A 57671-nucleotide genomic window follows, 5' to 3' on the forward strand; every position below is an offset into this window, starting at 1 on the left:
CAGGCGTTTAACCGCTAGGCAGGCTGTTGTTGTGAGTCTTCTCCCTCGTTTGCTTGCATCATAAGCATCCAAAACAAGCATGTCATTGACCCATTAGGGCTAATCAAAAAAACGTTGTCTTATGAAGGTCAAAATGCTTCAGGGAAGGCAGTTGCATCAATCAAGTTATGGCTTTAAATTTCAAAGGAATTTTGGTATAATGTTGTGGATTGATGGGCTTTACGCCCATTTTTCGTTTCTGGTCGATATGTTTGGGAATTAAGGCTCGCCATGCAAGATTTGCATTCGGTTGTTGAAAAGACGGTTACCCAGTTGGGGTATGAGTTGGTTGACTTTGAAGTGGCCAGCCGCGGTAAATTGCTGCGTGTGTTTATCGACAAGCTGAACCCTAAAGATACTAAAGACAGCGTTAACATTGATGACTGTGTGCTGGTAAGCAATCAGCTAGGCAATGTGTTAACCGTTGAGCTGGACATTGATTATGACCGGCTGGAAGTTTCTTCCGCTGGCCTGGATCGTGTGTTGCGTAAAGAAAGTGATTTTGTCCGCTTTATCGGCGAGCGCGCACTTGTTAAGTTGCGCATAGGTATTAAAGATGATGGCCCTAAAGCCACGGCAACGACTTTGCCCAGGAAAACCTTTTTAGGTGTACTGCAAGGTGTTGAAGATGGCAAGGTGAAGATTGAGTGCGATGGCTGGCTGTATAGCTTTTCGCTGGATAATTTAGACAAGGCTCGGTTGAGCCCGATTTTTGATTAATTTGTTTTAATTAATCCGTACGGTGCGTTGGAGATTACGATGAGTCGTGAAATATTGTTGTTAGTTGATGCTCTGGCACATGAAAAGAATGTCAGTAAAGAAGTGATTTTTACGGCATTAGAGCTGGCATTGGCTTCTGCAACTAAAAAGAACCATGAAGAAGGGGCAGACATTCGTGTCGAGATTGACCGCGAAAGTGGTGACTACAGTACTTTCAGACGCTGGCAATATGTCGAGTACGACCTGCTCGAAAGTTCAACTTACCAGTTCGACGAGGAAGATCCGCGAGCAGAAGGTCGCCAGATCGGTGACTATTATGAAGAGCCGCTAGAGTCTATTTCTTTTGGCCGTATCGGTGCACAGGCTGCGAAACAAGTGATTTTACAAAAAGTCCGTGAAGCTGAACGTGAGCAAATGATCCAGGACTTTTTAGGCCGTGGCGAAAGCCTGGTCACTGGCGTGATCAAGCGTATGGAAAAAGGGAATGCGATTATTGAAGTAGGTCGCATTGAGTGCCTGTTACCGCGTGAAGCGATGATCCAGAAAGAAAACTTGCGCGTTGGTGATCGCGTACGTGCCTATTTGTCACGCGTAGACCGTGGTGGCCGTGGCCCGCAATTGATTTTGTCGCGTATCGCACCTGATTTCCTTAAACGTTTGTTTGAGCTTGAAGTGCCGGAAATTGAAGAAGGTTTGCTGGAGATTCGTTCAGCAGCGCGTGACCCAGGTTTGCGTTCAAAAATTGCAGTGAAAACCAATGATCAGCGTCTTGACCCGGTAGGTACTTGCGTAGGTATGCGTGGATCACGTGTGCAAGCAGTCACCTCAGAACTCGGGGGCGAGCGTGTGGATATCGTGCTGTGGAGCATGGACCCGGCACAGTTTGTAATCAACGCATTGGCGCCTGCTGAAGTAAGCTCCATCGTGGTAGATGAAGATGCACACAGCATGGATGTTGTTGTAAGCGAAGAGCAATTGGCAGTGGCGATTGGTCGTAATGGTCAAAACGTACGCCTGGCTTCAGAATTAACTGGCTGGAGCTTGAATATCCTGACCGAAGAAGCCGCTGCACAGAAGAACCAGGACGAATACGCAAAAATCAGCCAGTTGTTTATTGAAAAACTGGATGTTGATGAAGAAGTAGCAGACATTCTGGTGCAAGAAGGCTTTAGTACGCTGGAAGAAATTGCGTATGTGCCGATCGCAGAAATGGCAGAAATCGACGCGTTTGATGAAGATACCGTGAATGAATTACGTTCACGTGCGCGCGCTGCTTTGCTGACCGAGGCGATCGCCAAAGAAGAGAAGGTTGAAGAAGACACGCATGATTTGATGACGCTTGAAGGCATGGATGCCGACACTGCGCACAAATTATCTGCAAACAACATTCACTCAAGTGAAGATTTAGCTGAGCTTGCAGTGGATGAACTGGTTGAATTGACCGGAATAGATGATGAACGTGCCAAGTCATTAATTATGACCGCACGCGCGCCTTGGTTTAAATAACCTGGCGTTAAAACAGCCCGGGTTTAAAAGCCCGGTTTGTAACCTGAGTTTAAGTAATTAGCGGTTTCTTGTAACCCGCCAGGCAAGAATCATGCGTACACCTTAAATTAGAATATAGAGTAATCGAACTGGAGCAGTACATGGCACTTTCAACCGTCGCACAATTTGCCGCAGAGCTGGGTCTTCCAACGACCTTGCTCATCGAGCAACTGAAAAGCGCAGGCGTTAATAAAACGTCTGTGGATGATTTTTTGGAAGAAGGTGACAAGACTGCATTGCTGGATTACTTGCGTAAAGAGCATGGCGCAGCCAATGCCCCTAAAAACAAGATCACGCTGATGCGCAAGCAGAATACCGAAATCAAGAAAACTGATAGCTCAGGTAAAGCACGCACCATTCAAGTCGAAGTGCGCAAAAAACGCGTATTAGAGCGTCCTGAGGAGATCGGGTATGAAGCTCCTGCTGAAGCAGCAATTGAAGAGCCTAGCATTGCCGAGCCAGAAGTGCTCGAAGAGGCGCCAGTAATTGTCCCTGAACCAGAAATCGAAGTGCCTGCGGTAGAAGTTGAGCCGGAACCCGAAGTAGAGCCAGTCGCGGAAGTGGCAGAGCCTGCACCTGAAGCAGAAGCGCCGATTGCAGCGCCAGCTAAATCCAAAGCCGCAGTGCTATCTGTGCAAGAGATTGCTTTGCGTGAAAATGAAGCGGCACGGCATGCCAAACTGTTGGCGCTTCAGGCAGAAGATGTACAACGCAAACAGGCATTGACACAACGTCGTGCCGAAGAAGAGGCAAAACGTCAAGCGGATGCTGAAGCGGCCAAAAACAAGCCAGCACCAACAAAACTATCTGAAGGTACGCTGCACAAGCCAGCGAACAAAGTTACTGACAAACCAGCGGAAAGCAAAGATAAAAAGAGCAAGCCTGGTAACCGTGACTGGAACGATAACGAAAACAAAAAACGCGGCATTAAAACCCGCGGTGATGCGCCTGGTGGTGCTTCACAAGGATGGCGCACCCCTAAAGGCAAGCATCACAAGTCAAATAAAGATGACCAGCATGCATTTAATGCACCGACTGAGCCAGTGATCAAAGATGTGATGATTCCTGAGACTATTTCAGTCGCTGACCTGGCACATAAAATGTCAGTCAAAGCAGCTGAGGTGATCAAGGCACTGATGAAAATGGGCATGATGGTTACTATTAACCAGGTGCTGGATCAAGACACTGCCATTATTTTGGTGGAAGAAATGGGGCACAAAGCCCAGGCCGCTGCTGCCAACGATCCTGAGAGTTTTCTCGAAGAAACTGACATGACCGAAGCCGTGATGCAAGCGCGTCCACCGGTCGTCACCGTCATGGGTCACGTTGACCATGGTAAAACATCATTGCTGGATTATATCCGCCGTAGCCGTGTTGCTTCAGGCGAAGCTGGCGGCATTACCCAGCATATTGGTGCTTACCATGTAGAAACACCGCGTGGCATGGTGACATTCCTGGATACTCCAGGCCATGAAGCCTTTACGGCTATGCGTGCGCGTGGTGCCAAGGCTACTGACATTGTCATTCTGGTGGTTTCTGCTGATGATGGTGTCATGCCGCAAACAATTGAAGCGATTCACCATGCAAAAGCAGGTAACGTGCCTATCGTGGTAGCGATCAACAAGATCGATAAACCAGAAGCACAACCAGAACGCGTGAAAAATGAATTGATTACTCATGAAGTGGTGCCGGAAGAATATGGTGGTGAAGCCATGTTCCGTGAAGTATCTGCTAAAACGGGCAAGGGTATTGATGAGTTACTAGAAGCCGTGCTGTTGCAGGCAGAAGTACTTGAGCTGACAGCTCCGCAGAATACACCGGCTACAGGCCTAGTGATTGAAGGCCGTCTGGATAAAGGCCGTGGACCGGTAACTACCGTATTGGTGCAGTCTGGTATCTTGCGTCGCGGCGATATGTTGCTGGCGGGTACTGCTTATGGTCGCGTTCGCGCCATGCTGGATGAAAACGGCAACGATATTAAAGAAGCAGGTCCTTCTATCCCGGTAGAAGTATTGGGTTTATCGGATGTGCCAAGTGCCGGTGAAGAAACCATAGTCCTCAACGACGAACGTAAAGCACGTGAAATTGCCATGTTCCGTCAAGGCAAGTTCCGTGACGTGAAACTGGCTAAACAGCATGCAGCCAAACTGGAAAATATCTTTGAACAAATGGCTGAGGGCGCAGTACAAACCCTTAACCTGATTATCAAGTCAGATGTTCAGGGCTCTTTCGAAGCGTTGACTACAAGCTTGCAAAAGCTGTCCACTAAAGAAGTACGCGTTAATATCATTCACACTGCAGTGGGTGCTATTAGCGAGTCAGATGTTAACCTGGCTGCCGCATCTAAAGCTGTATTGATCGGTTTCAATGTCCGTGCCGATGCTGGTGCGCGAAAACTGGTAGAGACACTTGGTGTCGATTTACGTTACTACAACATCATTTATGAAGCGGTAGACGAAGTCAAAGCGGCCTTGGGCGGTATGTTGCCGCCAGAGCATAAAGAACAAATGATTGGTACTGTGGAAATCCGCGAAGTCTATCGTATCTCCAAAGTGGGTGCTGTGGCTGGTTGTTATGTGCAGGATGGTATGGTTAAACGTAATGCTAAAGTCCGCTTGCTGCGTAACAATGTCATTATTCATACTGGCGAACTTGACTCACTGAAACGTTTCAAAGATGACGTTAAAGAAGTTAAAAACAACTTTGAATGTGGTCTGTCACTGAAGAACTACAACGAGATTGAAGTGGGTGATATTCTGGAAGTGTATGAAGTCGTTGAAGTGGCCCGTACACTTTGACTTTAAAAACCGTCATGATGCGTTGTTGCCATCCAAAAAATGTTCGCTTACATATGCCCAATATGCCGCGCTCCATTTTTTGGCTGACGCCTAGCCTCATTTAGTCTTTTAAAGTCAGGAAAATCAATGGCTAAAGCATTCTCCCGCAATGACCGTGTGTCTGAGCAAATTCGCCGTGAACTGGCGGATTTGCTGATGTTTGAAGTAAAGGATCCGCGCGTGCAAATGGTCACCCTGACCGATGTTGAGGTTGCCGGTGATATGGCGCACGCCAAAGTGTTTTATACCGCAGCAAAAAACAGCAAAGGCCTGCAAGAAGGCCTGGAAAAAGCCGCCGGCTTTTTACGTTCACAGCTGGGTAAACGCATGATGCTACGCACAATGCCACAACTGCATTTTGTGTATGACGAATCGATAGACCGCGGGATGCATATGGATAAGCTGATTGACAAAGCGATCTCCGAGCAAACCCCGGAACAAGCTACACCCGACACTCCCTCGCAAGAATAACTTTCTATGCAAACCAAACGCATCAAACGCGCCGTTCACGGCGTGTTACTGCTTGATAAGCCGCATGGTTATTCATCCAACCAGGCACTGCAAAAAGTTAAATGGCTTTACCAGGCACAAAAGGCCGGACATACCGGCACGCTTGATCCGCTGGCGACAGGCGTGCTGCCTATTTGCCTGGGTGAAGCGACCAAATTTGCCCAGCACCTGACAGATGAAAATAAAACCTACATAGCCACAGTCAAATTTGGCGTCTCTACCACTACGGGTGACAAAGAGGGCGATATTGTGCAGGAGGTCGCGTGCAATGTGCAGCCAGGGGAGGTTGAAGCAGTACTGCCTGCCTTGACGGGTGAGATTACCCAAATCCCTCCCATGTATTCTGCCCTCAAGGTGGATGGCAAACCTTTATATGCTTACGCCAGGGAAGGCGTTGAACTGGAACGCAAGCCACGCCAGGTGACTATTTTCGCCATTCAATTACTGGATTGCCAGGATAATATTGCGAACATTGAAGTCACTTGCAGTAAGGGCACTTATATTCGCACGCTTGCTGAAGATATTGGCAAGGCACTAAATGTGGGTGCACACCTGATTGACCTGCGCAGAACGGCCACAGCGACTTACCAGATCGTGCATACGGTAACGCTAGAGGGTTTGGAAGTTATGACGATGGAAGCGCGCGATGCGCTATTATTGCCGGTGGATACTGCGATTAGCGCCTTACCTAAAATAGCGCTGCATGCAGATGCTGTGTATTATTTTAAGCAGGGGAATCCGGTATGGTTACCGGGAATTATTCCAGATGGCGATGTGCGGGTTTATAGTGAAGCAGGACTGTTTTTAGGCCTCGGTGTACAACTGGCAAACGGAAGAATCGCACCCAAACGCGTCGTAAATTTGTAGCGCTGGGCAGTCGGCTACCAGCTTCTAGTCTCAAATAAAGCTTGAGGAGAGCGGCAATGCATATCCTACGCCATTATTTTATCAGTCTGCTGTTGTTATCCGTTTTGCCCATCGAAGCCCAGTCCACATCGGTGACTGTACTCTATGATGACCGTTTCCTGCTGCATGATACTGGCGCCGGTCACCCGGAAAAGCCAGACCGGCTTGGCTTTATTGCCCAGCATCTCAAACAACATAAAACCATTAGCCGAAAACTGCGTTGGCCGACATTTTCTGCGGCTACACGTGAACATTTACTTTCCGTTCATCAAGCCAGTTATCTTGATTTGCTGGATGCAGAGCTGCAACAACTGACTCCCGCTCGACCTTATCTTACGCTGAGTACTGGCGACACCGTTATCTCGAAAAAATCACTTGAAGTGGCCAAGCTGGCTAGCGGTGCAGCGATGGCCGGCATTGATGCAGTCATGCAACACGATAGTAAAAGCGCTTTTGCGCTGGTCAGGCCGCCTGGTCATCACGCGACCGCTAATCGCGGCATGGGTTTTTGTATTTACAATCACGTGGCGGTGGCGGCGCGTTATGCGCAAAAGAAATATGGTGTGCAGCGAGTGTTGATCGTGGATATCGACGTCCATCACGGCAACGGTACGCAAGACATCTTTGATGAGGATGACAGCGTTTTTTATTTCAGCGCGCACCAGCATCCGCTTTATCCCAGGTCAGGCAGACCAACTGAAAAGGGACATGGCAAAGGGGAAGGCTAGACCATAAATGTGGATGTGCCTGCCGGCAGCGATGAAGCTATCATCTTAAAAGCGCTCAATGCACAACTGGAACCAGCCATGCAACGCTTTCGGCCTGAGCTAATTTTAGTCTCGGCTGGACTAGATGCACATCAGAGTGATCTGCTCGGTGGATTAAGCTACACAGACGCAGGTTATGCAGCGATTGCACAAAAGCTGGTCACACTAGCCAACCAATATGCGCAGGGCAGAACAGTCTGGGTGCTGGAAGGCGGATATATTCCGGAAAACAATGCCAGCGCGGTTGAAGCAATTTTACAAGTACTTATAGACCAATAGACATAATTTTGCAACAAAATTGCATATCAAGTCATATCAGATATGTTAATATATTCAACATGTTAAAGCGGTTTTATACCTATGTGCTCATTTCCGTGCTGTTTGCGTTCACGCAAATTGGCATGGCTGCACATGAAATCAGCCATTTAAACGATCTAAACAACCAATCACAATCTGATCATCAACATACTGGCGGTGAGCCTTGTACCTTATGCCTGGGCTTATCAGTGATTGCCGGTGGCATGCCACCAACGGCCTTTATTTTCCCGGTCATTGCATGTGATAAACCTCATTACATTTTAACCTCGTCAACTGCCGTGCAGTCCTTTACCAAGGTCTATGCTGCACGCGCACCACCCTCTTTTTCTCAGCTTTAATTTCTATTGCTTGCGCCCAGAGCGCACCTGAATCCTTACCTGCTGATTTGGCAACCGCTGCCCGTGCGGTTGGCCCTCATTGCAGGACGATTAATTGTTGAGAAAGAATGATCATGAATATCGCAAAGCACATCGCACGTGCTCCACATTTACAGCTAAACCCTGTGTGGCTGGCATTAACAACCATCTTAGCCTTCCCAGTTTCAACATTGCATGCCGAAGAGCACAGTCATACACTGGACCTGGACAATGTGCCTATTACCGGTAATCCACTGGGTGTAGGCTCGGATGATATGGTCGTGCCTGTGTCTGTACTTGGCGGGCGCGAATTAAGCTTACGCCGCGAAGGCACCTTGGGTGAAACATTGAACGGGATTCCCGGCGTGACCGCCACGCAATTCGGCCCCAATGCCTCGCGCCCGATTATCCGTGGTCTCGATGGCGAGCGCGTTCGTATTATGCAAAACGGTGTGGGTATCCTGGATGCGGGCTCCCTCAGTTTCGATCACGCTGTGGCGATCGATCCCCTCATTATTGAGCAAGTCGATGTGGTGCGCGGACCCGCAGCATTGCTGTATGGCGGCAGCGCAGTCGGTGGTGTGGTCAACGCGATTGATCATCGTATTCCCAAAGAATCCTTAAACGGCATGACCGGACGCGGAGAAGCGCGTTTTGGCGGGCCGGATAATGCGCGTAATGGCGCTGCGGTTGTCGATGTCGGTAACGGTACGTTTGCCATCCATGCCGATGTTTATTCTCGTGAAACCAGTAACCTGGATATTCCCGGTTATGCCGTATCAAAGCGCAAAAGCCTGGCAGATGGAGAGCCGCGCGATAGCAAAGGCAAAGGCAAGTTGAACAATAGCAGCGCTTTATCGAATGGCGGTGCTTTAGGAGCGGCCTGGACATTTGATACCGGCTACCTGGGGGTTTCATATTCCAGCCTGAACAACAATTACGGTGTGGTGAATGAAGATGATGTGCGCATTGATATGGAACAGCAAAGATGGGAGCTGGCAGGTGAGGTCAGGGAGCTGCGTGGCCCTATCCAGAAGTTGAAGTTGCGCATGGCACATACCGATTACCAGCACGTTGAATTAGAGGGTGGCGAAGTAGGCACTACTTTTAAAAACCGTGGTATGGAGGGTAGCCTGGAAGCGACCCACATCCCTTGGGCAAACGTCAATGGCGTCGTCGGTTATCAGTTCCAGAACACCCGTTTCCAGGCGTTGGGTGAAGAGGCATTTGTCCCAAGCGTGGTGACACAAACACAGGCACTCTACGTATACGAAGAGTTGCCGATTGATAGGCATAAAATTACCTTTGGTGGCCGCGTCGGTGAAACCTCGGTGGCTTCCAGTGCTGATGCTGTCTTCACTCAGGCATTTAACAATCGCTTTAATCCCAACAGTTTTGCCTTAGGTGGTTTATATGCCATTGATGACGCATGGAGTGCGACAGCAAACCTGTCCCATAACGAACGTGCACCTAGCTATTTTGAGCTGTATGCAAATGGCGAGCACGTGGCAACTGGGCAGTTTGAAGTGGGTAATGCCAACCTGAATAAAGAAGTTTCAAACGGTATTGATGCGCAATTGAAATGGAAAGCCAACGGTCACAGTGTCACAGTTGGGGCCTATGCCACCCGCTTCAAGAACTTTATCGGCCTCTTCAATACCGGTAATGAAATTGAGACCGAGCCCGGCACCTTTGTGCCGGAAGCTTCCTTCACTGCCGTGCCGGCCATGTTTAAAGGGCTGGAGCTGGAAGGAAAGTTTGCCCTTAACGACGAATGGACGCTCAAGATGCGCGGCGATTTTGTGCACGCCAAAGACACACGCAACAACGAGTATCTTCCGCGCATTTCGCCATTACGCCTAGGCGGCGGACTGGATTACCGGTTAGGTAACTGGAATGCACGCATGGATGTATTGCATGCCTTCAAACAAAATGATGTCGCTGAAAATGAACTGAAAACGGATGGTTATACCAACCTGAGTGCGTTACTGGCTTACAAGCTGCCAGTAAAATATCACATAGAATTATTTGCCAAAGCAAATAACCTGCTTAACGATGAAATCCGCGAGCATGCCTCTTTCCTCAAGGATATTTCTCCGGCAGGCTCACGTTCGGTGTTGATAGGGGCCAGGGCTGATTTCTAAAAGTTAAAGGCAATAAAAAGGGTTGGCAATTGCCAACCCTTTTTATTTAGTTAATCCATTAACCAAACAGGATCAGTCCCCAGACGATACCGAGATTGATCAGTGCCAGTAAAACAGCTGCACTGCCAATATCCTTGGCACGTTTGGCCAGCGCGTGGCGCTCAATCGAGACACGGTCAACCACGGCTTCGACCGCAGAATTCAGTAATTCTACGATCAGAACCAGCATGACGCTGCCTACCATCAGAATGCGGTGCAAAGCTTCAGCTTCCAGGTAAAACGCCAATGGAATCAGCACCAGGGATAACCAGACCTCTTGCCGGAAGGCATCTTCGTGCTGGTAGGCGGCTTTGAATCCATCCATGGAGTAACCGAATGCATTCACCAGGCGACGGATGCCGGTTTTGCCCTTAAACGGGCTTTCTTCATGTGACGGGGAGGGTTTGTTTTGCATGGATTATCTCTAAAAATCTACATCACATTTTAACATGCGCTATGATAACGCTTTTAGCAGTGTAATGAGGGTTAACATGGCAAGAATGGTGCAGTGCGTGAAACTGGGTAAAGAGCTGGAGGGCATGGATTTCCCGCCATATCCTGGTGAGCTGGGTAAAAAGATTTATCTGCATGTTTCTAAAGAAGCATGGGCAGGTTGGCTGAAACAGCAAACCATGCTGGTCAACGAGAACCGCCTGAGCCTGGCCGATGCCAGTGCCAGGAAATATCTCGCTGAGCAAACTGAAAAGTATTTCTTTGGGGATGGTGCGGATGTGGCCACTGGTTATGTTCCACCCAGTGCTTAATTAGCCGGGCATAAAAAAAGCACTCTTCGGAGTGCTTTTTGTTTTAATAATTAAGACATGGTTTCGCGCTTGATGTCTTCCAGGCTGGTATGGCGGATATCTTTACCTTTAACCATATACACCACATATTCAGAGATATTTTTTGCATGGTCCCCGATACGCTCAATCGCTTTTGCCACAAACAGCACTTCGAGTGACATCGAGATTGTGCGTGGATCTTCCAGCATAAAGGTAATCAGCTGACGCATCGCTGCACGGAACTGCTCATCCACCTGCTCGTCCTGCTTGGCGACTTCAACAGTCTGGCTGACATCCAGGCGCGCGAATGAATCCAGTGAAGTACGCAGCATTTCACGCACCAGGCCAACCATGGATTTAATCTCGTTGAAACGAGGTTTGTACATGCGGTCCTGCTCATAAATACGCTGAGCGGTACGGGCAATCTTGGTGGCTTCATCACCAATGCGTTCCAGGTCAGTAATGGTTTTCACCATCATCATAATCATGCGTAAGTCACGTGCCGCAGGCTGGCGGCGGGCAATGATATGGCTACAGTCTTCATCGACTTGCACTTCCAGTGCATTGACGCGTGCATCACGTGCCATCACATCTTTAGCCAGATTAACATCCGCTGTCGTCAGTGATTCCAGCGCATTCACAATTTGCTGTTCGACCAACCCCCCCATTTCCAGAACCTTGGCGCGTACTGATTCCAGTTCAACATCATATTGTTTTGAGGTGTGTTCAAATTGCATGACGTAATTTCCTAATTATTGTGCCCGCTAGGTTATCAGTACAATATGACAACTTTATGATAGTGATTGGCGGGGGTTGTTTCAATTATTTGGTCAGGGTTTTAACACCATTTGGCGTCGCCAGCAGCAAAACGTTTGCAGGACGTGCCGCGAACAGACCGTTAGTAACTACACCCACAATTTGATTGATTCTGGTTTCCAGTTCGATTGGATCGCTGATCGTCAGGCCGTGCACATCAAGAATGATGTTGCCATTGTCGGTCGTGAAGTCACGCAATTTTGGCTGACCACCGAGTTTGACCAATTCACGCGCTACCTGGCTACGCGCCATAGGCAGCACTTCAACTGGCAACGGGAATTTACCCAGCACGGGTACAAATTTGCTTTCATCGCAGATACAGATAAAGGATTTAGCCACAGCTGCCACGATTTTTTCACGGGTCAGCGCACCGCCACCACCTTTAAGCATATGCAAATGCTCGGTAATTTCATCCGCGCCATCCACATAAATATCCAGGCTGTCGACACTGTTTAAATCGAATACTTCAATGCCATGGTCGCGCAAACGTTTGGCCGTCGCTTCCGAGCTGGCGACAGCCCCTTCGATTTTGTGTTTAACTTTGGCTAATTCATCAATGAAAAAGTTGGCGGTTGAACCTGTACCCACGCCGATAATGCCATCTTTTACATAGGTAATTGCTGCTTTAGCTACTTCCAGTTTAAGTGCGTCTTGTTGTGCTTTATCCAATGCCATCTGCTTCAATCCTTGATTAATTCTTTATAATACAAACAATTCCCTATCATACACTGCAACCTTGCGGTTTTAAAACCTTAAAGCATTTGATGACCACCGACTACCGCGAAAAAATCGAACACTCCCAAGTCTATGCCGTGGCCCGCCACACGCCGCTGGATATCATGCCAAACCTGTCTGTAAGACTTAGAAATCAGGTCTTGCTCAAGCGTGAGGATATGCAGCCGGTATTCTCATTCAAATTGCGCGGCGCCTATAACAAAATGGCCAATCTGCCGCAGGAATCGCTCGCTCGCGGTGTGATTTGCGCGAGTGCCGGTAACCATGCACAAGGCGTCGCCCTGAGCGCGCAAAAACTGGGCTGTCGTGCCGTGATTGTGATGCCGACCACAACTCCAGCAATCAAGATCAATGCGGTACGGGCGCGTGGTGCCGAGGTAGTGTTGTTTGGCGATAGCTATTCTGACGCGTATGCGCATGCGCTCGAAGTTGAAAAAAGCGAAGGTCTGACTTTTGTACACCCATACGATGACCCGGATGTGATTGCCGGGCAAGGCACGATTGCCATGGAAGTTTTGAAGGACCATCCTGAACCTATCGAGGCGATTTTCTGTTGCGTGGGTGGTGGCGGTTTGCTGGCGGGTATTGCCGCCTATGTCAAAGCATTGCGGCCTGAAATCAAGGTCATCGGGGTGGAAGCGCAAGATGCCGAAGCCATGACCGAATCGCTCAAAACTGGCCAGCGCATCATGCTGGAGCAGGTCGGCTTGTTTGCCGATGGCGCCGCCGTAAAGCAGGTTGGAGAGCATACCTTTGCACTGGTGCAGCAATATGTCGATGAGATGATTGTGGTCGATAACGATGAGATCTGTGCCGCGATCAAAGACGTGTTTGAAGACACGCGCAGTATTTTGGAGCCCGCTGGCGCACTGGCCGTAGCGGGATTGAAAGCCTATGCTGAACGACATCAACTGCAAGGCAAAAGCCTGGTAGCCGTTGCTTCCGGCGCCAATATGAACTTTGACCGCCTCCGGTTTATTGCCGAGCGGGCCGAGTTGGGTGAGCACCGCGAAGCGGTGTTTGCAGTGACGATTCCCGAAACACCTGGTGCTTTTAAATCCTTCTGCCGCTTGCTGGGCAACCGCAATATTACTGAATTCAATTACCGTTATTCCGACGCAAAAAATGCGCATATTTTTGTTGGGGTGTCGGTGCAAAATCCGAATGAACCAGCTGAAATTATCCGCGCGCTGGATGCTGCAGGCCTGAAAGCTTTGGACCTGACTGGCAATGAAATGGCCAAATTGCATCTGCGCCACCTGGTCGGCGGACATGCGCCACAGGCGCGCAACGAAGTTGTTTACCGGTTTGAGTTTCCGGAAAAACCCGGCGCATTGATGAACTTTCTTGAATCTATGGGTCACAATTGGAACATCAGCTTGTTTCACTACCGCAATCATGGCGCCGACTTCGGCCGTGTGCTGGTCGGCATGCAGGTGCCACAGGAAGACAAAGCGGCTTTCGAGCAATTTCTGAAGCAGCTTGGTTATCCCTACTGGGATGAAAGTAACAATCCTGCTTATCAGTTATTCCTGGGCTAAATATTTTTGGTCTTTATCAGCCAATGTGGTGGTTTATATCAACCATTTCATATTGGCTTTAGATCGAAATTGGCGGTATGCAAGCCTTGCTAGCTGAGAATGAATTTTGCTGGTGTCATTAAACTTAAATAATAATCAGGAGATAGATTGCATGTTGAATTCACCTTTAGCGCGTCGCGCGCGTACCAGTTTGCTTTTGCTGGCATTGGTCGCCACTGTGGCTGCCTGTAACAAACCGGAAGAGCCTGCTGCTGAAGCTGTAGCGCCGGCCTCTGATAATCTGAGCGCCGGCCCGGTAGCTTATGTATCTACGCAAGATGCTGGTGTAGACGTGATTGACCTGGTGACCATGCAAGTGTCCAAACAGTTGAACGTCAAAGCTGAAGGTCCGCGCGGTTTGGCGGTGACTGACGACGGCAAGAAGCTGATTGTCGCCACTAAAGATAACGAAAGCATCTCTGTGATTGATACTGCGACCGGTGAAGTGTTGCAGCAAATCAATGTGGGCAAGAATCCTGAGTTCGTACGCGTGAGTGGCAACTATGCTTTCGTGTCTTCAGAACCTAGCGCTAAAGGCGGGCCTCCACCAAAAGCGGGTGAAGAAGACGATGACGATGATGACGAAGAAAAAATCCCGGCAAAAATCGCTGTGGTTGATTTAACCAAAGGTGAAAAAGTACGCGAAATCACTGGCGGCCCGGAAACTGAAGGGATTGAATTTTCAGCCGATGGCAAGCAACTGGTCATCACCAACGAGGCTGACAATACTGTCACCGTACACAACATCGAAACCGGCGAATTGATCAAAACCGTGCAGACGCATAGCCATGGTGATCGCCCTCGCGGCATCAAGGTTTCGCCAGACGGAAATACCTACCTGGCAACGCTGGAGTTCGGTAATAAATTCCTGGTGCTGGATAAAGAGTTTAATGTGGTACGTACAGTAGACACTGCCGAAACACCGTATGGGATTGCCTATGATGCGAAAGGCGACCGCATTTTTGTTGCGACAAACAAAGCTAAATTGCTGCAAGTGTTTGATGCCAAAACTTTTGAGAAAATCAAAGAAGTACCTACCGGTAACCGTTGCTGGCATTTCAGCTTTACGCCAAATAACAAAGACATTCTGTTGGCGTGCGGTAAATCTGATGCAGTGCTCGTGATTGATGCAGAAAAACTTGAAGTCACCAAGCAGATCGCTGTTAAAAATATGCCTTGGGGCGTAGTGACCTATCCGAAAGCCATGGGTAGCCTGGAAAACGCGAAGTAATCGCTAACTCCGGAAACAAAAAAAGCCCGCAAAATGCGGGCTTTTTTATTCATTTATTTTTATAGATTCTGACAGCAGTTATGCAGTGCGTTTTTTAATCCAGAAAGTAAAAATGCCATCACTCTCTTGCAATTCAAGTAAGGTGTGGCCGGTCTGGCGGCAAAACGCATCGAAATCTTTTTTTGAGCCAGGGTCAGTCGCCATGATCTTAAGCACTTGCGCCGGGGCTAAATCATTCAAGGCCTTTTTACAGCGCAAAATAGGCAAAGGGCAATTCAAGTTACGTGCATCCACTTCTTTATCGCTTACCATTTGAATGTCCTGGAATGAATATTTAACTACGCAGGTTCAATCGGCAAGCCTGCGCCTGCCCATGCCAATATGCCACCCGCGAGGTGAGAAACGTCAGCACAGCCTTGCGCAAGCGCGAATTCACCTGCAGATACCGAGCGTACGCCACTGCGGCAATAAAACACCAGTTTTTTATCTTGCGGCAGTTGACTAAACGCGGTGGCCAGATTGCCCAAAGGTACATGTAGTGCACCAGGCAATATGCCGGAGACCAGCTCGTGATCATTGCGGATATCAATCAGCAATACCGAAGGGTCATTCAATAAGGGGTGTAAATCATCCGGTGTTAAGTGTTTTAATGACATCAACAAACCCAGGAGTAATATGCCGGGAGGCATGGAAGAAGTGGTGGCCAGAGGCAGAATCGAACTGCCGACACGAGGATTTTCAATCCTCTGCTCTACCGACTGAGCTATCTGGCCAACAACAATTCAGGTCGCCCCGAATTGCAAGAGGCGCATTATAGCAAAGTTATTCGCGTATGCACACAAAAGATAAAAAAATTACTGACATGCCTGTCATGCTTTTGCTGTGCCCGGTTTTAAAGCGATAGCAGGGTTTGTTTAGAAGTATGCAATCTATTGAAATCCTCCTGGTCTCAGCTTCTTCCATCTAAACAACAAATGATGAATTATTCAGTGCAACAATGGATTGTGATTGCGGTCACACCTTTTAACAGAGTGCTTTTGAGGTATTTTTTAAGGTTGCTTCATCTCAGCAGTCTTAAGTTGGTCCAATAAAAAACAGGATAAATGTATGTCAAATTCAGTCATGATTTTAGGTGAAGTATTGGGAGATGTTTTTCCCGAGCAAACCATTATCGGCGGCGCGCCTTACAATGTAGCCCGGCACTGTCATGCCTTCGGGCTGGATGTGCATCTCTTAACCGCAGTAGGTAAGGATGCTCTGGGTCAACGTATATTAGATGAAATGCACCGTAAGGGCTTGTCTACCAAAGGCGTACAGCAGCATGCCGCATTGCCAACCGGGCAGGTGCACGTACATTTTGAGCCACACGGGCATCGCTTCGAAATCCTGGATAATCAGGCTTATGATGCTCTGGATTGGCTGCCGGTAGAGGCATTAACCCAGCAATACACACCCCAGCTGATTTATTTTGGCACCCTGGCACTCAGGCACGCGCCTATGCAGGGCGTGGCGGAACAATGGTTAAAGCTCTGTGATAGCGCCATGGTGTTTTGCGATATTAATCTGCGTGAGCCCTGGTACGACAAAACCAACGTAGCGTTAGCCTTGCAGGCGGCGGATGTCCTGAAGATTAATCATGAAGAATTGCCAGAAGTATCCAGATTGCTAGGGTTGCCGCAAGCGCCTGACCTGGATGCACAAGCCAGGCAGTTGCTGAACACATTTGGGCTAAGTGAAATGTTTGTCACTTGTGGCGAGCAGGGCAGTTTTTGGCTGGATGGAAATGGTAGCAGTTTCCGAGAGGCGCCAGTGCCATTAAAAACAGCATTCGTCGATAGCGTGGGTGCAGGAGATGCTTACACTGCCATTGTGATACGTGGCCTGCTAGCCGATATGCCTAGGCAAACCATGCTTGCGGATGCGGCCAAATTTGCCGCCGCTATTTGTGGTATCCGTGGTGCAGTGCCTGAAAGCGCAGCGTTTTATAAAGATTTTGCTTAGTAACATCAGTACCAAACGCCTAAAAAATTAGCAAAAACAGAAACTTACTTAAACAAATTTCTTTGCAAGGTGAGTCTTTGTCTCTATAATGCTCGGTTCGAGTAAATTGAATGTCGACGCGGTAAGGCAAATAGGTTGTCTGGCTGCAGCGATATTGACGCTAATTAGGAAAATAAAGATGGCTGTTACCGCAGAACAATCCGCAAAGATTATTAAAGAATTCCAACGCAGTCCAGGCGACACGGCTAGCCCAGAAGTACAAGTTGCTTTGTTGACTAACCGTATCACATACCTGACTGAGCATTTCAAAGCTAACAAAAAAGACAACCACTCACGTCGTGGTCTGCTGGCAATGGTTAGCCAACGTCGTAGCCTGTTAGATTACCTGAAAGGTAAAGACGTTAGTCGTTATCAGACATTGATTGAGCGTCTGAACCTGCGTAAATAATTTGGTTAAAGTGACGAAAATTACAGCTCACTTTTAACGAAATAAAAGCCGATGGCATGGTGCTTGCCTCGGCTTTTTTGTTTTTAAAATCCCTGGAATGTTCGAAATAATCAGGGATAAAAATCACCACTGGGGTGGCTTCTGTGGGTATGTTTTGTTTATTAAAACAAAAGCGCACTGACAGAAGTCACCGCATATCGCGAAACGCGGAATAAATACTTATTCCAAGTTTCTATTGTTGAGATTGGCTATTAGGTAGTGAATAGCCATGGTAGAAAAGGAAAACTAATGTTTGAAATTACTAAAAAAAGCATCCAGTTTGGTGCGCACACCCTGACAATTGAGACAGGTGAAGTGGCACGCCAGGCGGATGGCGCCGTGATGGTGAGCTACGGAGATACTGTGGTACTGGTTGCAGCTACTGCGAAAACAACAGTCAAAGAGGGCCAGGACTTTTTTCCTCTGACTGTGGATTACCAGGAAAAAACCTATGCAGCAGGCCGCATCCCGGGTGGATACTTCAAACGTGAAGGCCGCCCTTCTGAAAAAGAAACATTGACCGCGCGTCTGATCGACCGCCCTATGCGTCCTTTATTCCCTGACGCCTTCTACAATGAAGTGCAAATCGTAGCCACCGTATTGTCTTACGATCCTGAAATCGATGCTGACATTCCAGCCATGATTGGTGCTTCAGCTGCGATCGCATTGTCAGGTATCCCATTCTACGGCCCTATGGGTGCTGCTCGCGTGGGTTACATTAACGGCGAATACGTTTTAAACCCAACCGCTTCACAACTGACCGAGTCAGCACTGGACCTGGTAGTGGCTGCGACTGAAACTGCTGTAATGATGGTTGAATCCGAAGCTAAAGAGTTGCCGGAAGACGTCATGCTAGGCGCCGTGGTTTACGGTCACGAGCAAATGCAATCTGTGATTAAAATCATTAACGAACTGGCTAACGAAGCTGGTAAAGATGCCTGGGACTGGACAGTACCAGAACCAGACACTGCATTGATCGAAAAAATCTCGTCAATTGCTGCTGATGACATCAATGCGGCATTCAAAATCAAATCCAAAGGCGAGCGTTCTGCCAAGCTGGATGAAGTGAAATCCCGCGTGATGAGCACTTTAATCACCGAAGAAACCTCTACGCTTGAAGCCAACAAGATTAAAGACGAATTCTTCAAGCTGGAAGCGAAAACCGTTCGTAGCCAGATCCTGAATGGCGAGCCACGTATTGATGGCCGTGACACCCGCACCGTGCGTCCTATCGTGATCCGCTCCGGTGTATTGCCACGCACGCACGGTTCTGCCCTGTTTACCCGTGGTGAAACACAAGCGCTGGTAGCAACTACTTTGGGTACCGGTAAAGATGAGCAAACCATTGATGCCTTGGGTGGCGAGTACTACGACAGCTTCATGCTGCACTACAACATGCCTCCGTTCGCCACTGGTGAAACTGGCCGTGTAGGTACGCCAAAACGCCGCGAAATCGGCCATGGCAACCTGGCTAAGCGCGCATTGAAAGCAGTATTGCCAGCCAAAGGTGATTTTGATTACACCATCCGTGTCGTTTCTGAGATCACTGAATCTAACGGATCCAGCTCTATGGCTTCTGTCTGTGGCGGTTGCTTGTCCATGCTGGACGCTGGCGTGCCACTGACTGCGCATGTTGCCGGTGTGGCGATGGGCCTGATTAAAGAAGGCAACCGCGTCGCGGTGCTGACTGACATTCTGGGTGACGAGGATCACCTGGGTGATATGGACTTTAAAGTAGCAGGTACCGATAAAGGGATTACTGCACTGCAAATGGACATCAAAATCACCGGCATCACAGCACAGATCATGCAAGTAGCCCTGGCACAGGCCAAAGAAGGCCGCGCGCATATCCTGGGCCTGATGAAAGAGGCTGTGTCTGGTGTAAACACCGAAATGTCACAATTTGCGCCACGTATCATCTCTATGAAAATCAATCCGGACAAAATCCGTGACGTGATTGGTAAAGGTGGTTCCGTGATCCAGGCGCTGACTAAAGAAACCAACACCAGCATCGATATCGAAGAAGATGGTACCGTGAAAATCGCCTGCACCAGTGCAGAAGAAGGTGCTGAAGCGCAACGTCGTATTGCTGCGATTACCGCTGAAGTCGAAATTGGCCAGGTTTACGAAGGCCCAGTGGTCAAGATCCTTGATTTCGGTGCTGTGGTGACATTGTTGCCAGGTAAAGATGGCCTGGTACATATTTCACAAATTGCCCACGAGCGTGTGAAAGCAGTAGGTGATTACCTCAAAGAAGGCGACATCGTGAAAGTGAAAGTGGTTGAGTTAGATGACAAAGGTAAAGTTCGCTTAAGCATCAAAGCCTTGATCGACCCTCCTGCAAGAGAAGAAGCACCAGCTGCTGAGTAATTAGCAGTGAAGTAAAAAGCCCGCGCAAGCGGGCTTTTTTATTGAGTTTACAAGCTTGCGCAATCACGCTGATATCCTGAGCAGATAAGTCGCAAACTGTTGAAGATCGTAATCACACATGCAAAGAAATTTCAGGGCCATTCCTTCTGGGAGCACTTTGTTAAGCGGAACGACCATCGTAATGTTGCACAGGGATACTGCCCAGATCGATATCCTCAATGCAGCGGATATTGATAGCAGCCATGGCATTGCCTTTCGCATCCATCCCCTGACCATAAGGGTGAATGCCGCATATAGGACAGAAATGATGTTTGATGACGTGTTTATTGAATGTGTAAGTGCTGATAGCGGACTCAGGAGTCAGCAACTTTAATTCTGTGAAGGGTACAAACCAGAGCAAAGACCCCTTACGCTGACAAAAGGAACAGTTACAGGCTAACGCGCCGGTGATTTCACCTTGCACCTCAAATGCAATATTGCCGCAATGGCAGCTGCCTTTATAGGTCATGACCTTTCTCCTTTCATCGTTCTGATAGCCATTTGTACATCACCAGTGCATCGACATAGCCTTTGCTTGGATGTCTGAATGCTTTTGGCAACCTGCCTACTGTTTCAAATCCCAGTTTGGTCCATAAGCGCACAGCACCTTCATTACTGGAGGCAACAAAGTTGAACTGCATGGCCTGGTAACCCAATGATTTTGCCAATTGCTGCGAGTGCTCGCACATGGTTGTCGCAAGACCTAAACCACGCGCAGCGGATGACACCATATAACCGCAATTGCAGACATGATCACCGCCACCAGGCTGGTTGGTTTTGATGTAATAGCTACCTAATATCTGCCCGTTTTCTTCTGCGACAAAGGTTTTTCGTGGCGTCTCCATCCATAATGTAATCGCCTGTTCCCGGGTTGTGTCACGCGGGTAGGCATAGGTTTCACCAGCAGAAACGATCTCATGGAAAAATGGCCAGATCTGCTCAAAGTCTGCCAGAGTTGCTTCACGGATATGCATCGATGACTTTCTTCTGTAAGTCTTGTGTTACAGCAATTTGCTACCTAAAGGCACTTCATGTTCCGGCATGCACAATGTGACATTGCCTTCCGCATCGTGAAAGCCAGTGACCAGGCATTCAGATATAAAAGGCCCAATTTGTTTAAGGGGGAAATTGACCACCGCGACGACCAGTTTTCCTACCAGTACTTCCGGGGTGTAGTGCGCTGTGATTTGGGCACTGGATTTGCGGATACCAATCTCAGCACCAAAATCGATTTGTAACTTATAGGCGGGTTTACGCGCTTCGGGAAATATCTCTGCAGAAAGTACGCGTCCCACGCGTAACTCTACTTTGGTGAAGTCACTCCATTCGATTTGATTCATTTTTGCAGTAAGTCTAGTTAGCGAATCAGCCCAGAGATCGCTTTGAACTGCGGATGCGTTGCACCTTGCATAGGCTCGAATAACACTGATTCTGTATTGGTAATGATGCAGCCTGCTGCCTGTAATCTCGCCAACGCATTTAAACGATGGGCTTCATTGCGTGAGATCACTGCGTCTTCAACCACAAATACCTGCTTGCCGGAAGCCAGTGCATCTAATGCGGTTTGCAATACACAGATGTGGGCTTCCAAGCCAAACAGTACAACTTGTGGTGCGACGCTGACGGAAGACTCCTGCAAGGCTGCTTCATGCCAGGCGGAGAAAGCCAGCTTGCCGAAACGTGGTGTGTACTCTGGTAACAGAGCCTGCAATTCCGGCAGCGTTTCGCCCAGTTTTTCAGGATACTGCTCAGTCACCCATAGGGGAATATTGAGGAATTGTGCGCCCTGGATCAGGCGCTGAATGTTATTCACCACGGCGGACATGGCGTCTTTTTGCATGGCTGCACATAAGCGTGTTTGCACATCGACCAGCATCCAGACGGCGTCCGTGCTTGCTATGATGGTATTCATACTATTTCCTTGCCAGTTGCTGGTCTATATCCTGCAAATCCGCTTCCGATACAATGCCACTGGCGGTTTTGAGGCGGATAATATTGACCAGATAGTTGTAGCGCGCCTGCAATAAGTCACGGTTGGCGCTGAAATATTGCTGTTGTGCGTTGAGCACATCTACGCTGGTGCGTATACCGACTTCGTAACCTAGCTGGGTGGAGTCCATCTGGCTCTGGCTACTTTTGAGCGCCTGCTCCAGCGCTTTCACCTGGGCGATGCTGGTATTCAGGTTCAAATAGGCGCGCTGGGTTTCCAGTGTGGTCTGGCGCAATGCATTCTGCAAGTCATCCAGTGCTTTTTGCCGGTTAAAAGCGGCCTGTCGCACGCGGGAGGTAACGGCGCCACCCTGGTATAGCGGCATGGAGACTTCCACACCAATACTGGCGCTTTTCAGGTCGCCGCCAAACCCGTACTGGCCGCCATTGCTGTAACTATCCTGGTAGCTTGCAACCGCATCCACTGCCGGGTAATGTCCGGCACGCGCAATTTCAATGTCTTTTTCACTGACCTGCACGGTTTCCTGCTGGATCTGGATATTGAGGTTGCTGGCATTAGTGACATCCTGCCACTCCTGCATGGCTTTCAGATTGGGTGTGACCTGTATATCTTCGCGAACGCTGACGAGTTGCTCTGGCAGTTTGCCTGTGATCGCCTGCAGGCTGCGTCTGGCAATTTCCATGTCATTTAGTGCAGAAAGTTCTTGCGCGGCAATCAGGTCATAACGCGCCTGCGCTTCATTGACATCGGTCACGGTGGCGGTACCTACTTCAAAATTCGCATTTGCCTGTTGCAACTGGCGTTGAATGGCTTTTTTCTGCGCTTCGATCAAGGTGATGCGATCTTGCGCAAGCAACATATCAAAGTAAGCCTGCGTAGTGCGCAACATCAGCCCTTGCTGGGCAAGGTGATATTGCTTGTCTGCAATGCTGACCTGCACTTTGCTCTGGTCTATGCGTTCCAGGTTTTCTTTGCGAAAGATTGGTTGCCTCGCTTGCAGCTGGGCCTGGTAGCCTTCAAAGTTATTGCGTCCGCCGGGGAAAGGCGCCGGACTACCGATAATCTTTAAATCGGTACGGTTGGCATTGGCGCCTGCCAGAAAATTAACCGAAGGCCGATAGCCGGCCTTGGCTTGTTCTATGATTTCCTGCGCGGCCTGATTCGCACTCCCAGCAGAAGCGAGCACCGGGTCATTGGCTTTGGCTTCCTGATACACGTCCATCAAGCTTTGTGACGCTGCCAGAATGGCTTGCGGTATGCACAAGGCGGTCAGTAGCAAAACCCGTGACAAGATATTCATAGAGCGTTAATGTAGCTTAGAAAGAGAATGCTTGTGCTTGCGGTGCGTTCTGCATTTCAGTCAGGCTGGTCTCAAACAGCACGTCCTGTTTGTAGCTGTGCTCTGCCAGGCGCTGGATCAAGGTTGCCTGCATGACCGGGGCTTTACCAAGCACAATCAACATGCGACCACCTATGCTCAGCTGGCGACGGACGCCTTCAGCCTCTACCGGGCTTGAGGCAGTGAACACAATCGCGTCAAACGGCGCATTGGATTCCAATCCGCTATGACCATCAGCTTCTATCACCTGCACATTCTGGATGCCTTGTTTGCTCAGGTTCTGGCTGGCTAATTCACACAAGTCAGGGAATATCTCAAGCGCGGTCACTTGCGCAGCGTGTTGAGCCATCAAGGCTGCCAAATAGCCACTGCCAGCGCCTATCAGTAATACTTTGTCCGTCGCCTGCAATTGCAAAGCCTGTAAAAAACGGCCTTCCACTTTAGGGCTCAGCATTTGCTGATCATGCGCCAAGGGAATCTCAATGTCGGCAAAGGCCAGCCCACGATAAGCATCCGGGACAAATTTTTCACGCGGGATACTGTTGAGTGTTGCCAGTACTTTAGGGTCCAGCACCTCCCAGGTGCGGATCTGTTGCTCAATCATGTTAAAACGTGCGGTTGCCTGGTCTGTCATGGTCTAGTCCTGTGTGTAAGTTCAATGTCCATCTATTTGCAGAATTCAAGGCAATTACCTTTTAAATCCTGTCCTGCATTTAATGCCTGTCTGGTCTCAGTATTATAGTTTATTGCGTCATCATTTCGCGGTTCTTGCGGTAAGCCTTGCCCATAATGTATACAGGGCTGGTACAAACAAAATGGTAAGTACAGTAGCCACTGCCAAGCCGCCCATAATGGCGACGGCCATCGGTCCGAAGAACACACTACGTGTCAGCGGAATCATCGCCAAAATGGCAGCGGCGGCAGTGAGCACGATAGGGCGGAAGCGGCGTACGGTAGATTGCACAACTGCCTGTTCCAGCGAAGCACCTTCTGCGATATCCTGGTTAATCTGGTCGACCAGAATCACCGAGTTGCGCATGATCATGCCGGATAATGCAATGCTGCCGAGCATGGCCACAAAGCCAAACGGCATATTAAACAACAACAGGGCGAAGGTGATGCCTATCATCCCTAATGGGGCAGTGAGCACCACCAGTAAAACATTCGAGATACTGCGTAACTGCAACATCAGTAAAGTAAAAACCGCCGCGAAAAACAAGGGCACACCTTTGGCCACTGATTTGGCACCTTTGGCTGATTCTTCTATCGCGCCGCCAGTTTCTACAGTTACACCGGCAGGCAGCTTCTGCAATATGGGCTGAATCGCTTGCGTGATTTGTGTAGACACTACCGGCGCTTGCATATTGCCTCGCAAGTGGGCGCGCACCGTGAGCGAAGGCACGCGATTACGCCGCCAGATCACGCCTTCTTCAAACCCGTCATGGATATTGGCAACCTGCGCCAGGGGGACACGCTCTCCACGCTGGCTTAATACCGTGAGTTGCGCCAGTTGCGAGAGCTTGCTGTGTTCTGCCTCGGTACTGCGCATCACCAGGTCTATCCGTTCATTGCCTTCTCTGAATTCGCTGACTACTTGTTCGTAATACTGCGTATTCAGCAATTGCGCGATATCGGGCGAACTCACCCCTAACAGCCTGGCTTTGTGCTGGTCGATATCCACATGAATCACTTTACTTGGCTCTTCCCAGCCTAGCTGTACATTACGCAAATGTGGGTTGGCGCGCATGGCATCGGCAATCTTGTGCGCGACCTCCCTGATGGCCTGCAGATCCTGTCCGTCGACACGAAATTGCACCGGGAAACCCACCGGCGGACCATTTTCCAGCCGCAGAATAGACGCGCGCAGTTGCGGGAAGTCATGTTCGAACAATGTCAGCAGATCGTTACGTAAAGATTCCCGCTGTTGCAAGTTGTCACAGAGAATCACCAGTTGCGCAAACGCGCGATGAGGCAGTTGCACATCCAGGGGCAAATAGTAACGCGGGGCTCCTGAGCCGACATAAGACACTACATTTTGTACTGGAGCGTGATTTTTTTGCCATTGCTGTAACCAATGCTCAAGCTTTTTCACCGCCTCATCGGTGGACTGGTCACTGGCATTTTCGGCCAGGCGCAAGTCGACCACAATTTCCAGCCGGGTGGAGTCCGGGAAAAACTGTTGTTGTACTTTGCCAAAACTGAACATCGAAACTGCAAACAGGATGATGGTGGCAATAATGACCATACCTTTGTGCATCACACACCAGCTGACAATGCCCTGCAGGCGCTTGTAAAAGTTAGTCTCATAGATATTGTGGTGGTGAGCGCTTGCTTCGCTTTCAGGCTTTTGTTTAAAGCCCAGGAAATACTTTATTTTTTGCATTAACCCGCCAGGCGCACTGGTTTGCTGCGCAGCATCAGGTAACAGGTGATAGCCTAAAAACGGCACGACGATCACCGCAGCCACCCAGGACAAAGTCAACGCAATTGCGGATACCTGGAAAATGGAACGGGTATATTCCCCGGTAGAAGACACTGCAATAGCAATCGGCAAAAAACCGGCCACAGTGACCAGCGTGCCGGTAAGCATAGGCATCGCGGTGGAGGTGAATGCAAATGAGGCCGCGTCCATACGCGCCCAGCCCTGTTCCATTTTCGATGCCATCATCTCTACCGCAATAATGGCATCATCCACTAACAAGCCCAATGCCAGGATCAAGGCCCCTAGCGAGATTTTGTGCAAGCCTATGCCAAACCAGTCCATCATCAGGAAGGTGCCTGCGAGTACGATCGGGATTGCCACCGCGACCACGATGCCGGTCCGCCAGCCTAGAGAGAGCAGGCTGACTGCCAGCACAATGATCAAGGCTTCGGTCAGGGAATGTACAAAGTCTTGTACCGAGTGCTGGACAATATCCGGCTGTGACGTTACAGGGTGCAGTTGCACACCTACCGGCAGCTGCTTTTGTACGCTGGTGATGTTTTGTTGCAACGCTTCACCCAGTGCAATCACATCGCCGCCTTGCTGCATGCTGACACCAATCAATAATGCCGACTGGCCGTTGAAGTGTATGCGTTGTGCAGGCGGATCAGCGTAACCGCGTTTGATGGTAGCAATCTCCCCCAGGGTCAGGTTTTGATTATCAGCGCGAATAGGAAACTGACGCAAATCTTCTAATGTTTGTAAGCGCCCGCTCACGCTGAGCCTGATGCGTTCCGGCCCTGCATCAAATGTGCCTGAACCGATGACTGTGTTTTGCTGTTTCAGCATCTGCGCCAGTTGGGCCGGACTGATTCCCAGCGAGGTCAGTTTCTGGTTGGAGATCTCGATAATAATTTTCTGTGGCTGTTCACCGAAGAGATCGACTTTTTCCACATCTGGTAGTTTGAGCAGGCGTGACCGTACCCATTCAGCCTGCCGTTTCAGTTGCTGCGGGTTAAGGCCATCGGCCGTGATGGCGTACATAGTGCCGTAGACATCACTGAACTCATCGTTAAAGGTCAGGCTTTGCAGGTCGCTGGGAAAAGTGTGGCGGATATCGCCTATCTTTTTACGTATTTGATACCATAATTCGGGAATCTTCTCCGAGAAAGTATTATCACGGATCACAATGAAAACCACCGATTCACCAGGTCTTGAATAGCTGCTGGTGTAATCGATAGAGGGAATTTCCTGCAGTTTTTTCTCTATCCTGTCAGTGACTTGCTGCTCGACTTCCTGGGCTGATGCCCCTGGCCAGCTGGCGCGGACCAGCATCACCTTGAAAGTGAATGGCGGGTCTTCAGATTGCCCGAGGTGGGTATACGCCAGTACACCGCCTATCAGAGTCAGGATAATAAAATACAGCACCAAAGCCTGATTTTTCAATGCCCAGGTCGAGAGGTTAAAGCGCTGGTGTAGCTCAGGGTGCTGCTGGTTATCCGGCATATTAGGTGCAGTCATTTAGCGAAGCACCTCGGGTGCAGGCGTCACCGCTTGTACTTGCATGCCTTCGGTCAATGTATGCACGCCGATAGTGGCGATAATTTCGCCTGCTTGCAGGCCAGAAGTAATTTCTATCCCTTGTTCGCTGAGTAAGCCGGTCGTGACCGGGCGCAGATGTGCTTGCTGTTGCGGATCAATTACCCAGACTGCTGCTTGTTGACCATTTTGCGTCACCGCGGTGGAAGGGACGATAATTTTTTGCGCGGTATTCGCCTCAGAGAACATTACGTCTGCAGTCATTCCCAGCTTGATGCGATGATCAATATTGAGTAGCTGGATACGTAAATCAAAAGCATGTGTCTGGCTGTTAGCCGCTGGTGAAATTTCACGGATACGTCCGGTATATGGCTGTGCTGATTCCTTAAGCGTGACCAGTGCCGTATCCCCGATCTTCAGCTCCGCTATGGTAGTTTCCGGTACAGAAATCTGGATTTCAAGTGTCTGCAAATCATAAATCTGCGCAACGGTCTGCCCGGCGGCAACCACTTGTCCAGGTTCTGCCTGAATCATGCCGATTACCCCTGCACGATCAGCGAGTAGTTGTGTGTAGGCGGTTTGGTGCTGGCTGACTGCCGCTTGCGATTGGGCTTGTGCCAGGCGAGCCTGCGAGGTTTTGACCTGGGTCTCGTAGCTTTCCAGTGCGGATTTGGAAATGAATTGTTTTTGGTAAAGCTGCTCGCGACGGGCTAGTTCTGATTTTGCCAGTGACAGGTTGGCCTGCGCAGTCTGCACCTCGGCACTGGCTGCCTGCGCGTTAAGCCGGGAATCATTCGGGTCCAGCCGGGCAATCAACTGGCCTTTCTTAACCATGTCTCCCACATTCACATCACGAGAAGTAATCTTGCCTGCAATGCGGAAGCCGATGCTGGATTCGTAGCGCGAGCGAACTTCACCGGTGTAACTTCCACTTGCATGAGTATCTGTAGTACCCACCTTCATCACCCATACCGGGCGTGGGGCGGCAACTTCCTGGTTTTCCTTGTGGCAGGCACCCAGTAGCAGGCTGAAGCATAGCGTCAGTAAAAAAGCGTTATTCATGTGGAGTAACTTTCAACAATCCTTGTAAACACATGCGCATCATGAAATCGATACGGGCTTCGATAGGCTGCCAATTGATCCAGGCATCATCGGCCATGTTGATCTGCAATGCGCACAAACCATGCATGGATGCCCATACGGTTTGTGCCAGGAGAACAGGATGATTAAATTCATCTTTAAATATGCCGGCCGCGCAAGCGCTGGTAGCCACACCTATCAGCTGGGCATAGCCATCCTGTTCAGGGTTATGTTGTTCAATGCTTGACAATGCCGGGTCGCAAGGAAGATGTGGCGTCATGAACATCATGCGGTAATGATTGGGGTTAGCCAGCGCAAACTGCACATAATGCTGGGCAAACTGCAAAAACCGTTCCAGCGGATCGCTGATGGCTAAAGTAGAGTGCAGCGCCTGTGCCAGCTTAAGGGCGTCGGCATCCACCACTGCACGCAGTAATTGTTCCTTGTCGCTGAAGTAAAGGTAAATGCTGGTGGCTGAATAGCCGATCTTGTTCGCCACGCCGCGCATGGTCACTGCATCTACCCCGTGATGAATAAACAGGTCTCGTGCCGCATCGATGATGACGGTGCGGATAGCCAGTTTTTCAGCATCTGTTTTTACTTTTGGGGGCATGAATTCGGTAACGGAATTTATTGTTAACAACGTTAACTTAACATTGTTAAATTACAAAGTCAAATCATGCTGGCATTTCAGCCAAGAATGGTGCAGAGTAACAAATGTGATACACCGGTGTTCAGGGAGGGCTGATTAGCTGAGTGGTAACAAACTCTGCCTTTCACCGGCATGCATCATACCGATGTCCGTAGCGATCAAAGAATCGAGCGGACGGCGAGTCCAAAAACGATTAGGAGCGATTCAGTATGAATGTTCGGCAGCGTTGGGTTAGTTTTATGGGGCGTGTTTTATTGTCTTTAATTTTTGTTATCAGCGGCATTACTAAATTGTTGGATCCTGCGGGTACTATCGCCTATATTGAAAGTGCTCATTTACCATTACCGCAGATAGCCTATGCGGTGGCATTGTTCGTGGAGCTGGGATTAGGCATAGCTTTATTAGTCGGATTCCGGTCGCAACTGGCGGCAGCGGGGATCGCCATTTTTACTTTTGTCACGGCGCTGACGTTTCATAGCAATATGGCCGATCCGGTACAGGTCATCATGTTCCTGAAAAACATCACCATTATTGGCGGGCTACTTGTCGTCATCGCCTTTGGGCCTGGCGGTTACAGCGTGGATAACGGCAAGCGTTTGGTTCTTAATCAGTGATCTGCGCTCAATGGTTCGGATCTGGTTTCACCTGATCCGAACCATTGCTGCAAATGTGCCACCAATGCCAGCGTGTTCGCAGAAACCTGCTTATGGTAAGGATACATGGCATAAATACCTGCCTGTTGTATGGTGTAATCAGCCAGCACCTCTACCAGCTTTCCGGTTTGTAGCGCCTCCATCACATAAAATGCGGGTAAGCCTGTGATACCCAGTCCTGCAATCGCGGCATCGCGCAACACCTCACCATGGTTGGATCTTAAGCGTGGTTGTATATGAATGCGTTGCAGCTGGTCGTTTTCATTGAATATCCACTCGCTGGCACGGTGTGTCAGGCACGCATGTGATGTTAATGCATGTGGAGATCCGGGTGCGCCATGACGCGCGATGTAGTCCGGGCTGCAACAAAAACGCATGGCAGCATCTTCCAGTTTGCGCGCCACCATCCCTTCTTCCGGCTGGTCAGTGACACGAATGACCATGTCATAACCTTCACTGACGATGTCCACTTGCCGGTTATCTGCATCCAGCCAGATTTCAAGCATGGGATGCAATTGCATAAAGGCGGTCAACGCAGGCGCCAACCTCAAGTTGGCATATGAAAGCGGGGTGGAGATTTTGAGTAAGCCGCGTAATTTATCCGAACGATGACTGATTTCAACTTCTACGTCATGCATGGCTTGCAAAATATGCTGAGCACGCTGGAAAAAAACTTTTCCCGTTTCTGTGGGTGATAACTTGCGCGTTGTGCGTTGCAATAAACGCACACCCAAACGCGCTTCAAGCACAATGATACGACGGCTGACCAGCTGTTTGGAAATCCCCAGCACTTTAGCAGCGCTGGTGAAATTGCCATGTTTGACCACTTCAATAAAAAAACGCATCTCTTCAAATGAATGCATATATTGTCAACTTAAATGAGACAGTGATACTTAAATAACAGGGATTATCAATTTTTCCATTCAGGAATACAATACATCGTATTAGTCATCAGCATGACAAGATTATTTCAATGGCTAATGCCCACTCATTCACAGGAGGAGTAGAACATGAATTCATTTCAATCAGCAGTCAGCGTTTTAGGCCGTGTGTTGTTATCACACATTTTTATTATCAGCGGCCTTGGCAAAGCAGCCAATCCTGAAGGGACCATAGGCTACATTCAAAGTGTAGGCGCACCTATGCCGGAAGTCGCTTATGGCATAGCATTGTTTGTAGAGCTGGTGCTAGGTATTGCTTTGCTGGTGGGCTTTAAAGCACGTTGGGCTGCTGCCGGTATTGCCCTGTTTACGCTGGCAACGGCGTTTCTGTTCCATTTCAACCTGGCTGACCAGATGCAACAGATCATGTTCCTGAAAAACTTGACGATTGTGGGTGGTTTATTGCTGGTAGTCGCGTTCGGCGCCGGTGCTTACAGTCTGGATAATCGCCGTCGTTCATAAAGTCACATAGCCGGGGGCTGCTAGATGACGACCTTGTTCGTTTCGCATGGGGCGCCGACGCTGGCGCTGGAACCAGGGGAGACCGGCAAAATGCTGTCAACCCTGGCAGCATCCTTGCCGAGGCCGGACGCTATACTGGTCATCTCTGCGCATTGGGATACGCGCGTGCCTATGGTCAGTCTGGCAGCGCATCCACCAACCATTCATGATTTTGCCGGATTTCCGGCGGCATTATATGGCATTCATTACCCGGCTCCTGGCGCACCCGCATTGGCTAACAAAGTGGTTGAGTTATTAGCGGCGCATGATATTCAAGGGCAAACGCAAGCCGATCGTGGCCTGGATCACGGTGCCTGGGTACCGTTGTCGCTGATGTATCCCGAAGCCGATATTCCGGTGACGCAACTATCAATACAGAGCCGCAGTACACCGGCAGCGCAATTCTCCCTGGGCCGGGCATTACAGGATTTGCATGATCAGAATGTGCTGATCCTTGCTTCGGGTGCTATCACACACAACTTGTCAGACCTTTTTACCGGGCAGCGCGATGCGGCACCGTTAGCTTATGTGAATGCGTTTGCCGACTGGATTGCCGATCAGCTGGCTGGAGAACAAGCACAAACATTATTAAATTACCGCACGGAGAATCGTCAAGGAATACAGGCGCACCCGAGCGAAGATCACCTGATGCCTTTGTTTGTCGCGGCAGGAAGTGGGCAGGGTGTACCAAAAAGATTCACGCCAGAAACCACTTACGGCATTCTGGCGATGGATGCTTATGTGTGGGAAGGCTGATTTAAACAGATAGTGAAGTATGTGAAATCACTTAACGGAGCCCATATTGGTTGAGTTTATTCCAGAGTGAACGCTCACTGATTTCTAGCAGCTTCGCCGCTTTGGTTTTATTGCCCTGACAAGCTTCCAGAGCCTGTGAAATCAGTCGCTTTTCCATGGCTTCCGTGGTGCGGGGGATAGAAAGCACATTGCTATCTGAAGCTACTTCACTGGATGACTCGGGGAGTTGTTTACCAATATCCGCTGGCAAATGTTGCGGCTGTATGGTCTGGTTCGCTGCCAGAATCGCGGCGCGTTCGAGAATGTTCTCCAGTTCACGCACATTGCCCGGCCATGCATAATGTTGCAGGCAAAGCCTGGCACTCTCACTCAGCTGGCACTGTCGTTTACCAAGAAAAAACTCCGACAGTAATCCTATATCGTCATTACGTTCACGCAATGGCGGAATCTGCAATTGCAGGACGTTCAAGCGGTAATAAAGATCTTCCCGCAGCTTGCCTTCCTTGACCGCCTGGATCGGGTCGCGATTGGTTGCGGCAACTACCCGCACATCCAGCGCAACCTGCCGGTTACCACCTAGTTTCTCGACGACATTTTCCTGCAATACCCGCAGTAATTTTGACTGTAATTGAATAGGCATTTCGGTAATTTCATCCAGAAAAAGCGTACCGCCATTGGCCAGTTCAAATTTACCGATGCGTTCTTTTACTGCGCCGGTGAAAGCGCCTTTCTCATGCCCAAACAATTCGGATTCAAGAATATCTGCCGGGATAGCTGCGCAGTTGATGGCTACAAATAACGCCGAATTGCGGGGAGAGGCTTCGTGCAGGGCTTTGGCAACGAGCTCCTTGCCAGTGCCGGTTTCACCGACGATAAATACCGTTGCCTTTTCCGGCGCGGCTTGTTGAATCATCTGTTTCAGTGATTGCATGGCCGGGCTATTGCCTACCAGGCCGGTAATATCCGGTTGCTGGGTTTCTTTGAAAAACCTGTTTTCCTGCTTGATACGTTTGAGCGTCAGGGCTTTATCAATGGCGACTTCCAGTGTTTCCAGCTCAAACGGGCGCAAAATATAATCGCTGGCACCCAGTTTCATCGCTGCAACTGCAGTCTTAATTTCACCTTGTGCAGTCACCATAATGAAGGGCAAATGCTCATGTTCTTTGCGCAAGGTTTCCAGCAATTGCAGGCCATTCATGCCTGGCATATGTAAATCACTGACCACCAGGTCTATCTGCTGTTGCTGGATAAACGCCATCGCCTCGCGGCCATTGCCAGCTGAAAGGGCACGATAACCGGCCTGGCGCAGGCTGATTTCCAGCAGGCGCCGCATATTCGGCTCATCATCAACGGCGAGGATAGTGATTGGGGTTGTCATGCCTTATTCTGACTTAAATTTCAGGACTTTATTCAAACGGTAAGGCAAGGTTGAATTGTGCGCCTTGCCACGGGCTGGTGCTGTAGGTGATTGTACCACCGTGTGCTTCGACGATTTGTTTGACCACCGCCAGGCCCAACCCTACACCACCGGCACGCTGAGTAAAAAAAGCTTCAAATAAATGTGCCTGCTGCGCTGGTGGCACGCCAGGCCCATTATCTGCCACCGATAGATAGGCATAAAGTGGGTCATGGGATAAAGAAATGGCTACCTGGCCATGCTCGGGCAATATCTGGATGGCATTGATAATCAGGTTGACCAGCACCTGGGTCATCTGGTCCTGGTCGGCGGCAATAGTCACTGGTTCGGGTGCATTTAATGACAGCTGGATATGTTTATCCTGTGCCTGTTTTTGCAACATATCGCAAACATGTTGCAAGTGAGATTGCAGCTCCAGTGGCGTTTTGCTCGGCAAGCGCGGCCTGGCCGAATCAATCAGCGACGTCACCAGTTTGTTCAGGCGCTCGGTCTCGGAAATAATAAATCCCAATACTTCGCGGCCATCTTCACTCAGTGTAGGTTCGCGTTTCAGTACATCAGCCGATGAGCGCATGATGCCTAATGGTGTACGCACCTCATGACTCATGGCCGCGGCCATTTCCCCAACCACTGCCAGTTTGGCTGCGCGTGTCAATTGTTGTTCAGACTCGGCCAGTTCGGCGGCCATTTTAGTGAATGTCTGGTGCAGCGCCTGTACCTCCACCGGGCCACTCAGCGGCGGGGCAATCACATTCGGACGCCGCAATTGCTGTACAAAGCGGATCAGTTCTTCCAGCGGTTGCGTGATGCGCTTTGCAATCGGACGTACCAGCAGTAAAGAGAAAAACAGGATCACCACCAAAAGGATCATGAAAATAAGCCCCAGGCGGTGTACCGGAGCGACAGCAACATCATGTTCTTTGTTGAGTTTTACTTCCCAGCCGTGGATAGGTAGCGTGCTTTCTATTGATGCATGTGTATGCAGGTTGTAGCGTGGTTGTGACCAGTTTCTGGACTGTGCCAGCAGTCGTTCATGTTCATCTACCAAAGCTAGCTCAGTGGAGTGTTGGGCGGCATGGTTGAGCAAGTTCTGGATTACTGACCAGTTAAACGTGGCAATCAGGTGGCCGATAGGTTGCAGGGTCAAATCAGAATAAATGGGCGTAGCAATCATCAGCTGATCATTTTGCAAATGATAGATGGTGATTGGCTGATCGTCTTCTTTAAACGAGAACCAGACTGGCGGGCTGGTAAGCCGTTGGTTGATGTGCTGCGGATTACTGGAGGCAACAATGATGGATTGCAGGTCGACCACGTCAATCGAAATATATTGAGCGGCATAGCTTAAGTGGGTTTCTTCGAGAAAGACAGATAGCCGCTTATCAATGTCACCAATTTGCATGTCTTGCATGATCGCCAGCTGGCTCCAGCTGCGCACGTTTTGCACACGTTCAAACAGCACGCGGTCAATGTGTTCGCCTACTGCTTTACCTGTCGTTTTCAGGTCATGTTTTATTTCGGTGCGCAACGCGGTGCGTGCCTGGTAAAAGCTGAGCACACTCACCAATAGTGCCGGCAATAATCCTGCCAGCAAAAATGCGATTAGCAGCATTTTTCGGATGGTTAAAGGCGAATGTTTAGGCATGGAATATGAGAAAATACGGTTTCTACTATTGGCGTTGCATTAGCTTAATCGGAAAGTGTGTATGTCCACCATTTTATTGCGTTGCGCGGTCAGTGTAATCAGCCTGTGCATGATGTGCAAGCCACTGTTGGCGGAGGAAGATTCCTCTTTCTGGGATGGCTTCCGCATTGGGGGATATACCAGTGTGGATTTGCATGTGCCACGCACAGAAACCACCCGGCTGAACTGGAACGAGTTGGCGATGATCGTGACCTGGGATAAAAACACCCGTATCAAGTTTTTCGGCGAACTGGACCTGGAAGATGTAGCCAGTTATAACCACCGCCAGGGACTGGATTTCCGCGACGCCTATATCAATCCCGAGCGTCTGTATTTTGATGTGAATCTAACCGAACGTGCCAACGTACGACTGGGCCGTTTCCTCACACCGTTAGGCCGATGGAACCAGTTGCATGCATCGCCACTGGTATGGACAGCTAGCCGGCCTTTGGCAACTACTGAGCTGTTTCCCACCTTTACCAGCGGCATACAGTTTTTTGGCACATTGCCTTTTCAGGAGCGCTCGCTGGATTACCAGATTTACAGCGCGACTATGAATGCGCAACCGGAAAGCCGCGGTGAAACGCAGTACAAGGACATGCGTGGTGCACGGGTTGCCCTCAATAATGTATTCAATTTCACTGATGAAAATGCCGGCCTGAATACCATAGGCCTGAATTACGCCACGTATCGCGAAGAACAGTCGTTTGGACCTAAATACAGCCTGCTCGGTGTGGATTTCCTGATCGAGTTTAACCGCTGGGAACTGAGTGGCGAAGCGTATACCCGCAAGATTGACCATGGCCAGGGTGGCGGCAGTGGTTTTTACCTGCAAAGTGCCTACCTGATCAAAAATGACTGGTACTGGATCACCCGGCTGGAAAGCCTGCATCAGCCTGACACCTCCAACGCCGAGCGCTGGATCATAGGGGTAACCAAAAGGCTAAAACCAAACCAGTTACTAAAATTTGAAGTCGTAGGCGGTAATGGCGAATATGAGGATATACCGCGCGGATTCACTACTTCGTTTGCGATGATGTATTGATGCGTTTCTATTTGCTCAGCATCTGGATCATAGTCGCTGGCTTTTTGCCCGGCCTCGCCCTGGCTGACGAGCCGGTGATTGCGGTGATTGTGTCAGCTCAGGCTGCCTATACGGTGCCGGTGGCTACCAATGATCTGGCATCCGTTTATTGGCGCAAGAAGCTGTATGACAACCATGGTAAACCTTTACATCCGGCCAATTTGTCCAGTGACCATCCGTTACGCTTGCGCTTTTCGCAGCAGGTATTGCACAGTAGTCCGAGGTCGCAAGTAGGTTACTGGAATGAGCAGTATTTCCACGGTATCCAGCCGCCGTATACCGTGGAATCACAAGAAGCGATGATACGTTACGTCGCTTACACTGAAAGCGCTATTGGCTACATAGATGCATGCAAGGTCGATGAGCGGGTGAAGCCGGTCATATGGGTGACGGCCAATAAGATACTGGGTGAAGCGCCCGCTTTACGTTGCAGTACTGCTACGCCTTAATGCGGCATTTTTTATCGCCTTCATTCTGCCTGCCTGTTCCGGCGCCGGTGGTTGATCCAGCTTTGTCTGTAGATTCCCACCTGGCTGCTCACGGATAACGACAGCAGGTGGCGCAAGTGGCTGCTCCGGCTGTAATGGCAGCGGCGGCAATTTGAGCTCTGCACGCACCACCGGGTTTGCGACCAGCCAACTGTAATGCGAATGGCAAGTGCTGGATTTGAGTTCATAGGCTGTCAAGAGTGTGCAGAACACGTCATCATGACTAAGCGGGTAATTTTGGTAAGGCCTGATCTGGTTAATCGAATAATCAAACTGTTTGCCCAGCCATAAAATGGCCGGTACATGAGTCTGCTCCTTAGGCGCAATCATATAAGGTGCTGCATGCAGGTAAAGCCCATGCTCTCCCAGAGATTCTCCGTGGTCAGCTACATATAACATGGCGGTTTCATGACTGTTGTCGTATTTTTTCAGAAGCTGTATGACTTCACTCAGGAAATAATCGGTATATAAAATAGCGTTGTCATAGGCATTATCGATTTCCTGCTGGCTGCATTTGGATAAATCGCTGCTGCGGCACACCGGAGTGAATTTTTCGAATGCTTTCGGATAACGACGATAATACTCCGGCCCATGATTTCCCATCTGGTGCAATACGATCATGATGTCTTGGCCATGGTGAGACTGGATGTACTGGTCCAGGCCATTTAACATACCAACGTCCCTGCATTCGGTATCGCAGACTGTATTCTGTGCCGGTGATTGAAAATCCTGGTAAGCCATACGCGTAGCCACACCTTTTGAGTCTGAATTGTTATCACGCCATAACACATTGACATTATGTTCTTTCAAAATGTCCAGCGCATTCTCCATATGTCTGGCTTTTTTCGCCGAATACTGCTGCCTGCCCAGCATGGAAAACATGCAAGGTACCGATACACCGGTAGAAGTACCGCACGAAGTCACCTGTTTAAAGCTGACTACATCTTCCTGCTGCAAGCGCGGATTAGTCAGTTTATGGTAGCCATTCAGCGAGAAGCGGTCATAGCGCGCGGTTTCACCGACCACCATGATGACCAGCTCGTGTTTAGTGTTAGCGCCAACTCTTTGTGTATCTGTGGCGACCTGTTCCAGCGCCTGACTCTCGGGAATGCTGAGGTGCTGGTTAGTCCATTTAATTAATGAGTAATGCATAAAGCTGGGGTTTGCATACATTCGGGCCAGTTTGTGCTCGCGGATAAAGCTGGCGTATCCGGCAGAGTTCGGCCACACAGTCGCCACCATCACCACCACTAAAAACCCCAGGTGCAGAGCGCGAATTCGCAGGCTATCACGTTGAAACCATTCTTGCGGCGCTCTGAACAGCATCCATAAAGCAGGCACTACTCCAATTGCAATGACAAAAAAGATCATGTCCCAGGAGAGCAGGCCGACAATCTCTTTATTGTCGGTTTGTAGCAAGTTGTCCAGCATCACAGTATCGATGATGATGCCAAACTCCTGCATGTAGAAACCGGCAAATGCACTGCTGAACAGTATCAATGCCAATAACCAGCGCGCACTGCGGCCATGGCTGATCAGTAATAGCCAGATGGCGGTAACCAGCGTGAAAAACAGCAACAGGCTGAGCAGCAAACCGCTTTGGCCACCTAGTGGCGGATACAGCTGGCTTAAATGTGAAACCAGCGCATAGTTATCAAATGCAATCAGCCACAACGTCACACCCCAGATCATTAATATCTGTGGGGTGAATAAATGGCGGAACACCGCGGACAAGGAAAATTTTTTCATGGGTAACTGCGTTTCGAGTAAGCGTTATTCGGTTGAATACGAGTCAGGTAATGGCTGCTGGAAAATGACAATACGCACAACAGCAAAGCGCAGATCAGCCACATGGATGTCAGCGTATGCGACAGAAAATGTGCGCCGCGGAGTTGCTGGCTCCAGCCAAGCATAAAACCAACCGATAGCCCGGCTACCATCACCGCCAAAGCTTTACGTGGGTGGTGCGGTAACCAGCATAAACACAGGGCAGAAAGCCATAAGCCACTGCTGGCATGCCCTGCCGGGAAACAATGGCCAGCCATTTGGGAAGTGTGTGCAGCAAATGCAGGAAACCAGTCTGAAGTGCCGCCATAGCGCGTGATATCCCACGGGCAGGCATGCGGCATCTGATGTTTAAGCCATGACACCAGGCTACTGTGCGCGATGGCTAGTGCGGTTACCCAACGCAAGCGGTATTGTTGTGCAGGAGATAACCAGCTTGGACGCAATCTTCCCGGCAACATGGCAAACACCAATAGCACCAGCCACACGCTCAGTAGCAAATATTTGGCATAACTGTGCATGACCGTGTCATAGAAAAATACGTGCTGGCCAGTAAACTGGCCGCGGCTAAAATCGAACATCCAGTCTGCAAGCATCAAATCGAGCGGGGTGTAATTCGCCATGGCGAAAATCGCCAGGGCACTTGCACCCAGCAGTAGCCATAACCCGGCTAATCCCTTGTTGGTAAGCCAGCGTTCCACGTGGCGACCTCACTGTCAGGGAAATGTTTTGTGCCCGGTAACGTTTGCAATTTGCCGATATAGGGATCGCCCACCAGGATGCTATCAGGCAGAAATTGTGCGTTGACGATACTCTCATCCGGGCGAAAACCATCGAATGACAGTCCAACCAGATCGGCCAGGGTATATATCAGGTCGGCATTGTCATATTGCTGATGCGTATCCACATTAGCTAACACTTTCTTGGCGTTAAACCAGTTATCCGAATGCCAGATAATCAGCGGTATGCTATACATCGGTAAGGTAGGCGCGGCTTCGTTACGTCCCTGGAAGTCGTGCGGCGCAGTGTCGTACACATCTTCACCATGGTCGGAGAAGTAAACCAGCAGACTATGTTGTTGCTTGGCTTTCAGTGTAGAAATCAGCTGCGACATGATCCAGTCGTTATAGCGGATAGCATTGTCATAGCTGTTAATCAATGCAGTTTTTTCTTCATCCAGCCCGGTGGCAGGCAAACCTTGGGTTGTTTTGAACACATCAAACTTTTCCGGATAGCGGTAGCTGTACTTCATGTGTGTGCCTAGCAGGTGCACCACGATCAGTTTTTTCGGATGCGGATCGTTCAGGCTTTCAGCAAACGGTGACAATACCTTTTCATCAAAGCTGTAAGCATTCTGCCGGCGCTCGTTATTCAGAAAATATTGTTTGTCTGCCTGTTTGGCGAATGTCGTCAGCATGGTGTTGCGGCCAGTCAGGGTCTGCTGGTTGGTGATCCAGGTAGTGTGGTAGCCAGCCTGTTTCATCATCGCCACCAGTGATGGCTTAGTCTTGTAATCGTCAGGATGCTGCTGATTGGCAAATGTCAGCACCTGCTGCAGACTTTCAATGGTGTTCGGGCGTGGAGAATATACATTTTCAAACACTGTCAGCTCATGTTTGATTTTGTTGAGTTCAGGGTTGGTATCGCGGCCATAACCATATAAACCCATATGCAAACGCGAAGTGGATTCACCAATCACCAGCACCACGGTGGTTGGCCCCGGCTTGGCTTGTTCAGATAATTGCGCCAGAGGCGGAATCTTATTCATGGTCAGCAGGGTATGGTTAACTTCATCTAGCTGCTGCTGGTAATTCAGGTAACCGAGTGCTAACTGGTAAGGTGGCACGCCGCTGAAATGCTTGTTAAAGCTCTTGTAAGCGTACATCCATTGATTGTTAACCGCATGTTTTAACGGGGAGGAAAAAGCGATCAACACAGTAATTAATGAATAAACCGCTGCGCGTGATTTCGACAGTTGCGCCGGTTTTAATGTGCGCCAGTAAAGCGCGGGAATGACAATACACGCCAGCAATACCAGCAAGATCCACCAGGAAAAATAGTTGTGCAGATATTCCTGAGATTCACTTTTGTTTGACTCAAACAAAATCATCATCAAGCTCTGGGTCAGCTCTTGACGATAAATTAAAAAGTAAGCGATGCCAGGTAAGGCAGAGATGCCGATAAAAATTGCAATCGCTGCGCTCCAAAAGCGCAACCGTTGCGGTTGCCACCACAGCGGAATCAACCACAAAGTGGAAACAATGACGGCATCCTTGAATCCTTCCAGGGATGATGCGCCAAATAGCCAAAGCAGGAATTGTGTTAAACCGCCCAGCAGCAGAAACAGGCCATAAGCGCGTAAGAATGGATGCTTCACAAAGACTTCCCTAATTATTTTTGATAAATTCAGGGGTATCTTTGCAAGCGTTATGCCATAGAAGATTATTTAAAAGTGATTTGTCATTAACTATATGATATTTAAATGGTTTTTTGTTGTTATTTATGTGTTGATGTCATAAAGGCAGCATGCAGCTTTATGCATGATTTGCAGAAACGACAGACTCAAAGTAGAAAAAACCCTGCAAATTTTGCAGGGTTTTAAAAGTAAGTGAATATCTCTTGTTATAAGGTAATGCCTTACTCCCATTCGAGCTGCGGGTAAATCACATTCACATTACGGCGGTTAGCAATATCAAACAATAGCCATTTTTGGCGTTCAGATTCGGCAGCAGTGTCCATGGTTTGCTCCATGCTGATACCTTTTTTGATGCTGGCGCGGACGTCGGCTAACAACAGGTTGAGGTAACGCAATTCATCACCAATAATCGTTTTCTGGTCAGGGCTTTCTAAGCCATGACCTGGCACAATCAGTGCGTATCGAGTCTGATTGATTTTCTCCAGTACGGCGATCAGGCCTTTGATATCACCTTCAACCACTGGTGTACGTTGCGCAAATACCAGGTCGCCGGTGAACAAGGTATTGGTTTTGCTATCCAGCACGGTCAGGTCGGTATGCGTATGCGCGACCGTTTGCGATTTCAGTTGTAATACGCGGTCGCCTAAATCCAGTGATAATTGGTCATGCACAGCGGTATCGGGAGGAATCGTGGTGCTGGCTTTGCCTGCCTCGCCCAGCAGGTTGGCATTAAGTTTTTCGTACTGCTCTTTGCGTAGCAACATGGTGTTGGCCAGTTTTTCATGGCCGACGAAGTGGACAGGCTCTCCCTGAAAAGCAGCATTACCGTAAGTATGGTCTGGGTGCACATGGGTATTGATCACATATTTTATCGGCAACTTGCTGATATTGCGGATAGCTTGCAGCAATTGCTCGCCGGTGTGTTTGCTGCCACCACTGTCGATCACTGCAATCGACTGGTTGCCGATAATAACGCCCAGGTTACAGATATCTCCCTTGTAGCCATCGTCAATATCCTGATGCTGGCCGTGATGTACATAAATCCCTTCAGCAACTTTTTTTAATTCAAAGGTGTCTGCCCACACATGACTACAAAACGTTACAAACCCGAATGTAACACCAACACACGATAGCTTTATTTTTGATAACATGCTGACTCACCCATGAATGTTTCATACATCATAATCAATACATTCGTGATGACAAAGTGATCGTTGTCACAAGGGATTTCAAGGAGAAGACATGAGTTCTACGCAACGATATACCAAAGTTGCCGTTATTTTGCATTGGCTGATTGCTTTGGCCATCGCCGGGATGTTTGCACTGGGATGGTATATGACCGGGCTACCGAAAGATGGCCCTAAAGAAACGCAATTCGATTTATTTGGCTGGGGTATCTATACCTGGCAGATGGATGAGCCGGGCAGTGCCCGCACCCTGTATTTCAATTTGCACAAATCCCTAGGCTTCACTTTGTTGTGGCTGGTGGTATTCCGAGTGTTCTGGCGCGTTAGCCATACGCCACCTGCCATGCTGAGCAGCTATCCGACTTTCGAACGTAAACTGGCGACTGCCGCACATCACTTCCTGTATGTGCTGATGGTGGCAATGCCGTTGAGTGGTGTGTTAATGACCCTCTATAGCAAATATGGATTGAAGTGGTTTGGGCTGGAAGTCTTTGGTGGCCTGGATAATGCAGATTTGCGCGATATTTTCAAAGACTCTCACGAGTTGTTTGCGACGATCTTGCTCGCTGTGATTGCCCTGCATATCGTCGGCGCACTCAAGCATTACTTTATTGATAAAGATAAAACCCTGTCGCGTATGACTCTCAAATAATCATCTGCACAGTATAAAAAAATCCCGCTCATTGCGTAGCGGGATTTTTTATATTGTTTTTTAATCTAACAGTTTACTGGTGATATTGCGGGCTCAGCTTGCGCACGGTTTCCAGCATACAGGCTGCATGCTCGGGCGGGGTCCACTGTGTGATGCCGTGGCCTAGGTTGAATACATGGCCATTGCCGTGACCGTAACTGGCCAGGATGCTAGCCACTTCTTTTTCAATTGCTGCTGGTGAACTCAATAAAATCGCCGGGTCCATATTGCCTTGCAGTGCGACTTTGTCACCCACACGCTGGCGGGCATTGCCTACGTCCATACTCCAATCCAGGCCAAGTGCATCTGCACCAATGGCTGCCTGGGCTTCCAGCCACAAGCCGCCACCTTTGGTAAAGGCTATGCAAGGTACTTGGCGGCCTTCGGCAGTTTTGGTCAGGCCGGCGACAATTTTCTGCATATAGTTGAGTGAAAATTCAGTATAGGCGTTGTGTGACAGCGCGCCGCCCCAGGAATCAAAAATCATCACTGCCTGTGCGCCAGCGGCAATCTGTGCATTCAGGTACTGGATGACTGTCTGCGCAGTAATCTCCAGAATGCGGTGCAGCAGTTCCGGCCTGGCATAGCCCATTTTCTTGGTATTTAAAAAGTCCGTACCGCCTTTGCCTTCCACCATATAGGTCGCTAGTGTCCACGGGCTGCCGGAAAAACCAATCAGTGGCACACGGCCATTCAGTGCCTTGCGGATACTGCTCACGGCATCAAACACATATTGCAGTTTGGACATATCCGGAATTTCAAGCTTGAGGATATCGGCCTCAGCCTGCAAGGTACGCTCAAATTTCGGGCCTTCACCTTCTTCAAAATAAAGACCCAGGCCCATGGCATCCGGCACAGTCAGGATGTCACTGAACAAAATTGCGGCATCCAGCTGCGGGTATCTATCCAGTGGCTGTAAGGTGACTTCAGTGGCAAACGACGGGCTTTGGCACAACTGCATAAAGCTGCCTGCCGTTTTACGGCTTTCGCGATACTCAGGTAAATAGCGGCCTGCCTGGCGCATCATCCATACCGGTGTATAGTCGGTTGGCTGGCGCAGCAGTGCGCGTAAAAAGGTATCGTTTCGCAGTTGGCTCATATAGATCACAAGGTCACGGTCAACATTTTACACAGCAAGCTTTCGGGCCTGGCTGGTGAGTGATTGAACCGTTAAAAAATCAAAATAGCATTATAAAGTGCGCAGTCAGTTTTCACCTGAAAGAATGCTGTTTTTTTGCGCTGGCACAAATAAAAACGCCGATGAGTTTAACCCATCGGCGTTGAATGACTTATGTCACAATTAACGTGGCAGGGTTGAGCTTCCCATCAGGAAAGCATCCACTTCACGTGCACACTGGCGACCTTCACGAATTGCCCATACCACCAGTGATTGCCCACGACGGATATCACCGGCGGCAAACACTTTGGCTTTGCTGGTTTTGTAGCAGCCTTCGCCATCGGTAGTCGCTTTGGCATTGCCGCGGTTGTCTTTTTCCACACCGAATGCATCCAGTACTTTCTGGATAGGGGAAACAAAACCCATTGCCAAAAATACCAGGTCAGCTTTGATAGTGAATTCAGAGCCTGGAATTTCAGTCATTTTGCCGTCTTTCCATTCCACGCGTGCACCTTTGAGTGCAGTCAGTTTTCCATTCTCGCCGATCAGCTCTTTGGTAGTGATAGACCAGTCACGGGCAGCGCCTTCTTCGTGAGAGCTGGAAGTACGCATTTTCAGTGGCCAGTTTGGCCATACCATGAGTTTGTTTTCTTTTTCCGGCGGTTGCGGCATTAATTCAAATTGCGTAATGCTAGCTGCGCCATGGCGGTTGGATGTACCGACACAGTCAGAACCGGTATCACCACCACCAATCACCACCACGTGTTTACCAGTGGCCTTGATCTGGTCAGGCACGTTGTCACCTGCCACCATTTTGTTATTTGGTGTCAGGAAATCCATGGCAAAATGTACGCCATCCAGTTCGCGACCAGTGACCGGCAGGTCACGTGGTAACTCTGCACCACCGGCCAATACTACTGCGTCGTAATCACGCTCGAGGTCAGCGGCGCTGACGTTTTCACCTACGTATTGATTTACCTTGAAGGTCACGCCTTCGGCTTCCATCTGGGTAATACGGCGGTCAATATTGGATTTATCCAGTTTGAAATCAGGGATGCCATAACGCAGCAGGCCACCGATACGGTCATTCTTCTCGTATACCGTCACGTTATGACCGGCGCGTGCGAGCTGTTGTGCTGCAGCCAGGCCTGCCGGGCCTGAACCAACCACGGCAACTTTTTTACCGGTTTTGTTCGGGTTGATTTCCGGGGTGACCCAGCCGTTTTCCCAGGCTTTATCGATGATCGCGTGTTCAATCGATTTAATGCCGACCGGGTCATTATTGATATTGAGCGTACAAGCCGCCTCGCAAGGGGCAGGGCAGATACGGCCAGTAAAGTCCGGGAAGTTATTGGTGGAATGCAATACATCAATCGCATTACGCCAGTCCTGGTGATAGACCAGGTCATTCCAGTCAGGAATAATATTGTTGACCGGGCAACCGGTAGTACAGAACGGAATGCCACAATCCATACAACGAGCACCTTGTTGCTTGGCCTGGTCGTCTGTCAAATGCAGAACAAACTCTTTGTAGTTTTTGATGCGTTGCGGAACCGGCAGATTGTCTTCTGCCAGTCGGTCAAATTCCATAAAACCTGTGACTTTACCCATGTGAAATTATCTCTTCCCTATTGTGCCAGTCTGGCACAACCTTAACAAAACCCCGCGCAGACGCGGGGCATTCAATAACAACAACGATTAAGCGGCTTGTTTGGCAGAGGCCGCAGCCATTTCGGTCAGCACGCGTTTATATTCGTTCGGGAACACCTTGACGAATTTTGCGCGTTCAGCCGGCCAGTCTGCCAGGATGTCTTTGGCACGCGGACTACCGGTCAAGGCTGCATGCTGCTCAATCAGGCCTTTCAGAATCACTTCATCAGGCTGACCCAAATGCTGTACCTTACCGACATCGGCTTCAGCGGCTTCGACTTTTTCCAGTGACACCATGCTCATATTGCAGCGCTTGGAGAATTGGCCGTCGACATCGTAAATATAAGCAATACCACCGCTCATCCCCGCAGCAAAGTTCTGGCCGGTTTGACCCAACACCACCACAGTGCCGCCGGTCATGTATTCACAACCGTGGTTACCAACGCCTTCAATAACCGCAGTCGCGCCGGAGTTGCGTACACCGAAGCGTTCGCCAGCCACACCACTCAGGAAGCTTTCGCCGGTGGTTGCACCATACATCACAGTGTTACCGACAATGATGTTTTCGTAAGACAGGCCACGGAAGGTGGTTGGTGGTTTGATAATGATGCGACCACCACACAGACCTTTACCCACATAGTCATTGCCTTCACCAGTCAATTCAAAGGTGATGCCTTTAGCCAGGAAAGCAGCAAAGCTCTGGCCTGACGTACCGGTAAAGTTAACGTGGATGGTGTCATGTGGCAGGCCATCATTACCGTAACGGCGTGCAACTTCATGCGACAGCATGGTGCCGGCAGTACGGTTGGTATTCATGATCGGCAGGTCCAGGATAACTTTTTCACCTTTTTCCAGGGCCGCTTGCGACAGGGCAATCAGTTGATTATCAAGCGCCTTAGCAATGCCATGGTCTTGAATGTCATTGTTTTTGCGCGATACGCTGGCTGGCATGTCTGGCAGATGGAAAATTTTGCTGAAATCCAGGCCATTGATTTTCCAGTGCTCGATACCGGCTTTCATATCCAGCAAGTCAGCGCGGCCAATCAGGTCTTCAAACTTGGCAATACCAATACTTGCCATCAACTCACGCAACTCTTCAGCTACAAAGAAGAAGTAGTTCACCACGTGTTCTGGCTGGCCGGTGAATTTCTTGCGCAATTCAGGATCTTGTGTCGCTACGCCAACCGGGCAGGTATTCAAATGACACTTGCGCATCATGATACAGCCTTCAACCACCAGTGGCGCGGTGGCAAAACCAAACTCATCCGCACCCAGCAAGGCACCAATCAACACGTCACGGCCAGTTTTCATCTGGCCATCGACTTGCAGTACGACACGGCCACGCAATTGGTTCAAAACTAAAGTCTGCTGTGTTTCAGCCAGGCCGAGCTCCCAAGGCGTACCAGCATGTTTAACTGAAGATAATGGGGATGCACCAGTACCACCGTCATGGCCAGCGACCACAATATGATCAGATTTGGCTTTTGCCACACCCGCTGCCACGGTACCAATCCCGGTTTCTGATACCAGTTTCACCGAAATTGAGGCTTGTGGATTGGCATTTTTCAGGTCATGAATCAGCTGAGCCAAATCTTCAATCGAATAAATATCATGGTGCGGTGGCGGTGAAATTAAACCTACGCCAGGCACTGAGAAACGCAGTTTCGCAATGTATGGAGATACTTTGTGACCAGGTAACTGGCCACCTTCGCCAGGCTTGGCACCTTGCGCCATCTTAATCTGGATCTGGTCAGCACTGCTCAGGTATTCAGCCGTCACACCGAAGCGGCCGGAAGCCACTTGCTTGATGCGTGAACGCATGGAGTCGCCAGCTTTCAGTGGCACATCTGCCTCAATCAATTCGCTGCCCAATACTTTGGCAATGCTGGAATCGATTTGCACCGGGATAAAGCGTTTAACGTCTTCACCACCTTCGCCAGTGTTGGATTTACCGCCAATGCGATTCATCGCTACTGCCAAAGTCGCATGTGCTTCTGTAGAGATAGAGCCCAGTGACATCGCGCCGGTAGCGAAGCGTTTAACAATCTCTTTCGCAGATTCAACTTGCTCAAGCGGAATCGCTGCCGCAGCCGGTTTGATCTCGAACAGGCCACGCAGTGTCATATGACGGCGGCTTTGGTCATTGATAAGCGCTGCATATTCTTTATAGGTGTCGTACTGGCCGGTACGGGTAGCGCTTTGCAGTTTGCTGATAGATTGCGGAGTCCACAAGTGCTCTTCACCACGCACGCGGAAGGCATATTCGCCACCCGCTTCCAGTGAGTTAGATAAGGTGGGGTCATTGCCAAATGCCTGGTCATGCATGCGCATGGTTTCTTCAGCTACTTGCTCCAGGCCTATACCTTCGATCTGGCTGACTGTGCCGGTGAAGTAGTCATTCACAAACTGGCTGTTCAAACCAATCGCTTCAAAAATCTGCGCGCCGCAATAAGACTGGTAGGTAGAAATACCCATTTTGGACATGACTTTATACAAGCCTTTGCCAATTGCTTTCACAAAGTTTTTGCCCGCTTTTTCCGCATCGCCGGTCATGCTCTTCATGGTTTCATATACCAGCCATGGGCAGACGGCTTCAGCACCGTAACCGGCTAATAAGGCAAAGTGATGTACTTCACGTGCAGAACCGGTATCAATCACAAGGCCAGTGCTAGTACGCAAACCAGCTTTCACCAGGAATTCATGTGTTGCCGAACAGGCCAGTAATGCAGGAATTGCAACGCGCGTAGCTGATACCGTGCGGTCTGACAGGATCAATATGTTGTAACCATCATGTACCGCTTTTTCAGCCTGGTCATGCAGCGTGTCCAGCGCTTGTTTCATGCCATCTTTACCCAAGGCCGCATCGTATGTCAGGTCCAACACGATGGATTTGAACTGGCCTTTGGTTAAAGTATCAATTTGTTTCAGTTTTTCCAGGCCATCTAAACTCAATACGGGCTGGCTTCCTTCCAGCCGCAATGGCGGGTTAGTTTCATCCACGGCCAGCAGGTTAGGCTTAGGGCCAATAAAGGTGACCAGTGACATCACCAATTCTTCACGAATCGGGTCAATTGGCGGGTTGGTCACTTGCGCAAACAACTGCTTGAAGTAGTTGTATAAAGTTTTGGCCTTGTTGGATAACACCGGCAAAGCCGCATCGTTACCCATGGAACCAGCCCCTTCTTCACCGTTGTCCAGCATTGGTTGCAGAACAAATTTGAGGTCTTCCTGTGAATAGCCAAACGCTTGCTGTGTATCCAGCAGGCTGGCTTGCAAGGTGACTTCACCGGAGCCTACGTTGGGCAATTCAGTCACGTGGAAACGGGTTTGTTCAATCCACTGGCGGTAAGGTTTGGCTTGTGCCAGTTCTTTTTTGACTTCTTCGTCATCGATAATGCGGCCTTGCTCCATGTCGATCAACAACATTTTTCCAGGTTGCAGGCGCCATTTTTTGACGATTTTTTCTTGCGGGAAAGTGATTACACCCATTTCAGACGCCATCATGACGATGTCATCTTCAGTCACCAGGTAACGTGCCGGGCGCAGACCATTACGGTCCAAAGTCGCACCAATCATTTTGCCATCGGTAAATGCCACCGCGGCCGGGCCATCCCATGGCTCCATGATGTTGGCGTGGTATTCGTAGAATGCACGACGGTCTTCGTCCATTAGCGGATTGTTGTTCCAGGCTTCCGGAATCAGCATCATCATCGCGTGTGGCAGGCTGTACCCGCCGGCAACCAGCAATTCCAGACAGTTATCGAAGCAGGCTGAGTCAGACTGGCCTTCAACAATCAATGGCCACAGTTTTTCCAGGTCTTCACCAAGCACAACAGATTTAATCGTTTCATGACGTGCAGTCATCCAGTTGACGTTGCCCTGCACGGTATTGATTTCGCCATTGTGCGCAATCATGCGGAATGGATGTGCCAAGTCCCAGGCAGGGAAAGTGTTGGTAGAGAAGCGTTGGTGTACCAATGCTAGCGCTGATACAACGCGAGCGTCTTTCAGGTCTTTGTAATAGACGCCTACCTCGTTCGCGAGCAACATGCCTTTGTAGACTATTGTCCGTGAAGAAAAAGAAGGCATGTAGAACTGAGCGTTATCCTGTAACGCAAGCGCGCGAATCGCATGCTCGATACGTTTACGGATCACAAAACATTTGCGCTCAAAAGCATTATTGTCAGCCACTGTGCTGGTAATAAATACCTGGCGCATTACCGGCTCAACTGCGCGCGCTGCATCAGCAATATTGCTGTTGTCGACTGGCACATCTCGCCAGCCCAATAATGTTTGATTTTCTTCGGCAATAATCTGCGCAAAAATGGCTTCGCATTTAGCACGGTTATCTGCATTTTGTGGCAAAAATGCCTGGCCCACTGCGTATTGACCAGCTACCGGCAAAGTCATGCCCAGTTTGGTAGCTTCTTCACGCATAAAGGTATCTGGCATTTGCATCAACAAACCGGCACCATCACCCAGTTTCGGGTCATAGCCCGTTGCACCGCGGTGGGTCAGGTTGTCGAGGAGCTGCAAACCTTTGGCGACAATGTCATGGCTCTTTTGGCCTTTAATGTGGGCAACAAAGCCCACGCCACAGCTATCTTTCTCATGACGTCTGTCATATAAACCCTGCGATTGCGGGGCTAAACCGAGCTGGCTATCCAGGGCGGTTACGGAATCTTGAGAAGCACTCATCAGGTTGTTGTCGGGCTGCATATCCATTGCCAGATTCTTCACTTACAAAACATTTGGAGGAACCTTCAATGATACCGTTAAAGTTTAGCAATTTCAATCGTTTAGCCTGCGTTAAATAACGCAGACATGCATTTTTAATTCTCAGTTGAGAATGATTTTCATTTGTTGAGTTTTGTGTATGAAAATTCAGTCAAATATTCAAAATAAATGGTTATGAACAGTCGGGAAATTGATCGTACTTCTTAAAATTTATGAAGACTTAACTTCTTCCTTTCCGCTAGTTAAAATCATTTGCAGCATACCTAATGAATCATTTGGGAAGGCTTAAACACACTCAGGCGCTAGATATGTTTAGCCCCGCCATTGAAGCGGGGCTAAACATATTTTTTGAAAAACTATTTAATTACTTCAATTTGATTAGGCTAAGAGGGATTACAAAGCCGCAAACGCTTTTTCTGCGGCGGCAATTGTTTCAGCAATATCCTGATCAGTATGCGCTGCAGAGACAAAACCAGCTTCAAACGCTGAAGGTCCCAGATAAATGCCGCTATCCAGCATGCTATGGAAGAATTTATTAAATGCATTTTTATCTGATTGCATGATTTCGGCGAAACTGGTTGGGTTGTTTTCGCTGAAATAGAGTCCAAACATACCGCCTACATTTTGTGCGTTGAAAGTAATACCCGCTTTTTTCGCTGCAGCTTTGAAGCCTTCCATCAGCTTGGTTGTTTGCGCAGTCAGTTTTTCATAAAAGCCGGGTGCCTGCACCAGTTTCAAGGTGGTCAAGCCTGCGCTGACAGCTACCGGGTTGCCTGACAATGTACCTGCCTGGTAAACCGGGCCTAACGGTGCCAGTACGCTCATGATATCTTTGCGACCGCCAAAAGCGCCCACCGGCAAGCCACCGCCAATCACTTTGCCTAATGTGGTCATATCCGGCGTGATGTTATACAACGCCTGCGCACCACCAAGTGCCACACGGAAGCCAGTCATTACTTCATCAAAAATCAGTACCGTGTCATGCTGAGTACACAGGTCGCGTAGCGTTTGCAAGAATTCCTGATGTGGCACAATCAGGTTCATATTGCCAACCACAGGTTCCAGGATCACACAGGCAATTTCATCGCCAATGCTGGCAAAAGTGTCTTTCAACATTTGAGTATTGTTGTAATCCAGAGTAAGCGTGTGCGCCGCAACTTCGGCAGGCACGCCAGCTGAGCTTGGTTCGCCAAAGGTCAGCAAGCCGGAACCAGCTTTTACTAGTAAAGCATCGGCGTGACCGTGGTAACAACCTTCAAACTTGATGATTTTATTGCGTTTGGTAAAACCGCGCGCTACGCGGATGGCGCTCATGGTGGCCTCAGTACCGCTGCTGACCAGTCGTACTTGCTCCATGCTTGGTACTAACTTATTAATCAGTTCGGCCATTTCCAGTTCAAGGCCGGTTGGGGCGCCAAAGCTCAGGCTGTTAGCGGCGGCTTGTTGCACGGCTGCCACCACTTCAGGATGGGCGTGGCCGAGAATCATCGGTCCCCATGAGTTGATGTAATCGATATATTCCTTGCCATCGGCATCCCATAATCTGGAACCCACGCCCTTTTTAAAGAAAATCGGCGTCCCACCAACACTGCGGAAAGCGCGGACTGGCGAGTTGACGCCACCCGGGATCAGTTTTTGGGATTGTTCGAACAGTTGCTGATTGCGAGAAGTCATAAGCCTGAGGATATCAAAACGACAAAAACGTTATTCTATCAGAGGCATGTTGCCAGATGGCAGATGTGGAGCTAGCGATTCTCTTGCAAGCGCTGCTGCAAATCGCCAAACGCCTGCGCATCCAGTTGCCGGATGTGATTTTCGGCATCAGCTAATACCTGAGTTTGCTGCTTCTGCTGGGCGAGGATAGCTAAACCTATCCAGGCATCAATATGGGCAGGTTGTAGTGCAACGGATTGCTGATAAGCTTGCTGGGCAGCATCGAGTTGCCCTTGCCCATGGAGCGCGCTTGCCAGGTAAAAAGCCGCCTCCGCCGAGTTGGGCTGCTGGCTGAACCAGACGCGTGAAATGGCTTCCAGTTCTTTCCAGTCACTGTTTTGGTAGGGTTGCACCACTTGCATCCAGTATGGGCGCTCAAGCGGTGGTAAATCCCAGAACGGCGTGCCATCGGGAGCAGGCGTAGACACACTATCCTTCTGCATCAGGGCTTGTACCCACTCGACCGGAATGCTGTAGAAATACGCGTGTTTGCCCGGGCTTTTAAAAGTACTTAGTGAGACCAGTTCACCGGCCTGGTTGAAAGTCGGGCTACCGCTGGAACCCATGATGAATGCGGCATCTGAGCGCACTATGGTGCCACCATCATAAGGATAGAGCGCACGTACTTTGCCGGCGATGGTTTGTGGTTTGGGTGGTCCGCCGGGAAAACCTATGGTGAAGACATCATCTCCATAATTTAGTGAGTCAGCCGAGGCCAGTTTGACTGGTGCCAGTTCCAGATATTGGAACTTAAGCAAACACGCATCATGCGGCCAATCTGCCACCATGCCGACTGGACTGATACTCTCGCCGAATTTTGAAATGCTGATGCCGTTACTGTTTGCCAGTACATGGCAATTGGTGGCGACTGTGTCTTTAGCGACCACCACGCCAGTGCCGACGCCATGCCCTCCTGTTTGTGTGATCACATGCACTTTTACAATGGATGCTTTTAGCTTGTACACCAGCTCACGGTCTGGCTCTGCAAACGCAACATTTATAGACCATAACAATGTAAGTGCGATAAAGCCTTGAAACAGAGTGCGCATGCCAACTCCTTGTGACTGTTTTGCTCGGTAATGATGAGACTTAATTTAAAGCGAAAAATGCAAAAAAATCTGCGACTAGCCATTAATACAGTGAAAAGCCAGCGAAACAGCGCTAGAATAGCCGATATTTTTGATTGTTGAAGGATAGTTATGCTGATTACAAGCGAAATCGTTGATTTGGACACGCCGACCGGGGTGATGCGCACCTATGTGCATCGTCCAAAGCAGGATGGTAAAGTGCCTGCGGTTTTGTTTTACTCGGAAATTTTCCAGCAAACCGGCCCAATCGAACGTGCAGCACGCTTCTTGGCCAGCCATGGCTATGCGGTGTTAGTGCCGGAAGTGTTTCATGAGCTGAACCCGATTGGTACTGTGCTTGGCTATGACGATGCCGGTCGCGATAAGGGTAATGCGGATAAGTTTGCCAAAGATGTGCAGGCTTACGACACTGATAACCGCGCCATGATTGAGTTTCTCAATGCACAGCCATGGTACAGCGGTAAGCTGGGCGCAGCCGGTTTCTGTATCGGTGGTCATCTGGCATTCCGTGCTGCGTTGCAGCCAGAAGTAAAAGCCACCGCTTGCTTCTACGCGACCGATTTACATACCAACCTTATTCCTAATAAACCTGGCCAGCACAGCATGGATCGTGTGAACGAGATTAAAGGCGAATTGCTGATGATCTGGGGTAAACAGGATCCACATATTCCTGGCGATAAGCGTGCTGAGTTATACAACCGCTTCGCTAATATCCCAGGTTTGAATTACACCTGGCATGAAGTCAACGGGCAACACGCCTTTATGCGCGATGAGGGTGAAAGATATGATGCGCAGGTGGCTGGCATCGGTTATCAGCTGGCTCTGCACTTGTTGGGCAACGCATTAAAATAAGTAATTGGGTTGAGCGATAAATGACTGTTGTTAAGATTGGTTTTTCAGCAAGCATTGAACGTTCAATTGCACTTTGAAGTCCAAGCACAGGCCAAAAGCCTGTGCTTTTTTTTAACCAAATCAAAAATTTAAGAGACTGATATGACCACAAAAAATGCTGACATCGGCCTGGTGGGCCTCGCAGTGATGGGCCAAAACCTGGCCCTGAACATTGCCGATCACGGTTACACCATCGCGGTATACAACCGCGACCCGAAAAAAATGCTGAATTTTATTGAAGAGTGCAAGGCCAAGGAGCCATCGCATGAACGCGTAGTCGGCCACGCTGATCTGGCTTCTTTCGTGTTAAGTATCAAACGTCCACGCAAAATTGTGTTACTGGTAAAAGCCGGTAGCGCCACCGATGTGACTATCAATGCTTTATTGCCTTTCCTGGAGCAGGGCGACATTATTATTGATGGCGGTAATGCTTTGTGGACAGACACTATCCGCCGCGAAAAAGAGCTGGCCGCTAAAGGCATTGAGTTCATTGGTTCAGGTGTTTCAGGCGGTGAAACCGGTGCCCGTTTCGGTCCTTCATTGATGCCATCCGGCACACGCAAGGCTTGGTCCAGCCTGGAGCCAATCTGGCGTGATATCGCCGCCAAGGTAGACCCGGTGACTGGCACGCCTATGGAAGGTGGCGAGCCAGGCAAGCCTGTAGAAGGCGGTTTCTCCTGTGCGGAATATATTGGCCCTGACGGTGCCGGTCACTACGTTAAAATGGTGCACAACGGTATCGAATACATCGATATGCAGTTGATCTGCGAAGCCTACTGGTTGATGAAAAACCTGCTGGGTATGCCAGCAGATGAAATCGGTAAGGTATTTGCGGAATGGAACAAGGGCGAGTTGTCCAGCTTCCTGATTGAAATCACGGCAGATATCCTGCAACAGAGAGATCCGGGTGGTAAAGGCTTCCTGGTCGATAATATCCTGGATACTGCGGGTCAGAAAGGTACCGGTCAATGGACAGCGGCCAACGCCTTGGAGCTGGGCGCACCTGCCAACGCGATTGCCGCTGCTGTGTATGCGCGGGCATTATCCAGCCTCAAAGAAGAACGTGTGGAAGCGAGCCGCATTCTGAAAGGTCCGGAGATTGTTAAGGAAACTGACAAGCCAGCGATTATTGAAGCGATTAAGAATGCATTGTATTGCTCCAAAATTTGCGCTTACGCGCAAGGTTTCCAACTGATTGATAAAGCACAAGTGGCTTACAACTGGAAACTCAACTTTGGTGAAATCGCGCAAATCTGGCGTGGTGGTTGTATTATCCGCGCGCGCTTCCTGCAAAAAATTACCGATGCCTATGCATTGAATTCACGCCTGAAAAACCTGATGCTGGACCCATACTTTACGAATGCAATGAATGAAGGCCAGGCAGGCTGGCGTAAGGTGATTGCACTGGCAGTGACCAATGGTATTCCTGCACAAGGGTTTGCTGCGGCGTTGGCCTATTATGATGGCTACAGAAGTGCTGACTTGCCTGCTAACCTGTTACAAGGTCAGCGTGACTTCTTCGGCGCACACACATATGAGCGTAAAGATCATCCACGCGGTCAATTCTTCCATCTTGATTGGCCGGAACAAGGTCGTCCTGAATTGGTGATTGAGTAATTTCTGGTAATTAAATCTGATGTGTGGATGCCGCTTTGGCATCTGCGCGTTGGTCAGGCAGAAAATAAAAAGATGGCTAGATGCCATCTTTTTTGTCTTTATCTGTTAGCAGCAGAAAAATGAAATAGTGCAACTGCACTAATCAATCATTTATTTCGTCAATCATTTTTTCGCATGGCACAGATAAAACGTTGACCCACCCTGGGTCACGGTCGAGCGTGTGTTAAAGCTTTAAACGCAATCGCAACTGGATTCCAGAAAACGATGTAACTCGAGAATGGCTTTTTTATGTTCCTGAGCTTTAAGCGAAGCTTTTGAAGCACTCACATCAGCAGCAGTATTTAAGCCTGGTGAATAAATTTCGTCAGTTAAAAAATGAATAGACGAAGCTTGTTGGTAAGACTCTACAATTTGCATTTCAATTTTTCCTTTTGGGATTCAATATTTCCAATACGACATAACGAATTTTGTTCGTCGTGTCTGTGGCGACAAAATTAACAAAAAGTTCCTGATTGAGCAAAGGGTTAAACGTTAAAGTGCCCAATTTGGTCCAATTGCTATGCTGTATTTGCGCCGCTACAACATCAAAGCAAACATGATGCCATGTTTGCTTAGTTTAACGCACAGCCATGACGATTGGATGACAACCTAACCAGCACTTAAAAACTAAAAGCCAAATGCGTCAATATTTCGTAAAATAACGGCTGGAAAATACAAAATGAAGAGTGGGATGCAAATTCTTGTCAATGGTAAAGCCATGCAATTGCCATCGGAGGCGATGACAGTGCTGGCACTGGTTGAACATATGCAATTGGTTGGCAAGCGCATTGCCATCGAACGTAACGGTGATATTGTGCCGCGCAGCCAGTTCCCGGAGGTGCAACTGCAAGGGAACGACAGGCTGGAGATCGTTGGCGCGGTTGGCGGCGGTTGAATCATCTGCAACCAAAATAGCATTTGCTAATCCTATCCCTGTTACAGAAACAAGATTTTTTGAGAATAAATACATGAGTGATGCACTGGTAATTGCCGGTAAAAGTTATGAATCCCGCCTGCTGGTGGGGACTGGTAAATATAAAGATTTTGCGGAAACCCGCGCGGCGATTGATGCCAGCGGTACCGAAATTGTGACTGTTGCCATCCGTCGCACTAATATCGGCCAGAATGCCAATGAGCCTTCGTTGCTGGATTATCTGCCGCCTACCGAATTTACTTATCTGCCGAACACGGCAGGCTGTTATAGTGCTGATGACGCGGTGCGTACGTTGCGCCTGGCGCGTGAGCTGCTGGACGATCACCGCCTGGTCAAGCTTGAAGTGCTCGGTGACCCGAATACTTTATATCCTAACGTAACAGAAACGATTGCAGCTGCCAAAGTATTAGTGAAAGAAGGATTTGAAGTCATGGTGTACACCTCGGATGATCCGATTATTGCCAAACAGCTGGAAGACATCGGCTGTGTTGCAGTGATGCCGCTGGCGTCACTGATTGGTTCCGGGATGGGGATTTTGAATCCATGGAACCTGCAGATTATCATTGAAAACGCCAAGATTCCTGTGCTGGTGGATGCTGGCGTAGGCTGTGCCTCTGATGCCGCGATAGCTATGGAATTAGGTTGTGCCGGGGTGTTGATGAATACCGCGATTGCCGCTGCGCGAGACCCGGTGCTGATGGCCGGTGCCATGAAAAAGGCAGTGGAAGCCGGACGCGAATCATTTCTGGCTGGGCGTATGGCGAAAAAGCTGTATTCCGCCAGCCCAAGTTCACCTACTACCGGCATGATTGGGTAAACCGTGGAAGATAACGAATTATATGCATGCGAGGTTTCGGTCATCACCGAGTATCTGCACGATCAATCGTCCCCTGAAGCCGGGCAATATGTTTATGCATATACCGTCACTATCCGGAATACCGGAAAAACACCGGCGCAACTGATCAGCAGACACTGGGTGATCACCGATGCCATGCAGCAGGTGCGCGAAGTCAAAGGCCTGGGGGTGATTGGCGAGCAGCCATTGCTGGCGCCCGATGCTGAATACAAATATACCAG

Annotated in this window: 51 protein-coding genes, 1 tRNA gene and 1 pseudogene (1 of these 53 running past the window's edge); 25 read left to right on the forward strand and 28 right to left on the reverse strand. The window is 49.4% G+C overall.

The window, feature by feature from the left end; translation table 11 throughout:
- Positions 1-270: 270 nt before the first annotated feature.
- From rimP to ASG24_RS12620, 8 genes and pseudogenes are all read left to right on the forward strand, one after another.
- Positions 271-759, forward strand: coding sequence for a ribosome maturation factor RimP (gene rimP / locus ASG24_RS12585; protein ID WP_055829036.1), 489 nt, complete (start codon positions 271-273; stop codon positions 757-759).
- 39 nt (positions 760-798) lie between these two features.
- The gene (nusA, locus tag ASG24_RS12590; protein ID WP_055829033.1) at positions 799-2265 is read left to right on the forward strand and encodes a transcription termination factor NusA; all 1467 of its coding nucleotides are present in this window, start codon (positions 799-801) and stop codon (positions 2263-2265) included.
- A 140-nt stretch (positions 2266-2405) separates the two neighbouring features.
- Positions 2406-5102, forward strand: coding sequence for a translation initiation factor IF-2 (gene infB / locus ASG24_RS12595; protein ID WP_055872067.1), 2697 nt, complete (start codon positions 2406-2408; stop codon positions 5100-5102).
- Positions 5103-5228: 126 nt separating this feature from the next.
- A complete protein-coding gene (rbfA, locus tag ASG24_RS12600; protein ID WP_055829027.1) occupies positions 5229-5612 on the forward strand; it encodes a 30S ribosome-binding factor RbfA in 384 nt (127 codons plus the stop codon).
- Between the two features lie 6 nt (positions 5613-5618).
- The gene (gene truB, locus ASG24_RS12605) at positions 5619-6518 is read left to right on the forward strand and encodes a tRNA pseudouridine(55) synthase TruB (RefSeq protein ID WP_055872068.1); all 900 of its coding nucleotides are present in this window, start codon (positions 5619-5621) and stop codon (positions 6516-6518) included.
- 56 nt (positions 6519-6574) lie between these two features.
- Positions 6575-7603, forward strand: a pseudogene (locus ASG24_RS12610) (histone deacetylase).
- A 59-nt stretch (positions 7604-7662) separates the two neighbouring features.
- Positions 7663-7980, forward strand: coding sequence for a hypothetical protein (locus tag ASG24_RS12615; RefSeq protein WP_055872069.1), 318 nt, complete (start codon positions 7663-7665; stop codon positions 7978-7980).
- A gap of 113 nt (positions 7981-8093) precedes the next feature.
- Positions 8094-10142, forward strand: coding sequence for a TonB-dependent receptor (locus ASG24_RS12620; RefSeq protein WP_055872070.1), 2049 nt, complete (start codon positions 8094-8096; stop codon positions 10140-10142).
- Between the two features lie 58 nt (positions 10143-10200).
- Here ASG24_RS12620 and ASG24_RS12625 read toward each other — a convergent pair whose 3' ends face one another.
- Entirely contained in the window at positions 10201-10596 is a 396-nt protein-coding gene (locus ASG24_RS12625; protein WP_055829016.1) for a diacylglycerol kinase, read from the reverse strand.
- 76 nt (positions 10597-10672) lie between these two features.
- On the opposite strand from ASG24_RS12625, the gene ASG24_RS12630 reads away from it, so the two are divergent.
- Positions 10673-10945, forward strand: a complete 273-nt coding sequence (locus ASG24_RS12630; RefSeq protein ID WP_055829014.1) for an oxidative damage protection protein — start codon at positions 10673-10675, stop codon at positions 10943-10945.
- 50 nt (positions 10946-10995) lie between these two features.
- On the opposite strand, the gene phoU is transcribed toward ASG24_RS12630, so the two are convergent.
- Both phoU and rpiA read right to left on the reverse strand, forming a co-directional pair.
- Positions 10996-11700 (reverse strand): phosphate signaling complex protein PhoU, encoded by a 705-nt coding sequence (gene phoU / locus ASG24_RS12635; protein ID WP_055829012.1) that lies wholly within the window; start codon positions 11698-11700, stop codon positions 10996-10998.
- An 85-nt stretch (positions 11701-11785) separates the two neighbouring features.
- Positions 11786-12454, reverse strand: coding sequence for a ribose-5-phosphate isomerase RpiA (gene rpiA / locus ASG24_RS12640; protein WP_055872071.1), 669 nt, complete (start codon positions 12452-12454; stop codon positions 11786-11788).
- An 89-nt stretch (positions 12455-12543) separates the two neighbouring features.
- Between rpiA and ilvA the strand changes: the two genes are divergently transcribed.
- Positions 12544-14055, forward strand: coding sequence for a threonine ammonia-lyase, biosynthetic (gene ilvA / locus ASG24_RS12645; protein ID WP_055872072.1), 1512 nt, complete (start codon positions 12544-12546; stop codon positions 14053-14055).
- A 151-nt stretch (positions 14056-14206) separates the two neighbouring features.
- On the forward strand, positions 14207-15325 hold the full coding sequence (locus tag ASG24_RS12650) for a beta-propeller fold lactonase family protein (RefSeq protein WP_055872073.1): 1119 nt from the start codon (positions 14207-14209) through the stop codon (positions 15323-15325).
- Between the two features lie 78 nt (positions 15326-15403).
- Here ASG24_RS12650 and ASG24_RS12655 read toward each other — a convergent pair whose 3' ends face one another.
- The 3 genes from ASG24_RS12655 to ASG24_RS12660 all read right to left on the reverse strand — a co-directional run bounded on the left by ASG24_RS12655 (position 15404) and on the right by ASG24_RS12660 (position 16098).
- Entirely contained in the window at positions 15404-15637 is a 234-nt protein-coding gene (locus ASG24_RS12655) for a sulfurtransferase TusA family protein (RefSeq protein ID WP_055829000.1), read from the reverse strand.
- 26 nt (positions 15638-15663) lie between these two features.
- Entirely contained in the window at positions 15664-15981 is a 318-nt protein-coding gene (locus ASG24_RS14480) for a rhodanese-like domain-containing protein (protein ID WP_162241169.1), read from the reverse strand.
- 41 nt (positions 15982-16022) lie between these two features.
- Positions 16023-16098, reverse strand: a tRNA-Phe gene (locus ASG24_RS12660).
- A gap of 334 nt (positions 16099-16432) precedes the next feature.
- Here ASG24_RS12660 and ASG24_RS12665 point away from each other — a divergent pair.
- The 3 genes from ASG24_RS12665 to pnp all read left to right on the forward strand — a co-directional run bounded on the left by ASG24_RS12665 (position 16433) and on the right by pnp (position 20183).
- Positions 16433-17326 (forward strand): PfkB family carbohydrate kinase, encoded by an 894-nt coding sequence (locus tag ASG24_RS12665; protein ID WP_055872074.1) that lies wholly within the window; start codon positions 16433-16435, stop codon positions 17324-17326.
- A gap of 178 nt (positions 17327-17504) precedes the next feature.
- On the forward strand, positions 17505-17774 hold the full coding sequence (gene rpsO / locus ASG24_RS12670; protein ID WP_055828993.1) for a 30S ribosomal protein S15: 270 nt from the start codon (positions 17505-17507) through the stop codon (positions 17772-17774).
- 288 nt (positions 17775-18062) lie between these two features.
- Positions 18063-20183, forward strand: a complete 2121-nt coding sequence (gene pnp, locus ASG24_RS12675; protein ID WP_055872075.1) for a polyribonucleotide nucleotidyltransferase — start codon at positions 18063-18065, stop codon at positions 20181-20183.
- Positions 20184-20343: 160 nt separating this feature from the next.
- On the opposite strand, the gene ASG24_RS12680 is transcribed toward pnp, so the two are convergent.
- The 9 genes from ASG24_RS12680 to ASG24_RS12720 all read right to left on the reverse strand — a co-directional run bounded on the left by ASG24_RS12680 (position 20344) and on the right by ASG24_RS12720 (position 29166).
- Complete coding sequence (locus ASG24_RS12680) at positions 20344-20691, reverse strand: GFA family protein (RefSeq protein ID WP_055872076.1); 348 nt, start codon at positions 20689-20691, stop codon at positions 20344-20346.
- A 13-nt stretch (positions 20692-20704) separates the two neighbouring features.
- Entirely contained in the window at positions 20705-21196 is a 492-nt protein-coding gene (locus tag ASG24_RS12685; protein WP_055872077.1) for a GNAT family N-acetyltransferase, read from the reverse strand.
- A 27-nt stretch (positions 21197-21223) separates the two neighbouring features.
- Entirely contained in the window at positions 21224-21562 is a 339-nt protein-coding gene (locus ASG24_RS12690; protein ID WP_055872078.1) for a tRNA-binding protein, read from the reverse strand.
- 17 nt (positions 21563-21579) lie between these two features.
- A complete protein-coding gene (locus ASG24_RS12695; RefSeq protein ID WP_055872079.1) occupies positions 21580-22134 on the reverse strand; it encodes an isochorismatase family protein in 555 nt (184 codons plus the stop codon).
- 1 nt (position 22135) lies between these two features.
- On the reverse strand, positions 22136-23473 hold the full coding sequence (locus ASG24_RS12700) for a TolC family outer membrane protein (protein ID WP_055872080.1): 1338 nt from the start codon (positions 23471-23473) through the stop codon (positions 22136-22138).
- Between the two features lie 16 nt (positions 23474-23489).
- The gene (locus ASG24_RS12705; RefSeq protein WP_055872081.1) at positions 23490-24146 is read right to left on the reverse strand and encodes a protein-L-isoaspartate O-methyltransferase; all 657 of its coding nucleotides are present in this window, start codon (positions 24144-24146) and stop codon (positions 23490-23492) included.
- A gap of 120 nt (positions 24147-24266) precedes the next feature.
- Positions 24267-27455: an efflux RND transporter permease subunit gene (locus ASG24_RS12710; protein ID WP_055872082.1), complete on the reverse strand. Its 3189-nt coding sequence runs from the start codon at positions 27453-27455 to the stop codon at positions 24267-24269.
- Positions 27456-28535 (reverse strand): efflux RND transporter periplasmic adaptor subunit, encoded by a 1080-nt coding sequence (locus ASG24_RS12715; RefSeq protein WP_055872083.1) that lies wholly within the window; start codon positions 28533-28535, stop codon positions 27456-27458. It abuts the gene before it with no gap.
- Positions 28528-29166, reverse strand: coding sequence for a TetR/AcrR family transcriptional regulator (locus ASG24_RS12720; RefSeq protein WP_055828970.1), 639 nt, complete (start codon positions 29164-29166; stop codon positions 28528-28530). The genes ASG24_RS12715 and ASG24_RS12720 overlap by 8 nt, the downstream gene beginning before the upstream one ends.
- Before the next feature lie 248 nt (positions 29167-29414).
- On the opposite strand from ASG24_RS12720, the gene ASG24_RS12725 reads away from it, so the two are divergent.
- A complete protein-coding gene (locus ASG24_RS12725; RefSeq protein WP_055872084.1) occupies positions 29415-29819 on the forward strand; it encodes a DoxX family protein in 405 nt (134 codons plus the stop codon).
- Here the strand turns inward: ASG24_RS12725 and ASG24_RS12730 are convergent.
- The gene (locus ASG24_RS12730) at positions 29813-30721 is read right to left on the reverse strand and encodes a LysR family transcriptional regulator (protein ID WP_235562419.1); all 909 of its coding nucleotides are present in this window, start codon (positions 30719-30721) and stop codon (positions 29813-29815) included. The two genes, ASG24_RS12725 and ASG24_RS12730, sit on opposite strands and share 7 nt — an antisense overlap.
- 147 nt (positions 30722-30868) lie before the next feature.
- Between ASG24_RS12730 and ASG24_RS12735 the strand changes: the two genes are divergently transcribed.
- On the forward strand, positions 30869-31261 hold the full coding sequence (locus ASG24_RS12735; RefSeq protein WP_055828966.1) for a DoxX family protein: 393 nt from the start codon (positions 30869-30871) through the stop codon (positions 31259-31261).
- 24 nt (positions 31262-31285) lie between these two features.
- On the forward strand, positions 31286-32056 hold the full coding sequence (locus ASG24_RS12740) for a class III extradiol ring-cleavage dioxygenase (RefSeq protein ID WP_055872086.1): 771 nt from the start codon (positions 31286-31288) through the stop codon (positions 32054-32056).
- 31 nt (positions 32057-32087) lie between these two features.
- On the opposite strand, the gene ASG24_RS12745 is transcribed toward ASG24_RS12740, so the two are convergent.
- Both ASG24_RS12745 and ASG24_RS12750 read right to left on the reverse strand, forming a co-directional pair.
- The gene (locus ASG24_RS12745) at positions 32088-33434 is read right to left on the reverse strand and encodes a sigma-54 dependent transcriptional regulator (protein WP_055872087.1); all 1347 of its coding nucleotides are present in this window, start codon (positions 33432-33434) and stop codon (positions 32088-32090) included.
- Positions 33435-33462: 28 nt separating this feature from the next.
- Entirely contained in the window at positions 33463-35085 is a 1623-nt protein-coding gene (locus ASG24_RS12750; RefSeq protein WP_055872175.1) for a sensor histidine kinase, read from the reverse strand.
- Between the two features lie 94 nt (positions 35086-35179).
- Between ASG24_RS12750 and ASG24_RS12755 the strand changes: the two genes are divergently transcribed.
- Both ASG24_RS12755 and ASG24_RS12760 read left to right on the forward strand, forming a co-directional pair.
- On the forward strand, positions 35180-36202 hold the full coding sequence (locus ASG24_RS12755) for a hypothetical protein (RefSeq protein ID WP_055872088.1): 1023 nt from the start codon (positions 35180-35182) through the stop codon (positions 36200-36202).
- The gene (locus ASG24_RS12760; RefSeq protein ID WP_055828957.1) at positions 36202-36690 is read left to right on the forward strand and encodes a hypothetical protein; all 489 of its coding nucleotides are present in this window, start codon (positions 36202-36204) and stop codon (positions 36688-36690) included. The genes ASG24_RS12755 and ASG24_RS12760 overlap by 1 nt, the downstream gene beginning before the upstream one ends.
- Here the strand turns inward: ASG24_RS12760 and ASG24_RS12765 are convergent.
- The 4 genes from ASG24_RS12765 to ASG24_RS12780 form a co-directional block, all read right to left on the reverse strand.
- Positions 36664-38478, reverse strand: a complete 1815-nt coding sequence (locus ASG24_RS12765) for a phosphoethanolamine transferase (RefSeq protein WP_055872089.1) — start codon at positions 38476-38478, stop codon at positions 36664-36666. The genes ASG24_RS12760 and ASG24_RS12765 overlap by 27 nt on opposite strands.
- Entirely contained in the window at positions 38475-39215 is a 741-nt protein-coding gene (locus tag ASG24_RS12770) for a phosphatase PAP2 family protein (protein WP_055872090.1), read from the reverse strand. The genes ASG24_RS12765 and ASG24_RS12770 overlap by 4 nt, the downstream gene beginning before the upstream one ends.
- Positions 39185-40891: a phosphoethanolamine transferase CptA gene (cptA, locus tag ASG24_RS12775; RefSeq protein WP_055872091.1), complete on the reverse strand. Its 1707-nt coding sequence runs from the start codon at positions 40889-40891 to the stop codon at positions 39185-39187. Before cptA ends, ASG24_RS12770 begins: the two co-directional genes overlap by 31 nt.
- 260 nt (positions 40892-41151) lie before the next feature.
- Positions 41152-42081: a quinoprotein relay system zinc metallohydrolase 2 gene (locus ASG24_RS12780; RefSeq protein ID WP_055872092.1), complete on the reverse strand. Its 930-nt coding sequence runs from the start codon at positions 42079-42081 to the stop codon at positions 41152-41154.
- 91 nt (positions 42082-42172) lie between these two features.
- Between ASG24_RS12780 and ASG24_RS12785 the strand changes: the two genes are divergently transcribed.
- Positions 42173-42769 carry a cytochrome b gene (locus ASG24_RS12785; RefSeq protein ID WP_055872093.1) on the forward strand — a complete coding sequence of 199 codons (597 nt, stop codon included), beginning with the start codon at positions 42173-42175 and terminating at the stop codon, positions 42767-42769.
- A gap of 73 nt (positions 42770-42842) precedes the next feature.
- Here ASG24_RS12785 and hemE read toward each other — a convergent pair whose 3' ends face one another.
- The 5 genes from hemE to ASG24_RS12810 all read right to left on the reverse strand — a co-directional run bounded on the left by hemE (position 42843) and on the right by ASG24_RS12810 (position 53074).
- Positions 42843-43907, reverse strand: a complete 1065-nt coding sequence (gene hemE / locus ASG24_RS12790; RefSeq protein WP_055872094.1) for a uroporphyrinogen decarboxylase — start codon at positions 43905-43907, stop codon at positions 42843-42845.
- A gap of 201 nt (positions 43908-44108) precedes the next feature.
- Positions 44109-45536, reverse strand: coding sequence for a glutamate synthase subunit beta (locus ASG24_RS12795; RefSeq protein ID WP_055872095.1), 1428 nt, complete (start codon positions 45534-45536; stop codon positions 44109-44111).
- Between the two features lie 87 nt (positions 45537-45623).
- Positions 45624-50294 (reverse strand): glutamate synthase large subunit, encoded by a 4671-nt coding sequence (gene gltB / locus ASG24_RS12800; protein ID WP_055872096.1) that lies wholly within the window; start codon positions 50292-50294, stop codon positions 45624-45626.
- Positions 50295-50705: 411 nt separating this feature from the next.
- Positions 50706-51986 carry a glutamate-1-semialdehyde 2,1-aminomutase gene (hemL, locus tag ASG24_RS12805; RefSeq protein ID WP_055872097.1) on the reverse strand — a complete coding sequence of 427 codons (1281 nt, stop codon included), beginning with the start codon at positions 51984-51986 and terminating at the stop codon, positions 50706-50708.
- A 71-nt stretch (positions 51987-52057) separates the two neighbouring features.
- Complete coding sequence (locus tag ASG24_RS12810) at positions 52058-53074, reverse strand: serine protease (RefSeq protein ID WP_055872098.1); 1017 nt, start codon at positions 53072-53074, stop codon at positions 52058-52060.
- Positions 53075-53224: 150 nt separating this feature from the next.
- Here ASG24_RS12810 and ASG24_RS12815 point away from each other — a divergent pair, with 150 nt between their 5' ends.
- Together ASG24_RS12815 and gndA are read left to right on the forward strand one after the other, a co-directional pair.
- Complete coding sequence (locus ASG24_RS12815; RefSeq protein WP_055872099.1) at positions 53225-53965, forward strand: dienelactone hydrolase family protein; 741 nt, start codon at positions 53225-53227, stop codon at positions 53963-53965.
- 141 nt (positions 53966-54106) lie between these two features.
- Complete coding sequence (gndA, locus tag ASG24_RS12820; protein WP_055828887.1) at positions 54107-55621, forward strand: NADP-dependent phosphogluconate dehydrogenase; 1515 nt, start codon at positions 54107-54109, stop codon at positions 55619-55621.
- A 231-nt stretch (positions 55622-55852) separates the two neighbouring features.
- Here the strand turns inward: gndA and ASG24_RS12825 are convergent, their stop codons facing one another.
- The gene (locus ASG24_RS12825) at positions 55853-56038 is read right to left on the reverse strand and encodes a hypothetical protein (protein WP_055828884.1); all 186 of its coding nucleotides are present in this window, start codon (positions 56036-56038) and stop codon (positions 55853-55855) included.
- 313 nt (positions 56039-56351) lie between these two features.
- On the opposite strand from ASG24_RS12825, the gene thiS reads away from it, so the two are divergent.
- The 3 genes from thiS to apaG all read left to right on the forward strand — a co-directional run.
- Positions 56352-56555 carry a sulfur carrier protein ThiS gene (gene thiS, locus ASG24_RS12830; RefSeq protein WP_055872100.1) on the forward strand — a complete coding sequence of 68 codons (204 nt, stop codon included), beginning with the start codon at positions 56352-56354 and terminating at the stop codon, positions 56553-56555.
- Between the two features lie 73 nt (positions 56556-56628).
- A complete protein-coding gene (locus ASG24_RS12835; protein WP_055872176.1) occupies positions 56629-57411 on the forward strand; it encodes a thiazole synthase in 783 nt (260 codons plus the stop codon).
- Between the two features lie 3 nt (positions 57412-57414).
- Positions 57415-57671 carry the 5' portion of a Co2+/Mg2+ efflux protein ApaG gene (apaG, locus tag ASG24_RS12840; protein WP_055872101.1) on the forward strand. 127 nt of this gene lie beyond the right edge of the window, so 257 of the gene's 384 nt are visible here — the first part of the coding sequence; the start codon lies at positions 57415-57417; its stop codon lies off the right edge, out of view.

Source organism: Methylophilus sp. Leaf414 (assembly GCF_001425425.1).
Classification (GTDB): Bacteria; Pseudomonadota; Gammaproteobacteria; order Burkholderiales; family Methylophilaceae; genus Methylophilus.

What these genes read in the sequence shown, in the direction of transcription:
- rimP (WP_055829036.1), top strand. Translation starts at nt 271, where the DNA reads ATGCAAGATTTGCATTCGGTTGTTGAAAAGACGGTTACCCAGTTGGGG.
- nusA (WP_055829033.1), top strand. Translation starts at nt 799, where the DNA reads ATGAGTCGTGAAATATTGTTGTTAGTTGATGCTCTGGCACATGAAAAG.
- infB (WP_055872067.1), top strand. Translation starts at nt 2,406, where the DNA reads ATGGCACTTTCAACCGTCGCACAATTTGCCGCAGAGCTGGGTCTTCCA.
- rbfA (WP_055829027.1), top strand. Translation starts at nt 5,229, where the DNA reads ATGGCTAAAGCATTCTCCCGCAATGACCGTGTGTCTGAGCAAATTCGC.
- truB (WP_055872068.1), top strand. Translation starts at nt 5,619, where the DNA reads ATGCAAACCAAACGCATCAAACGCGCCGTTCACGGCGTGTTACTGCTT.
- ASG24_RS12615 (WP_055872069.1), top strand. Translation starts at nt 7,663, where the DNA reads ATGTTAAAGCGGTTTTATACCTATGTGCTCATTTCCGTGCTGTTTGCG.
- ASG24_RS12620 (WP_055872070.1), top strand. Translation starts at nt 8,094, where the DNA reads ATGAATATCGCAAAGCACATCGCACGTGCTCCACATTTACAGCTAAAC.
- ASG24_RS12625 (WP_055829016.1), bottom strand. Translation starts at nt 10,596, where the DNA reads ATGCAAAACAAACCCTCCCCGTCACATGAAGAAAGCCCGTTTAAGGGC.
- ASG24_RS12630 (WP_055829014.1), top strand. Translation starts at nt 10,673, where the DNA reads ATGGCAAGAATGGTGCAGTGCGTGAAACTGGGTAAAGAGCTGGAGGGC.
- phoU (WP_055829012.1), bottom strand. Translation starts at nt 11,700, where the DNA reads ATGCAATTTGAACACACCTCAAAACAATATGATGTTGAACTGGAATCA.
- rpiA (WP_055872071.1), bottom strand. Translation starts at nt 12,454, where the DNA reads ATGGCATTGGATAAAGCACAACAAGACGCACTTAAACTGGAAGTAGCT.
- ilvA (WP_055872072.1), top strand. Translation starts at nt 12,544, where the DNA reads ATGACCACCGACTACCGCGAAAAAATCGAACACTCCCAAGTCTATGCC.
- ASG24_RS12650 (WP_055872073.1), top strand. Translation starts at nt 14,207, where the DNA reads ATGTTGAATTCACCTTTAGCGCGTCGCGCGCGTACCAGTTTGCTTTTG.
- ASG24_RS12655 (WP_055829000.1), bottom strand. Translation starts at nt 15,637, where the DNA reads ATGGTAAGCGATAAAGAAGTGGATGCACGTAACTTGAATTGCCCTTTG.
- ASG24_RS14480 (WP_162241169.1), bottom strand. Translation starts at nt 15,981, where the DNA reads ATGTCATTAAAACACTTAACACCGGATGATTTACACCCCTTATTGAAT.
- ASG24_RS12665 (WP_055872074.1), top strand. Translation starts at nt 16,433, where the DNA reads ATGTCAAATTCAGTCATGATTTTAGGTGAAGTATTGGGAGATGTTTTT.
- rpsO (WP_055828993.1), top strand. Translation starts at nt 17,505, where the DNA reads ATGGCTGTTACCGCAGAACAATCCGCAAAGATTATTAAAGAATTCCAA.
- pnp (WP_055872075.1), top strand. Translation starts at nt 18,063, where the DNA reads ATGTTTGAAATTACTAAAAAAAGCATCCAGTTTGGTGCGCACACCCTG.
- ASG24_RS12680 (WP_055872076.1), bottom strand. Translation starts at nt 20,691, where the DNA reads ATGACCTATAAAGGCAGCTGCCATTGCGGCAATATTGCATTTGAGGTG.
- ASG24_RS12685 (WP_055872077.1), bottom strand. Translation starts at nt 21,196, where the DNA reads ATGCATATCCGTGAAGCAACTCTGGCAGACTTTGAGCAGATCTGGCCA.
- ASG24_RS12690 (WP_055872078.1), bottom strand. Translation starts at nt 21,562, where the DNA reads ATGAATCAAATCGAATGGAGTGACTTCACCAAAGTAGAGTTACGCGTG.
- ASG24_RS12695 (WP_055872079.1), bottom strand. Translation starts at nt 22,134, where the DNA reads ATGAATACCATCATAGCAAGCACGGACGCCGTCTGGATGCTGGTCGAT.
- ASG24_RS12700 (WP_055872080.1), bottom strand. Translation starts at nt 23,473, where the DNA reads ATGAATATCTTGTCACGGGTTTTGCTACTGACCGCCTTGTGCATACCG.
- ASG24_RS12705 (WP_055872081.1), bottom strand. Translation starts at nt 24,146, where the DNA reads ATGACAGACCAGGCAACCGCACGTTTTAACATGATTGAGCAACAGATC.
- ASG24_RS12710 (WP_055872082.1), bottom strand. Translation starts at nt 27,455, where the DNA reads ATGACTGCACCTAATATGCCGGATAACCAGCAGCACCCTGAGCTACAC.
- ASG24_RS12715 (WP_055872083.1), bottom strand. Translation starts at nt 28,535, where the DNA reads ATGAATAACGCTTTTTTACTGACGCTATGCTTCAGCCTGCTACTGGGT.
- ASG24_RS12720 (WP_055828970.1), bottom strand. Translation starts at nt 29,166, where the DNA reads ATGCCCCCAAAAGTAAAAACAGATGCTGAAAAACTGGCTATCCGCACC.
- ASG24_RS12725 (WP_055872084.1), top strand. Translation starts at nt 29,415, where the DNA reads ATGAATGTTCGGCAGCGTTGGGTTAGTTTTATGGGGCGTGTTTTATTG.
- ASG24_RS12730 (WP_235562419.1), bottom strand. Translation starts at nt 30,721, where the DNA reads ATGCATTCATTTGAAGAGATGCGTTTTTTTATTGAAGTGGTCAAACAT.
- ASG24_RS12735 (WP_055828966.1), top strand. Translation starts at nt 30,869, where the DNA reads ATGAATTCATTTCAATCAGCAGTCAGCGTTTTAGGCCGTGTGTTGTTA.
- ASG24_RS12740 (WP_055872086.1), top strand. Translation starts at nt 31,286, where the DNA reads ATGACGACCTTGTTCGTTTCGCATGGGGCGCCGACGCTGGCGCTGGAA.
- ASG24_RS12745 (WP_055872087.1), bottom strand. Translation starts at nt 33,434, where the DNA reads ATGACAACCCCAATCACTATCCTCGCCGTTGATGATGAGCCGAATATG.
- ASG24_RS12750 (WP_055872175.1), bottom strand. Translation starts at nt 35,085, where the DNA reads ATGCTGCTAATCGCATTTTTGCTGGCAGGATTATTGCCGGCACTATTG.
- ASG24_RS12755 (WP_055872088.1), top strand. Translation starts at nt 35,180, where the DNA reads ATGTCCACCATTTTATTGCGTTGCGCGGTCAGTGTAATCAGCCTGTGC.
- ASG24_RS12760 (WP_055828957.1), top strand. Translation starts at nt 36,202, where the DNA reads ATGCGTTTCTATTTGCTCAGCATCTGGATCATAGTCGCTGGCTTTTTG.
- ASG24_RS12765 (WP_055872089.1), bottom strand. Translation starts at nt 38,478, where the DNA reads ATGAAAAAATTTTCCTTGTCCGCGGTGTTCCGCCATTTATTCACCCCA.
- ASG24_RS12780 (WP_055872092.1), bottom strand. Translation starts at nt 42,081, where the DNA reads ATGTTATCAAAAATAAAGCTATCGTGTGTTGGTGTTACATTCGGGTTT.
- ASG24_RS12785 (WP_055872093.1), top strand. Translation starts at nt 42,173, where the DNA reads ATGAGTTCTACGCAACGATATACCAAAGTTGCCGTTATTTTGCATTGG.
- hemE (WP_055872094.1), bottom strand. Translation starts at nt 43,907, where the DNA reads ATGAGCCAACTGCGAAACGATACCTTTTTACGCGCACTGCTGCGCCAG.
- ASG24_RS12795 (WP_055872095.1), bottom strand. Translation starts at nt 45,536, where the DNA reads ATGGGTAAAGTCACAGGTTTTATGGAATTTGACCGACTGGCAGAAGAC.
- gltB (WP_055872096.1), bottom strand. Translation starts at nt 50,294, where the DNA reads ATGCAGCCCGACAACAACCTGATGAGTGCTTCTCAAGATTCCGTAACC.
- hemL (WP_055872097.1), bottom strand. Translation starts at nt 51,986, where the DNA reads ATGACTTCTCGCAATCAGCAACTGTTCGAACAATCCCAAAAACTGATC.
- ASG24_RS12810 (WP_055872098.1), bottom strand. Translation starts at nt 53,074, where the DNA reads ATGCGCACTCTGTTTCAAGGCTTTATCGCACTTACATTGTTATGGTCT.
- ASG24_RS12815 (WP_055872099.1), top strand. Translation starts at nt 53,225, where the DNA reads ATGCTGATTACAAGCGAAATCGTTGATTTGGACACGCCGACCGGGGTG.
- gndA (WP_055828887.1), top strand. Translation starts at nt 54,107, where the DNA reads ATGACCACAAAAAATGCTGACATCGGCCTGGTGGGCCTCGCAGTGATG.
- ASG24_RS12825 (WP_055828884.1), bottom strand. Translation starts at nt 56,038, where the DNA reads ATGCAAATTGTAGAGTCTTACCAACAAGCTTCGTCTATTCATTTTTTA.
- thiS (WP_055872100.1), top strand. Translation starts at nt 56,352, where the DNA reads ATGCAAATTCTTGTCAATGGTAAAGCCATGCAATTGCCATCGGAGGCG.
- ASG24_RS12835 (WP_055872176.1), top strand. Translation starts at nt 56,629, where the DNA reads ATGAGTGATGCACTGGTAATTGCCGGTAAAAGTTATGAATCCCGCCTG.